Annotated in this window: 52 protein-coding genes (2 of these 52 cut by a window edge); 25 read left to right on the top strand and 27 right to left on the bottom strand. The window is 62.9% G+C overall.

What is annotated here, in order from left to right:
- The 7 genes in view from L6637_RS06840 to L6637_RS06810 are tightly spaced (at most 57 nt apart) and all read left to right on the top strand, a layout consistent with a single transcriptional unit that may run on beyond the window.
- Positions 1-537, top strand: partial view of an aspartate/glutamate racemase family protein gene (locus L6637_RS06840; protein ID WP_237858962.1) — the 3' portion only. Its footprint begins 246 nt before the window's first position; only the last 537 of its 783 coding nucleotides appear in the window; its start codon lies beyond the left edge, outside the window; it ends in the stop codon at positions 535-537.
- Between the two features lie 20 nt (positions 538-557).
- Positions 558-983 (top strand): organic hydroperoxide resistance protein, encoded by a 426-nt coding sequence (locus L6637_RS06835; protein WP_237859433.1) that lies wholly within the window; start codon positions 558-560, stop codon positions 981-983.
- A gap of 22 nt (positions 984-1,005) precedes the next feature.
- Positions 1,006-2,184 carry a thiolase family protein gene (locus tag L6637_RS06830; protein WP_237858961.1) on the top strand — a complete coding sequence of 393 codons (1,179 nt, stop codon included), beginning with the start codon at positions 1,006-1,008 and terminating at the stop codon, positions 2,182-2,184.
- Complete coding sequence (locus L6637_RS06825; protein ID WP_237858960.1) at positions 2,181-3,422, top strand: SDR family NAD(P)-dependent oxidoreductase; 1,242 nt, start codon at positions 2,181-2,183, stop codon at positions 3,420-3,422. The genes L6637_RS06830 and L6637_RS06825 overlap by 4 nt, the downstream gene beginning before the upstream one ends.
- A gap of 35 nt (positions 3,423-3,457) precedes the next feature.
- On the top strand, positions 3,458-4,240 hold the full coding sequence (locus L6637_RS06820; RefSeq protein ID WP_237858959.1) for a cyclase family protein: 783 nt from the start codon (positions 3,458-3,460) through the stop codon (positions 4,238-4,240).
- Between the two features lie 57 nt (positions 4,241-4,297).
- Positions 4,298-5,455, top strand: coding sequence for an ABC transporter substrate-binding protein (locus L6637_RS06815; RefSeq protein ID WP_237858958.1), 1,158 nt, complete (start codon positions 4,298-4,300; stop codon positions 5,453-5,455).
- 14 nt (positions 5,456-5,469) lie between these two features.
- Positions 5,470-7,125 carry an ATP-dependent acyl-CoA ligase gene (locus L6637_RS06810; RefSeq protein ID WP_237869681.1) on the top strand — a complete coding sequence of 552 codons (1,656 nt, stop codon included), beginning with the start codon at positions 5,470-5,472 and terminating at the stop codon, positions 7,123-7,125.
- A 12-nt stretch (positions 7,126-7,137) separates the two neighbouring features.
- Here L6637_RS06810 and L6637_RS06805 read toward each other — a convergent pair whose 3' ends face one another.
- Positions 7,138-7,644 carry a MarR family winged helix-turn-helix transcriptional regulator gene (locus L6637_RS06805; RefSeq protein WP_237858955.1) on the bottom strand — a complete coding sequence of 169 codons (507 nt, stop codon included), beginning with the start codon at positions 7,642-7,644 and terminating at the stop codon, positions 7,138-7,140.
- Positions 7,645-7,900: 256 nt separating this feature from the next.
- Here L6637_RS06805 and L6637_RS06800 point away from each other — a divergent pair, with 256 nt between their 5' ends.
- The 3 genes from L6637_RS06800 to L6637_RS06790 are packed head-to-tail and all read left to right on the top strand — an operon-like array spanning position 7,901 to position 11,861.
- A complete protein-coding gene (locus tag L6637_RS06800) occupies positions 7,901-10,219 on the top strand; it encodes a bifunctional salicylyl-CoA 5-hydroxylase/oxidoreductase (RefSeq protein WP_237858954.1) in 2,319 nt (772 codons plus the stop codon).
- A 16-nt stretch (positions 10,220-10,235) separates the two neighbouring features.
- On the top strand, positions 10,236-11,414 hold the full coding sequence (locus L6637_RS06795; protein ID WP_237858953.1) for an acyl-CoA dehydrogenase family protein: 1,179 nt from the start codon (positions 10,236-10,238) through the stop codon (positions 11,412-11,414).
- Positions 11,415-11,432: 18 nt separating this feature from the next.
- Positions 11,433-11,861: a RidA family protein gene (locus L6637_RS06790; RefSeq protein WP_237858952.1), complete on the top strand. Its 429-nt coding sequence runs from the start codon at positions 11,433-11,435 to the stop codon at positions 11,859-11,861.
- On the opposite strand, the gene L6637_RS06785 is transcribed toward L6637_RS06790, so the two are convergent.
- From L6637_RS06785 to L6637_RS06765, 5 genes are read right to left on the bottom strand one after another with little or no spacing between them, the layout of a single operon-like run.
- On the bottom strand, positions 11,862-12,626 hold the full coding sequence (locus L6637_RS06785; RefSeq protein ID WP_237858951.1) for an ABC transporter permease: 765 nt from the start codon (positions 12,624-12,626) through the stop codon (positions 11,862-11,864).
- A complete protein-coding gene (locus L6637_RS06780; RefSeq protein WP_237858950.1) occupies positions 12,623-13,387 on the bottom strand; it encodes an ABC transporter permease in 765 nt (254 codons plus the stop codon). Before L6637_RS06780 ends, L6637_RS06785 begins: the two co-directional genes overlap by 4 nt.
- Positions 13,384-14,190: an ABC transporter ATP-binding protein gene (locus L6637_RS06775; protein WP_237858949.1), complete on the bottom strand. Its 807-nt coding sequence runs from the start codon at positions 14,188-14,190 to the stop codon at positions 13,384-13,386. The genes L6637_RS06780 and L6637_RS06775 overlap by 4 nt, the downstream gene beginning before the upstream one ends.
- Positions 14,187-14,891: a GntR family transcriptional regulator gene (locus tag L6637_RS06770; protein WP_237858948.1), complete on the bottom strand. Its 705-nt coding sequence runs from the start codon at positions 14,889-14,891 to the stop codon at positions 14,187-14,189. Before L6637_RS06770 ends, L6637_RS06775 begins: the two co-directional genes overlap by 4 nt.
- An 11-nt stretch (positions 14,892-14,902) precedes the next feature.
- Positions 14,903-15,799 carry an ABC transporter substrate-binding protein gene (locus tag L6637_RS06765; protein WP_338076842.1) on the bottom strand — a complete coding sequence of 299 codons (897 nt, stop codon included), beginning with the start codon at positions 15,797-15,799 and terminating at the stop codon, positions 14,903-14,905.
- Positions 15,800-15,937: 138 nt separating this feature from the next.
- Between L6637_RS06765 and L6637_RS06760 the strand changes: the two genes are divergently transcribed.
- Both L6637_RS06760 and L6637_RS06755 read left to right on the top strand, forming a co-directional pair.
- Positions 15,938-16,927 (top strand): fumarylacetoacetate hydrolase family protein, encoded by a 990-nt coding sequence (locus L6637_RS06760; RefSeq protein WP_237859431.1) that lies wholly within the window; start codon positions 15,938-15,940, stop codon positions 16,925-16,927.
- A 37-nt stretch (positions 16,928-16,964) separates the two neighbouring features.
- Entirely contained in the window at positions 16,965-17,741 is a 777-nt protein-coding gene (locus L6637_RS06755) for a cyclase family protein (protein ID WP_237858945.1), read from the top strand.
- 28 nt (positions 17,742-17,769) lie between these two features.
- Here L6637_RS06755 and L6637_RS06750 read toward each other — a convergent pair whose 3' ends face one another.
- From L6637_RS06750 to L6637_RS06730, 5 genes are read right to left on the bottom strand one after another with little or no spacing between them, the layout of a single operon-like run.
- Positions 17,770-18,867: a Gfo/Idh/MocA family protein gene (locus L6637_RS06750; protein ID WP_237858943.1), complete on the bottom strand. Its 1,098-nt coding sequence runs from the start codon at positions 18,865-18,867 to the stop codon at positions 17,770-17,772.
- A gap of 20 nt (positions 18,868-18,887) precedes the next feature.
- Positions 18,888-20,021 carry an N-acetylglucosamine-6-phosphate deacetylase gene (gene nagA / locus L6637_RS06745; protein WP_237858941.1) on the bottom strand — a complete coding sequence of 378 codons (1,134 nt, stop codon included), beginning with the start codon at positions 20,019-20,021 and terminating at the stop codon, positions 18,888-18,890.
- Complete coding sequence (locus tag L6637_RS06740; protein ID WP_237858939.1) at positions 20,021-21,046, bottom strand: SIS domain-containing protein; 1,026 nt, start codon at positions 21,044-21,046, stop codon at positions 20,021-20,023. The genes nagA and L6637_RS06740 overlap by 1 nt, the downstream gene beginning before the upstream one ends.
- The gene (locus L6637_RS06735; protein WP_237858937.1) at positions 21,043-21,798 is read right to left on the bottom strand and encodes a GntR family transcriptional regulator; all 756 of its coding nucleotides are present in this window, start codon (positions 21,796-21,798) and stop codon (positions 21,043-21,045) included. Before L6637_RS06735 ends, L6637_RS06740 begins: the two co-directional genes overlap by 4 nt.
- Positions 21,789-22,667 (bottom strand): glucosamine kinase nucleotide-binding domain-containing protein, encoded by an 879-nt coding sequence (locus tag L6637_RS06730; RefSeq protein WP_237869679.1) that lies wholly within the window; start codon positions 22,665-22,667, stop codon positions 21,789-21,791. Before L6637_RS06730 ends, L6637_RS06735 begins: the two co-directional genes overlap by 10 nt.
- 93 nt (positions 22,668-22,760) lie before the next feature.
- Between L6637_RS06730 and L6637_RS06725 the strand changes: the two genes are divergently transcribed.
- The 6 genes from L6637_RS06725 to L6637_RS06700 all read left to right on the top strand — a co-directional run bounded on the left by L6637_RS06725 (position 22,761) and on the right by L6637_RS06700 (position 28,582).
- Positions 22,761-23,705 (top strand): N-acetylmuramic acid 6-phosphate etherase, encoded by a 945-nt coding sequence (locus tag L6637_RS06725; RefSeq protein ID WP_237858933.1) that lies wholly within the window; start codon positions 22,761-22,763, stop codon positions 23,703-23,705.
- Between the two features lies 1 nt (position 23,706).
- Positions 23,707-24,969, top strand: a complete 1,263-nt coding sequence (locus L6637_RS06720; protein WP_237858931.1) for an ABC transporter substrate-binding protein — start codon at positions 23,707-23,709, stop codon at positions 24,967-24,969.
- 132 nt (positions 24,970-25,101) lie between these two features.
- Complete coding sequence (locus L6637_RS06715; RefSeq protein ID WP_377802675.1) at positions 25,102-26,052, top strand: carbohydrate ABC transporter permease; 951 nt, start codon at positions 25,102-25,104, stop codon at positions 26,050-26,052.
- 9 nt (positions 26,053-26,061) lie between these two features.
- Entirely contained in the window at positions 26,062-26,895 is an 834-nt protein-coding gene (locus L6637_RS06710) for a carbohydrate ABC transporter permease (RefSeq protein ID WP_237858929.1), read from the top strand.
- Between the two features lie 9 nt (positions 26,896-26,904).
- The gene (locus tag L6637_RS06705; RefSeq protein ID WP_237858927.1) at positions 26,905-27,993 is read left to right on the top strand and encodes an ABC transporter ATP-binding protein; all 1,089 of its coding nucleotides are present in this window, start codon (positions 26,905-26,907) and stop codon (positions 27,991-27,993) included.
- Positions 27,994-28,003: 10 nt separating this feature from the next.
- Positions 28,004-28,582, top strand: a complete 579-nt coding sequence (locus L6637_RS06700) for a histidine phosphatase family protein (protein ID WP_237858925.1) — start codon at positions 28,004-28,006, stop codon at positions 28,580-28,582.
- 893 nt (positions 28,583-29,475) lie between these two features.
- Here L6637_RS06700 and L6637_RS06695 read toward each other — a convergent pair.
- From L6637_RS06695 to L6637_RS06670, 6 genes are all read right to left on the bottom strand, one after another.
- Positions 29,476-30,837 carry an FGGY-family carbohydrate kinase gene (locus tag L6637_RS06695; RefSeq protein ID WP_237858923.1) on the bottom strand — a complete coding sequence of 454 codons (1,362 nt, stop codon included), beginning with the start codon at positions 30,835-30,837 and terminating at the stop codon, positions 29,476-29,478.
- Between the two features lie 76 nt (positions 30,838-30,913).
- Positions 30,914-32,029 carry an autoinducer 2 ABC transporter substrate-binding protein gene (locus L6637_RS06690; protein ID WP_237869678.1) on the bottom strand — a complete coding sequence of 372 codons (1,116 nt, stop codon included), beginning with the start codon at positions 32,027-32,029 and terminating at the stop codon, positions 30,914-30,916.
- Positions 32,030-32,078: 49 nt separating this feature from the next.
- Positions 32,079-33,071 (bottom strand): ABC transporter permease, encoded by a 993-nt coding sequence (locus L6637_RS06685; protein ID WP_237869677.1) that lies wholly within the window; start codon positions 33,069-33,071, stop codon positions 32,079-32,081.
- Positions 33,068-34,045, bottom strand: coding sequence for an ABC transporter permease (locus L6637_RS06680; RefSeq protein WP_377802686.1), 978 nt, complete (start codon positions 34,043-34,045; stop codon positions 33,068-33,070). The genes L6637_RS06685 and L6637_RS06680 overlap by 4 nt, the downstream gene beginning before the upstream one ends.
- A 5-nt stretch (positions 34,046-34,050) precedes the next feature.
- The gene (locus L6637_RS06675) at positions 34,051-35,592 is read right to left on the bottom strand and encodes a sugar ABC transporter ATP-binding protein (protein WP_237869673.1); all 1,542 of its coding nucleotides are present in this window, start codon (positions 35,590-35,592) and stop codon (positions 34,051-34,053) included.
- A 2-nt stretch (positions 35,593-35,594) separates the two neighbouring features.
- Positions 35,595-36,407, bottom strand: a complete 813-nt coding sequence (locus L6637_RS06670) for a DeoR/GlpR family DNA-binding transcription regulator (protein ID WP_237858918.1) — start codon at positions 36,405-36,407, stop codon at positions 35,595-35,597.
- A 185-nt stretch (positions 36,408-36,592) separates the two neighbouring features.
- Here L6637_RS06670 and L6637_RS06665 point away from each other — a divergent pair, with 185 nt between their 5' ends.
- Both L6637_RS06665 and rhaI read left to right on the top strand, forming a co-directional pair.
- Positions 36,593-38,689, top strand: coding sequence for a bifunctional rhamnulose-1-phosphate aldolase/short-chain dehydrogenase (locus L6637_RS06665; RefSeq protein WP_237858917.1), 2,097 nt, complete (start codon positions 36,593-36,595; stop codon positions 38,687-38,689).
- Positions 38,686-39,984, top strand: a complete 1,299-nt coding sequence (gene rhaI / locus L6637_RS06660) for an L-rhamnose catabolism isomerase (RefSeq protein ID WP_237858916.1) — start codon at positions 38,686-38,688, stop codon at positions 39,982-39,984. Before L6637_RS06665 ends, rhaI begins: the two co-directional genes overlap by 4 nt.
- Positions 39,985-40,037: 53 nt before the next feature.
- On the opposite strand, the gene L6637_RS06655 is transcribed toward rhaI, so the two are convergent.
- From L6637_RS06655 to L6637_RS06640, 4 genes are read right to left on the bottom strand one after another with little or no spacing between them, the layout of a single operon-like run.
- A complete protein-coding gene (locus L6637_RS06655) occupies positions 40,038-41,153 on the bottom strand; it encodes an SbmA/BacA-like family transporter (protein ID WP_237858915.1) in 1,116 nt (371 codons plus the stop codon).
- Positions 41,146-42,096: a 1-phosphofructokinase family hexose kinase gene (locus tag L6637_RS06650; protein ID WP_237859427.1), complete on the bottom strand. Its 951-nt coding sequence runs from the start codon at positions 42,094-42,096 to the stop codon at positions 41,146-41,148. Before L6637_RS06650 ends, L6637_RS06655 begins: the two co-directional genes overlap by 8 nt.
- Position 42,097: 1 nt before the next feature.
- On the bottom strand, positions 42,098-43,072 hold the full coding sequence (glk, locus tag L6637_RS06645) for a glucokinase (protein ID WP_237858914.1): 975 nt from the start codon (positions 43,070-43,072) through the stop codon (positions 42,098-42,100).
- Positions 43,069-44,403: a GH1 family beta-glucosidase gene (locus L6637_RS06640; RefSeq protein WP_237869671.1), complete on the bottom strand. Its 1,335-nt coding sequence runs from the start codon at positions 44,401-44,403 to the stop codon at positions 43,069-43,071. Before L6637_RS06640 ends, glk begins: the two co-directional genes overlap by 4 nt.
- Before the next feature lie 185 nt (positions 44,404-44,588).
- On the opposite strand from L6637_RS06640, the gene L6637_RS06635 reads away from it, so the two are divergent.
- Positions 44,589-45,929, top strand: coding sequence for an agarase (locus L6637_RS06635; RefSeq protein WP_237858912.1), 1,341 nt, complete (start codon positions 44,589-44,591; stop codon positions 45,927-45,929).
- A gap of 16 nt (positions 45,930-45,945) precedes the next feature.
- Here the strand turns inward: L6637_RS06635 and ppsA are convergent, their stop codons facing one another.
- On the bottom strand, positions 45,946-48,357 hold the full coding sequence (gene ppsA, locus L6637_RS06630) for a phosphoenolpyruvate synthase (protein WP_237869669.1): 2,412 nt from the start codon (positions 48,355-48,357) through the stop codon (positions 45,946-45,948).
- Positions 48,358-48,418: 61 nt separating this feature from the next.
- Positions 48,419-49,105 (bottom strand): CBS domain-containing protein, encoded by a 687-nt coding sequence (locus L6637_RS06625; protein WP_237858910.1) that lies wholly within the window; start codon positions 49,103-49,105, stop codon positions 48,419-48,421.
- A gap of 229 nt (positions 49,106-49,334) precedes the next feature.
- On the opposite strand from L6637_RS06625, the gene L6637_RS06620 reads away from it, so the two are divergent.
- Entirely contained in the window at positions 49,335-50,156 is an 822-nt protein-coding gene (locus L6637_RS06620; protein WP_237858909.1) for a universal stress protein, read from the top strand.
- 25 nt (positions 50,157-50,181) lie between these two features.
- A complete protein-coding gene (locus tag L6637_RS06615) occupies positions 50,182-50,364 on the top strand; it encodes a hypothetical protein (protein WP_237858907.1) in 183 nt (60 codons plus the stop codon).
- A 215-nt stretch (positions 50,365-50,579) separates the two neighbouring features.
- Here L6637_RS06615 and L6637_RS06610 read toward each other — a convergent pair whose 3' ends face one another.
- Positions 50,580-51,101 carry an Hsp20/alpha crystallin family protein gene (locus L6637_RS06610; RefSeq protein WP_237858905.1) on the bottom strand — a complete coding sequence of 174 codons (522 nt, stop codon included), beginning with the start codon at positions 51,099-51,101 and terminating at the stop codon, positions 50,580-50,582.
- A 166-nt stretch (positions 51,102-51,267) separates the two neighbouring features.
- Entirely contained in the window at positions 51,268-52,890 is a 1,623-nt protein-coding gene (gene groL, locus L6637_RS06605; protein ID WP_237870027.1) for a chaperonin GroEL, read from the bottom strand.
- A 247-nt stretch (positions 52,891-53,137) separates the two neighbouring features.
- Here groL and ftsH point away from each other — a divergent pair, with 247 nt between their 5' ends.
- Entirely contained in the window at positions 53,138-54,940 is a 1,803-nt protein-coding gene (gene ftsH, locus L6637_RS06600; protein WP_237858901.1) for an ATP-dependent zinc metalloprotease FtsH, read from the top strand.
- A gap of 77 nt (positions 54,941-55,017) precedes the next feature.
- On the opposite strand, the gene L6637_RS06595 is transcribed toward ftsH, so the two are convergent.
- Positions 55,018-55,356, bottom strand: a complete 339-nt coding sequence (locus L6637_RS06595; RefSeq protein WP_237858899.1) for a hypothetical protein — start codon at positions 55,354-55,356, stop codon at positions 55,018-55,020.
- Positions 55,357-55,905: 549 nt separating this feature from the next.
- Here L6637_RS06595 and L6637_RS06590 point away from each other — a divergent pair.
- The gene (locus L6637_RS06590; RefSeq protein ID WP_338076840.1) at positions 55,906-56,112 is read left to right on the top strand and encodes a DUF6894 family protein; all 207 of its coding nucleotides are present in this window, start codon (positions 55,906-55,908) and stop codon (positions 56,110-56,112) included.
- A gap of 167 nt (positions 56,113-56,279) precedes the next feature.
- On the opposite strand, the gene L6637_RS06585 is transcribed toward L6637_RS06590, so the two are convergent.
- Positions 56,280-56,760, bottom strand: the 3' portion of a protein-coding gene (locus L6637_RS06585; protein ID WP_237869668.1) for a ferritin family protein. 395 nt of this gene lie beyond the right edge of the window; 481 of the gene's 876 nt are visible here — the last part of the coding sequence; its start codon lies beyond the right edge, outside the window; its stop codon occupies positions 56,280-56,282.

Raw genomic sequence — 56,760 nt, 5'->3', positions numbered from 1 at the left:
GGCCTCTACGAGCTGCGCTCAGCGCTCGACATTCCCGTGATCGGGACCGGCGAGGCGACGTTGCTGGCGGCCTCGCAGCTCGGCCGGCGTCTCGGTCTTGTGACGCTCGATCCCGTCTTCGAGGTCTGGCATTATGAGCAAGCCGAGCGCTACGGCCTCGGAGATCGCATCGTCCACGTGACCGGCCTCGGCTGCAAGCCGGAGGATTTTGCCGATGCATTCGCTGGCGACGCCGCCGCGCAAGCCCGCATGATCAAGGATTTCGTCGCCTGCGCCCTTCCGCTGGTCGAGCGCGGCGCAGATGTCGTGATCCCGGCCGGCGTGCTGCCGGGCCTTCTGGTCGGGAAGGAGCATGGCCTGAAGGTCGGTCATGCGCCGGTGGTCAACTGTGCGGCCGTGGCGCTGAAGAGCGCCGAGATGTGGGTGCAGCTCCGCAGGCTCAACGGCACCGAGCCCAGCCGCGGGCCGAGCTTCAAGCGTGCCAGCGCCCAGGCGCGCATCGATTTCCGCGCAATGCTGGCCCGTGACAGCCGCTAAATCCTGGAGAACCCATCGTGATGACTCCCGAAAAGATCCTGTACGAGACCGAGGTGACGGCGACCGGAGGTCGGGATGGCAAGGCCGCCAGCACCGACGGTCTGTTGTCGGTGTCGCTGTCGGTGCCGAAAGGGCTAGGTGGCCCCGGGGGCGAAGGCACCAATCCCGAGCAGCTTTTTGCTGCCGGCTATGCCGCCTGCTTTCTCGGTGCGGTCAAGCTCGTCGCGCGTACGCGGAAGGTGGTGCCCTCTGCCGAGCCGTCAGTGACTGCGAAGGTTGCGATGGGGCCCGTGCCGGTCGGATACGCGCTGGCTGTCGAGCTGAAGGTCAATCTGCCCGGCGTCGAGAAAGCGGTGGCGGAACAGGTCGTTGCCGGCGCGCATGAGCGCTGCCCCTATTCGAACGCAACCCGCGGCAATATTGCCGTGAAACTGACGGTGGTCTGAGGCGGATGAACGAGGGCGGTCGGTGACCAATTCCTTGCGCGCACCGTATGACGGCGTCGTAATTGCGGCTCCCGTCACAATCCCCTATGTGCGCTACTCCATCGAGAGCGCGCAATGGTGGATCGGCCGTGCCCTGAATGCGCTCGTTGCGCAGGCCGGCATCAAGGCCTCCGACATCGACGGCTTGTGCGTCTCCAGCTTCACCATGGGGACTGACAGCGGAGTTGGATTGACGCAGCATTTCGGACTGTGCGTCCGGTGGCTCGACACGATCCCGCTCGGCGGCGCGAGCGCCATCGCAGGCCTGCGCAAGGCGGCGCGCGCGGTTCAGGCGCGCGACGCCGACATCGTGGCGTGCGTCGCCGGCGACACCAATCACGTCGATTCGTTCAGGCTGACGCTCGAGAACTTCTCGCGCTTCAACCAGGATGCCGTCTATCCCTATGGCGCAGGCGGGGCCAATTCGAGTTTTGCGCTAATTGCACGCAACTACATGCGGACCTTTGGGGTCACGCGTGAGGATGTCGGCAAGATCGCCGTCGCCCAGCGCGCCAATGCCTTGCGCAATCCGCACGCGCTGATGAAGGCGCCGCTGACGATGGAGCAATATCTGGCCGCCCGCCCGATCTCCGATCCCATTCATCTGTTCGATTGCGTGATGCCATGCGCCGGCGCGGAAGCGTTCCTCGTGATGCGCGACGAGACTGCGGCATCGCTGGGTTTGCCTGCGGCGCGGTTGCTGTCGACGATCGAGCGGCACAATGCCTTTGCCGACGATCCGATGCAGGTGCGCGGTGGCTGGGCGATGGACGTGGGCGAACTCTACGCGATGGCCGGCGTGAAGCCTGACGATCTGGATATCGTGCAGACTTATGACGATTATCCCATCATCACCATGATGCAGTTCGAGGATCTGGGCTTCTGCAGGAAGGGCGAGGGTGCCGCATTCGTGCGCCAGCACGATCTCACCATTGACGGCGACTTCCCCCACAACACGTCGGGCGGACAGCTCTCGGTTGGGCAGGCCGGCGCCGCCGGCGCTTATCTGGGTCTCGTCGAGGGGCTGCGGCAGGTTCTGGGCACTGCGGGTACCACGCAGGTCAGGAATGCGAGCCTCGCTCTGGCCTCGGGGTTCGGTATGATCAACTATGATCGTGGTCTCGCCTCTGGCGCCGCGATTCTTGCAGGGCCTTCGCGATGATTGACCCGATCAAGCCGCCCCGACGCAAAAACCCGCTGCTGCGGACGCGGCTGCCCGCGTCGCCCCCGCGAGCGCGCAGCAGGACGTCGCACGGGTTCACGCGGGCCGCCGCCGAAGGCCGCTTCATGCTGCAACGCTGCGACGCCTGCGGCTCTTTTGCTTATCCAGCGCGTGAGGCATGTCCGTCCTGCTTGTCGTCAGACCTTCCCTTCGTCGATGCGCCGCGCCGAGGCCTGCTGCTCGCCGAGACGACGGCACGCGTGCCGAGCGATGTCTATTTCCGCGAACGTGCGCCGTGGCGTATCGGCCTCGTCAAGATGGACTGCGGTCCGACAATTGTCGCGCATCTTCATGGCGATTGCGTAGAGGGCGCAGCCGTCCGCATGTCGTTGCAACTCGACAAGAGCGGGCAGGCGGTGGCCTTTGCCCATCCCGAGGGGGAGACTCCGAACATGTCGGACGACAAACAGTACCGGGAAATGACGGCCGATCCGAAATTCCGGCGGGTGCTCGTGACCAATGGCCGCACTGTGATCGGCCAGGAAGCCGTCGCGGCCTTGAAGGCGGCAGGCGCCAAGACCGTGTTCGTCGGCGTCGCCGAACCGTGGCGGCCGTTCGCCGGCGAGAATCTGTTGCGCGGTCAGGATGGGATCGAGATCGTGACCCTCGATGCCGCCGACGAGAAATCGGCCACCGACCTTGCCGCCGATGTCGGCGGCAAGGTCGATATCCTCGTCAACACGACGGAATATGTGCGGCCGGGCGGTCTGCTCGATCGCAGGGGCACGAGCATTGCACGCGATGAGATCGACCAGGCCTATCTCGGCTTCATCAATCTCGCGCAGGCCTTTGGGCCTGCGATGCGAATGCGAGGTGCCGACGGCATCAATAGCAGTAGCGCATGGGTCAATATTCTCTCGGTCTATGCACTGGCGAACTGGCCTGCGTTTGGCGCCTACTCGGCCTCGCAAGCAGCGTGCCTGTCGTTTTCGCATTGTCTGCGCGCCGAGCTGCGGCCGGGCGGCGTCAAGGTGATGAATCTGTTCACTGGGCCCGTCGACACCGAATGGTTCCAGACCGTCCCACCGCCGAAGGTCGCGCCGCGCGCGATCGCACAGGCGATCGTATCCGGGCTTAAGGCTGGGCTCGAGGAGATGTATGTCGGAGACGTCGCCGAAGAGATTCGGCAGCGTCTCGCGGCCAATCCAAAAGCGCTGGAGCGCGAACTCGACAGGTAAGAAGCGGCAATTCAACCAAGCTGGAGGACGTGACAATGCAAAGCAAGAATCTCCTGGAGCTGGCGAGTGCGATTTCTTCCGGCGCGGTGCGCGTCGTCGACCTGACCTTTACGCTCAGTCCGGATTTTCCGGTCATCGTCCTTCCGCCCGAATTCGGCCAGGCAGCTCCTGTCCGTATCCAGGAAATCTCGCGATATGACAGTCGCGGTCCGGCCTGGTACTGGAACAACGTCACCTTCGGCGAGCACACCGGCACGCATTTCGACGCGCCGATTCATTGGTTCACCGGCAAGGATCTGCCAAACAATGCCGTCGACACGATGCCGCCGAAAGACATGATCGCGCCGGCTTGCGTCATCGATTGCTCAGCACAGGCCGCGCAGGATCCGGACTTCGTCCTGACCGTCCCGCTCGTCGAAGCATGGGAGACGAAGCACGGACGGATCCCCGCTCGTCACTGGGTTCTGTTGCGCACCGATTGGTCGAAGAAGGGGTGGCGCGACTACGCGAATCTCAGGGATGACGGCGCGCATACGCCGGGCCCGAATCCGGCCGTGATGAAATGGCTGGTGGAGGAGCGCGGCGTCATCGGGTTTGGCACCGAGACCATCGGAACCGATGCGGGGCAGGCCGGGCATTTCGATCCGCCTTATCCGGCGCATCACTTCCTGCACGGCGCAGGGCGCTATGGTCTGCAATGCCTGTGCAACCTGGATCAGTTGCCACCCACCGGCGCCGTCATTGTGGCCTCGCCACTTAAGATTCAGAACGGCTCCGGCAGTCCGCTTCGCGTCATCGCGCTGGTTGCGTCGACCTGAGCCCTATTCATGGCACTTGCCAATCAGAACAAGAAATTCTCACGAAAGACAGGTGCCATGAACTTGATCAAGAGTTTGCTCGCTTCCGCTGCAGTGCTGCTTGCCATCCCGCAAGCAGCGCAGGCCGAGATTCTCGTCGGATTCGTCACCGGCCTCAGCGGGCCGGTGTCGTCGATTGGAATTCCCAACGCGAAGGGGATTGCGGCGGGCCAAGCCTATCTCGGCGAGATCGGCGGCGAGAAGGTCCGGGTCATCCAGCTGGATGATGGCTCTGATCCAACCGCGTCCGCTCGCAATGCGCGCAAGCTGGTCGAGCAGGAGAAAGTCGATGTCCTGATGGGCACGTCCGGCGCACCCCAGACGCTCGCGATGGCGACGGCGGCGATCGAGATGAAGATTCCGATGATCGCAGTGTCGCCGATCGCGCCGGTGCCATCAGGCGATGGTGGCCCATGGGTCGTCCAGACGCCCCAACCGACACCGCTGCTGGTGCAAGGGATCGTTGACAATATGAAGGCGAAAGGTCTGAAGACCGTTGCCTTCATCGGGTTCTCCGATGCGTTCGGCGACCTCATGTACAACGCGCTCGAACAAAGTGCGAAGACGGTCGACATCAAGATCATTGCCAATGAGCGCTTCGCGCGCTCGGACTCTTCCGTCACAGCGCAGGTGCTACGCGTCGTCGCCGCGCATCCCGATGCGATCATGCTGGGTGGAACGGGAACGCCCGGTGCCCTGCCGGTGATCGCGCTGTCCGAGCGCGGCTACAAGGGGCCGCTCTACGGCAATCACGGCATGATCAGCGCCGACTTCCTGCGCCTCGCCGGCAAGGCGGCCAACGGCATCATCTGCCCGACCGGACCCGTGACCGCGGCGGAGCAGCTTCCGGCCAGCAATCCGATCCAGAAGGTGGCGCTGGATTTCCGCGCGGCTTTCGAGAAGGCGAACGGCGAGGCGCCGACGGATTCGTTTTCGTCCTACTCCTTCGACGGCTGGCTGGTGCTCGCCGATGCCGCCAAGCGTGCGATGGCATCAGGCGCCAAGCCCGGCTCGCCGGAATTCCGTATCGCGCTTCGCCGGGCGCTGTTCGCCACCAAGGAGGTTGTGGGGACCCAGGGCGTTTACACCTATACGCCGGCGGATCGACATGGCGTCGACGACCGCTCGCGCATCATGGTCCAGATCGAGGACGGCAAATACAAGCTGTTGCCCTGAGCGAGGCAAGAGCGATGGAGAGCAGCGTGCATGCGCAGAGCGGTGGCGCGGTCGGGGACGGTATTCCCACGCCGGCCTGGGCGCGCGTGGTAACGTTGTTTCCGCCGTCGGACCGGATTCTGTCCACCATCCTCACGCGACAGGCCGAGCGCTATGGCGACCGTGTCCTGCTGGTCGCGGGCGAGACGCGCTGGACCTTTGCGCAGGCCGCGGCGATCGCGGCTGCCTCGGCCCAGGCGCTTGTCGATGCCGGCATCAAGCCGGGCGATCGGGTCGCGTTGATGTGCTCGAACCGTCCGGAGTTCTTGCAGGTCTATCTCGGCTGTGCCTGGCTCGGCGCCATCGCGGTCCCGATCAACACGGCGCTGCGTGGCTTCCAGCTCTCCCACATCTTCCGCAACTCGCGTCCCGCGCTTCTTGTCGTTGAGGCTCAGTTCGCTGGCGCGATCGACAGCGTCGAGGCCGGTGTCGAGCTGCCGCCCCGAACCTGGATCATCGGAGCAGCCGACGAAGCATTCGATGCCAGGCTGTCCGCGGTGCCGTTGCCGGCGTTTGGCGCTTCCGCGCCGGCCGGCGCCGTGCGTCCCGGCGACACCGTTGCGATCCTCTACACGTCAGGCACTACGGGGCCGGCAAAGGGGGTGTGCTGTCCGCAGGCGCAATTGTTCTGGTGGGGCATCTATTCGGCGCGGGCGCTGGGCATCCGCGAAGGCGATGTGCTGTTCACGACACTGCCCTTGTTCCACACCAACGCGCTGAACGCGTTCTATCAGGCGCTGCTGAACGGCTGCACCTACGTGCTGGAGCCGAAATTCTCCGCCTCTGGCTTCTGGACCGCCGCGCAACGGCATAAGGCAACGGTCGGCTATCTACTCGGTGCGATGGCATCGATGCTTCTGGCGCAGCCGGAGACGACGAACGACAAGACGCATCGGCTTCGTGTCGCGCTTGGCGGCGGCGTGCCGCCGCAGATCCACGCTCCGTTCCTGCAGCGGTTTGGCGTGCCGCTGGTCGACGGCTACGGGTCGACCGAGACTAATTTCGTGTTCGCCGGCACCATCCCGTCCGATCGTCCGGGGACGATGGGCTATCTGGCCGACGGCATCGAAGCGCGGATCGTCGACGAGAATGATTCCGCACTTCCTGATGGCGAGGCCGGCGAGCTCGTGCTTCGCGCCAGCGAGCCCTTTGCTTTCGCCACCGGCTATTTCGGCATGCCGGAGAAGACGGTCGAGGCCTGGCGCAACCTGTGGTTCCACTCTGGCGATCGGGTGGTCCGGGATGCTGACGGACACTATCGCTTCATCGATCGCATGAAGGATTCGATCCGCAGGCGTGGCGAGAACGTATCTTCATGGGAGGTCGAGCAGACCATCCAGTCCCATCCCGCGGTCGCCGCTTGCGCGATCTACCCGCTGCCGTCGGAATTGGGAGAGGACGAAGTTGCGGCGGCGATCCTGCTCGAGCCGGGCCGATCGCTGGAGCCCGTCGATATTGTCAGGCACTGCGAAGGCCATATCGCCTATTTCGCCATCCCGCGCTATGTGCGCATTCTGAGCCAGCTGCCGCTGACGGAAAACGGCAAGATCAAGAAGGGCGTGCTGCGCGATGAGGGCGTCACCGCGGATACATGGGATCGCGAGGCGGCCGGCGTGAAGTTGCGGCGTTGAGCATCGGCCGACTCAGGGCTTCTGTAGCGCGTCCCTGACGGCGCTCTTGAGCTCGTCGAGCTCGCCGATCAATCCGTCGAACCGGTCCGCCGGGAAATCCGCCAGCAGTTCGGCAAGCCATGCGCCGTGGCTCTTGGCCATTCGCCTGAAGGTCTTGCGGCCTTCGACCGTCATGCAGACAATCTGTACGCGGCGGTCGAGGTTTGACGGCGTGCGGGTGATGTATCCATCCGCGACCAGTCGGTCCACGATCGGCGTCAGGTTCCCGGCCGAGACCATCAGGCGCTTGGGCAGCTCTCCCAGCACAAGCCCGCTCGGCTCACGGTCGAGTTGGGCGAGAACATCGAAGCGCGGCATCGTGAAATCGAACTCTTCGCGAAACCGGCGCCGCAGCTCGCCCTCGATCAGAGTTGTGCAGGCGAGCAGCCGGAGCCAAACTCGCGTTTGAGCCCTGTACTCAGCTTCCTGATCCGCCCCATTCTTGGCCGAAACAGGCGTGGGCTCCTTCGCGAGTGCCAATCGAATCTCCCGGGCTTCGTGGCCATTTGAAAGCTGGAGCAGCTCTCATGGACATGGGCAAGATAGTTCGTGCCAAAAGTAAATTCAAGGCGGAGCCCGAGGGTCTCGGAATCGGCGCCGCTGCTGCGGCTTTGAGCTGCCGCGTCGGGTCATCGCAGAACCGCCTTGACAATGCATGCGCCGACGAAATACTTTATGCTTAAAATAATTTGAGTGAGAGCTCGACACACGGCGCGACGCGCGAAAGCGAGGGATCATGCGCATAGTCTGTATCGGCGGCGGCCCGGCCGGCCTTTATCTGGGCCTGCTGATGAAGCGTCGGCATCCAGAGCACGTCATCACGGTCGTCGAGCGCAACAAGCCCTACGACACGTTCGGCTGGGGGGTCGTGTTTTCCGACGCCATGATGTTGGCGATGCGCGTTGCCGATCCCGAGAGCGCCGCCGAGATCGAGGATGCCTTCAATCACTGGGACGACATCGAGCTGGTCTTCAAGGGGACTCGCCAGCGTACCAGTGGCCATGGCTTCATCGGCATTGGCCGCAAGCACCTGCTCAACATTCTCCAGAGGCGCTGTGAGGCGCTGGGTGTCGAGCTCGTGTTCGAGCGCGAGGTCGAGTCCGATCTCGAATTTCCTGACGCCGATTTGATCGTTGCCTGTGACGGCGTCAATTCCAGGATTCGTGCCCGCTATGCCGAGCAATTCCAGCCAGACATGGTGATCCGGCCGAACCGCTTCATCTGGCTCGGCACAAAGAAGGCGTTCGACGCCTTCACGTTCGATTTCCAGAGGACCGAGCATGGCTGGTTCCAGGCGCACATCTACAAGTTCGATGCGGAGACCTCGACCTTCATCGTCGAGACCACGGAAGAGACCTACAACGCCCACGGGCTTGGCGAACTCGATCAGCAGGGGTCGATCGAGTTCTGTGAGAAGATCTTCGCCGGGACGCTCGACGGTGCAAAACTCCTGACCAACGCACGCCATCTGCGCGGCTCGGCCTGGCTGAATTTCAGCCGCCTGATCTGCGGCAAATGGAGCGTCTTCAATGGCAAGTCGCATGTCGTTCTGATGGGCGATGCCGCGCACACCGCGCATTTTGCCATCGGCTCGGGCACCAAGCTCGCGCTCGACGACGCCATCGAGCTCGCCAATCAGTTCGACCGCCATGGTCACGGTCGCGAGGGCATCCCGACTGTTCTGGAGGCCTATGAAGAGGTGCGCCGCGTCGATGTCGCGCGCATCCAGAATGCTGCGCGCAACGCCATGGAATGGTTCGAGGTGGTCGGCCGGCGCTATGCCGACACGCTCGAGCCGCCGCAATTCTTCTATTCGATGCTGACGCGCTCGCAGCGCATCAGCCACGAAAACCTGCGTCTGCGCGACCGCACCTGGCTGGAAGGCTTTGAGCGCTGGTTTGCTGCGCGCGCAGGGATCGCACTCAAGGACGGCGAACGGGTGCCGCCGCCGATGCTGACGCCGCACCGCGTGCGTGGCCTGTCGCTGGCGAACCGCATCATGGTCTCGCCGATGGCGATGTATTCGGCGCAGGACGGGCTCATCAACGACTTCCACATCGCCCATCTCGGCGCGCGCGCCATGGGCGGCGCGGCGCTGATCTTTGCCGAGATGACCTGCGTCTCGCCGGATGCGCGGATCACGCCGGGATGTCTCGGGCTCTGGAACGATGCGCAGGCTGAGCAATGGCGCCGCCTGGTTGAGCTCGTCCACAGTGTTGGACATGGGAAGGTCGGGATTCAGCTCGGCCATGCCGGGCGCAAGGGCGCGACCCGAGTGCCGTGGGAAGGAATCGATCAGCCGCTGGCATCAGGAGATTGGCCCCTGATGTCGGCCTCGGCCTTGCCGTATCTGCCCAACAGCCAGTTGCCGCGGGCGATGGACCGCACCGACATGGACCGTGTGCGCGACGATTTTGTCGCAGCGACACATCGTGCCGCTGCCGCCGGCGTCGAGTGGCTCGAGCTGCATTGCGCCCACGGCTATCTGCTGTCGAGCTTCCTCTCGCCGCTGACCAACCGCCGCACGGACGACTACGGCGGCAGTCACGAGAACCGGGCGCGCTTTCCGCTGGAGGTGTTCAAGGCCATGCGCGCGGCGTGGCCCTCCGATCGGCCGATGTCGGTGCGTCTGTCGTGCCATGACTGGACCGACGGCGGCAACATTCCGGCCGACGCGGCGATCTTCGCCGCGATGTTCAAGGAAGCGGGGGTGGACGTGATCGATTGTTCCTCGGGGCAGGTCTGGAAGGAGGAGCGGCCGATCTATGGACGCCTGTTCCAGACGCCCTTCGCCGATCTGATCCGCAACGAGGTCGGCATCGAGACGATCGCCGTCGGTGCGATCTCCGAGGCCGATCACGCCAACTCGATCCTAGCTGCCGGCCGTGCCGATCTCTGCGCGATTGCGCGGCCGCATCTTGCCGATCCGGCCTGGACGCTGCACGAAGCCGCGCGTATCGGCATCACCGCGGTGAGCTGGCCGAAGCAATATCTGTCCGCCAAGGGGCAGTACGAAACCAACCTGGCACGCGCCGCCGCGGCGGCCGCCCCATGAACGGAGGAGATGACAAATGAGCTCCGTTGCGAAGGTCATCAGGCGCGACTGGCTGGACTGGCCGTTCTTCGAACAGCGCCACCACACGATCGGCGAGAAGCTCGATCGCTTCGTGCAATCGGGGGCGCTCGACACGGTCGACCACGATGATGTCGACGGCGCCTGCCGCAGCCTCGTGCGCGCGATGGGCGAGGCGGGGCTGCTCGATTGCGCGGTCGCGCCACCCGATGGCGATGCGACCACGATCGATTCGCGTTCAATCTGCCTGTCGCGCGAGTCGCTCGCCTATGCCGATGGCCTTGCCGATTTCGCCTTCGCCATGCAGGGGCTCGGCTCCGGCGCGATTGCGCTCGGCGGCTCAGTTGAGCTGCGCAAGCAAGTGCTGCCAAAAGTTCGCTCCGGCGAATGGCTCGCGGCCTTCGCGCTGTCCGAGAAGGAGGCGGGGTCTGACGTCGCGGCGATGTCCTGCACCGCGCGCGCCGACGGCGACGATTATGTCATCGACGGCGAGAAGACCTGGATCTCCAACGGCGGCATTGCCGACGTCTACACGCTGTTTGCCCGAACCGGCGAGGCGCCGGGCGCCCGCGGCATCTCGGCCTTCGTCGTCTTTCCCGACGATCCCGGCTTCGGCATCGCCGAGCGCATCGATGTCATCGCGCCGCATCCTTTGGCTACGTTGCGCTTCACCAATTGCCGGATTCCGGCGAGCCGTCGGCTCGGCGCGCCCGGCGGCGGGTTCAAGCTTGCGATGCAGACGCTGGATATTTTCCGCGCCTCGGTCGCGGCCGCGGCTCTCGGTTTCGCCCGGCGGGCGCTCGACGAAGCCCTGTGGCACGCGCGCAGCCGGCACATGTTCGGTGCGACCTTGGGGGATCTCCAGCTGACCCAGGCCGCGCTCGGCGACATGGCAACCGACACCGATGCCGCCGCACTGCTGACCTACCGCGCGGCCTGGCGCCGCGACGTCCAGAAACTTCCGACGACGCGCGAAGCCGCCATGGCGAAGCTGACCGCGACCGAGACCGCGCAGCGCGTCATCGATCGCGCTGTCCAGATGTTCGGCGGTCGCGGCGTGCGCAAAGGAGAGGTCGTCGAAAGCCTCTACCGCGAAATCCGGGCGCTGCGCATCTACGAGGGCGCGACCGAGGTCCAGAAGCTGATTGTCGCTCGCGAGCTGTTGAAGCCGCGCTGAGAAGATAGAGAGTTCCGCATGAGTACGATGAGAAAACCGGAAGCTGTCGCGACCGGTCTGCAAGTGCTCCAGCCCAGCGGCTGGCCGCAGCCGAAGGGATATGCCAACGGCATCATGGCCGAGGGACGCCTTGTCGTGACGGGTGGTGTCGTCGGTTGGGATGTCGCGGGGCGGTTTGCCGACGGGTTCGTCGCGCAGGTTCGCCAGACGCTCGAAAACATCGTCGCGATCCTGGCCGAGGGTGGCGCGCAGCCGCACCATCTCGTGCGCCTGACCTGGTACGTCGTCGACATGGACGAGTACGTCACGAATCTGAAGGCGCTTGGGAAGGCCTATCGCGAGGTGATCGGCACCCACTATCCAAGCATGGCGCTGGTGCAGGTCGTGCGTCTCGTCGAGCCCTCGGCGCGCCTCGAGATCGAAGCGACCGCCGTCGTCTCAAGCTGATCAGCGCATCGACTGCCAGGCCAAGAGCCTGCGCTCAGCCAGGGACATGGCAACCGACGTCACATAGCCCATTGCCCCGAGCAGGATCACGCCGGCAAAAAGATCAGCCGAGCGGAATGCGCGCGCTGACAGCAACACCCAATGGCCGAGGCCGTCGAGCCCGGCCAGCACCTCGCACACCACCGAGAGGATCAGCGCGACGGTGAGGCTCAGCCGCATGCCGGCGAGGATGTCGGGCAGGGCTGACGGCAACGCGATCTTGAAGACGACCGCGGGCCTCGACATCTGCAACGCGCGCGCGACTTCGTAGAGGCGCGGCTCGACGGCGGCAAAACCGTGAATGGTCGCAAGCATGATTGGCCAGATCGCACCGAAGGCGATCACGAACAGGGCCATGCCCTCCGTCAGGCCGAACAGCGCGATCGCGACGGGGATGATAGCGGAGACCGGCAGCGGGCGCAGAAATTCCAGCGATGGCGCGATGTAGGTGCGCATCAGGCGAGACGATCCGATCAGAGCGCCGAGCGCGATGCCCGCGATCGAGGCGGCGAGCCAGCCATAGGCCATGTGCTCCAGCGTGCCGACGAGCTTGCTTGCGAGATCGCCGCTCGCAAAGCCACGTACCAGCGCGGTCCAGGCGCGGTCCGGGCCGGGCAGAAACACAGGCGAGACCAGCTTGAGATTGGCGATGAGCTGCCAAAGACCGACAAAGCCGGCGGCGACCGCAAAGCTTGCCATGCGCCAGATCATTGCGGTGGCGCTCATGACCCGGCTCCGGCGGTCGCTGCACGGCCGAACAAGCGGTGCTGGACGACGATCAAAGCGAGGTTGAGTCCATAGCCAATGGCACCAATCCAGACGAGATAAGCGAGCATCAAATCGGGTCGCAGCGCCTGCTGGGCCAGCATGATGCCGGCGCCGAGGCCGAGCGGATTGATCGCGATCTCGACCGTCACCGCGACGATCAGTGCAATACCGGCGGACAGCCGGAACGCGACGAAGATACGCGGCAGCGCGGCCGGAATGATGATCTTGATGGTCCGCTGCACCGGCGTCAGGCGCAACGCGCGTGACACTTCCATCAACCGTGGCTCGATGCCGCGGACGGCGGTGCGGCTCAGGATCAACATCGGCCAGACGCAGGCAAAGGTGACAATCACGATCTCCATGCGATAGCCGAAGCCGAGCGCGATCAGTGCGATCGGCAGCAGCGCGATCGACGGAATCGGCCGGATCGCCTCGACGGTCACTTCCATGAGACGATCGAGCATGCTCGAAACGCCGAAAGCGATCCCGAGCCCGAGCCCGATGATGCTGCCGATCGCGAGCCCCGCAAACGCCGCCAGCAGAGTGTCACGGGTGGCAATCGGGATCGTGAGGTCGGCGAGTGCTGCGACCAGAGCGGCGAGGACCGCACTCGGAGGCGCCAAGCTGTCGCTCTGCAAATGGGCAAGGCGGATCCAGAGCTCGAAGGCGAGAAGTGCCGCCAGCGGCAGCAACAGCGGCTTGGTGCGCGCGAGGCTCAATGTTCGGTCGCCTTGATGAAGTCGAAGAGTTGCCGGCGCAGCCGCAGGAATTCCGGGTGCTCGCGGGTGGCAAGCTGGTCGCGCGGGCGCGACAGGTTCACGTCCAGCTCGATTCCGATCCGCCCCGGATGCGGCAACAGACCGACGACGCGGTCGCCGAGATAGATCGCCTCGTCGAGATCGTGGGTCACGAAGATGACGGTCGTGTTTGTCGCCGCCGTCAACGACAGCACCTCGTCCTGCAGACCTTGCCGTGTCATCGCATCGAGCGCACCGAACGGCTCGTCCATCAGAAGCGTGGTTGGCTCCTGTGCGAGACAGCGCGCGATCTGCAATCGCTGCTGCATGCCGCCGGACATTTCCGCCGGATATTTCTCGGCATGGGCGGGCAGGCCGACCTTGCGTAGCAACTCAGCGATCCGGCCGGGTCGCTCGCGCGCGGGAATCCTAGAGGCCTCCAGCGCAAGCGAGATGTTGCCGGCTGCGGTTCGCCAGGGCAGCAGCGCCTTGCCGTAGTCCTGGAATACGATCGCGACCTCGCGGCGCGGTTCGAGCATCGCCTGGCCATCGAAGGTGACGGCGCCGCCGGTCGGACGATAGAGGCCCGCCGCGAGACGCAATGCAGTGGTCTTGCCGCAACCGGAGGCACCGACAATGCAGAGGAATTCGCCGGGACGCACCGTGAGATCGAGATTTTCGATAATGGTCTTGCCGCCAAGCCGGAGCGTTGCGCCATTGAAGCTGATCAATGGCTTTTGCTGCCGCGCCGCCTTTGCGTCGTCAAGTCTTGCAAGAAGGATCATCGGTTGCTCTCGCTGGCGGGCGGATAGACGAAGTTGATGGTCGAGTGTAGGTGTGCTTCCAGCATCTTTTGTGCACCTGGCACGTCTCGCGCCAGCACGCGGTCGGCAAGCATTTGATGGCTACGGATAAAGTCCGCACCGCTGTCAATTCCGCTCATCATCACGCGGCGGTAGCGATAAGCCTGGTCGTAGAGGTCGGAATGCGCGCCGAGCATCCGCCCCGAACCGCAAGCCGCGAGGAGGGCGGTGTGAAAGCCCTTGTGCAGGCGGTCGAAATCGGCGGCGCCCTCGCGGAATTCGTTGCCGGTGCGCTCGATGTGGCGACGCATCTGGTGCAGCGCGCTGACGATGCCGGCCTCCCATGCGTCATCCCCATGGATGATGGCTAACCGGATTGCCTCCTTCTCGACGGCGGTGCGCATGCAGGTGATGTCGGCCAGGTCTTCGCGGCTGACGTCGGCGACGCGAAAGCCACGTTGGCCGATGCCCACGATCAATCCGCGTGACATCAGGCGCGATAGACCCTCGCGGAGCGGCGTGGCGCCGATTTCATAGCGCTGCACGAGATCGACGATGCCAAGCCGCGACCCCGGCGCCAGGCGTCCGGCGAGAATGTCTTGCTCGAGGAGGGTAGCCGCGCGCTCGCTCAAGGTGCCGGCTTCGCCGTTCGGACGTTCGACAGGGCGTTCGGAAGCCGGCATCGCAGGGGTCCTCAGTTCAGCACCAGTTTGCTTGTATCGAGCTTTGATTGCAGCATCTTCTGCGACAACATCACCTCGATCCACCAGGAGAGGTTCTCCGGCTTCAGGCGTGGCTCGGACTGATTTGGAGGCGTCGCCTTGACGAGATCGAGCGGCTGTTTGGTGAACTTTGCGATCGAAGCGGAGGCCTTCTCGCGGTCGCTGTTGACGATCACTGCCGCTTCCGCGATCGCATCGCGAAACTTGGTCACGGTCGCGGCGTTCTTCTCCGCCCATTCGCGCGAGGCCGCATAGAAGATGATCGGGTCGGTGCGGGCGAGCTCGACGGCGTAGCGTGCGCCGACCGAGCCGAGGCCCGCATTGGTCATGCGGGTGACAAATGGCTCGGCGGTGAGAACGGCATCGACGCTGCCGGACTTGATGATGTCGGCCATCGTCGGGAACGTCACCTCGACGAACTTGACGCTCTTGGGATCGACACCTTTCTCCACCAGCCACTTCACGAACAGCACATGCAGGAACGCGTTAAGGCCCGGTGCGCCGACTTTCTTGCCGACGAAGTCCTTGGGCTCGTTGATGGTGATGCCGTTCCGGACGAAGGCCGTGATGGCGTTGTTCGACGTCGTGTTCATCACGGAGGCGCCGGCAATGCCGACCAGATCGAGGCCGCCGTCAACCGCCTGGAGGAAGACGGTCGAGGTCGGTCCGCCAATCTGGATGGAGTTCGACAGGATCGCGGCAGGGATGTTCGAGTTGATGGCGATCGGCGTCATCTCGACGTCGAGCCCGTGCTTTTTGAAAATGCCTTCGTCGACCGCGACCATGGCGGACGCACAGTCGGAGGTGGCCGTGCAACCGATCTGGATTTTCGCTTGTGCCGCCGCCGAGCCCGCCAATGCGCAAGCCATCTGAAGCGAAATTCCGAGCGTGATCGCCAATCTTGCCAACTGCCTCTTCAAACTATCCTCCCAAGGCGCATTTTTTTATCTTGATTATCGATATTTTATTCGATCATATATTTTCAATCAGAGCAAGGGGTGTCCAAGGTGAAACTCGCTACATTCAGGTCGGCTGGTCAGGACAAGATCGGCATCGTGCATTCCAAGGACGGTCGGATATTCGACATCGCCGCGTCCGCTGCGCGCGATGGTCAGGATCATCCGGCCTTCGCCTCGATGCTGGCGCTGATCGACGCGGGGCCCGGCGCGCTGGAGCAGGCGGCGGCGCTGTTCGAGAAGCACGGCGCGGATCCGGCGCTGTCCTCGGCGACATCAGCGGTGGACATCCTCGCGCCGGTGCCGGAGCCCCGGCAGATGCGCGACGGCATGTCGTTCCCGCTGCACATCCTCCAGGCGCCGCGCGGGCAGCGCAAGCTCGCGGCGCGCGCCAAAGGCGACATGGAGGAGCTGGCGCGGGTCGACGCCGAGCCGCTCGGCGAATTGCCCGAGGTCTATCGCAAGCAACCGATCTTCTACATCACCAACCGCTTCAGCGTTCGCGGCACCAACACCACCGTCAAATGGCCGCGCTATAGCAAGGTGATGGACTACGAGCTCGAATTCGGCATCATCACCAAGAACAGGGGCGCGAATATCCCTGCGGCGAAGGCGAGGGATCACATCTTCGGCTACACCATCTTCAACGATTTCTCGGCGCGCGACGCGCAGCGCATCGAGATGGAAGGACGGCTTGGCCCCGCCAAGGGCAAGAGCTTCGATGGTGGCAATGTGATGGGGCCGTGGGTCGTGACGCCGGATGAGATCGGCGATCCCTACAAGTTGAAGATGGAAGCGCGTGTCAACGGCGAGACCCGTTCAACCGGCGTCTCAGACGGGATGCTGTTCTCGTTCGAAGAGATCATCGCCCATGTCACGCAGGACGAGACGCTGATGCCGGGTGAATTCATCGGTTCAGGCACGGTGGGCAATGGCTGTGGACTCGAGCTCGGCTGGTATCTCGAGCATGGCGACACCGTCGAGCTCGAAGTCGAGAAAATCGGCGTCTTGAGGAACAGGGTCGAGCGGCAGGACGCCTGAGCTCGCAACGGACTGAAAAAATCAACGAGGAATCACCATGGCGCGCAAACTGATCGATATCTCCGTACCGCTGCAAAACGACGTGCCGGCCGATCCGCCGGGCAACCATCCGACCATTCAATACATCGATCATCAGCAGGGCTTGCCGCGCATGCTCCAGTTCTTCGATGGGCTGAAGGCGGAGGATCTGCCCGACGGTCAGGGTTGGGCGGTGGAAATGGTCAATCTGTCCACCCATAACGGCACCCATCTCGATGCGCCCTGGCACTTCCATCCCACGATGAACCGTGGCGAGCGCGCCTGGACGATCGACGAGGTGCCGCTGGAATGGTGCTTCCAGCCCGGCGTGAAGCTCGACTTCCGCCATTTGCCCGACGGATATGTGGCGACTGCAGGCGATGTCGAGGCGGAGCTGAAGCGGATCGGGCATACGCTGTCGCCGCTAGAGATCGTCGTCGTCAATACCAGCGCCGGCGCCAAATACGGGCGGCAGGACTACGTCACCTCGGGCTGCGGGATGGGCTATGAGGCGACCATGTATCTGCTCGAACGCGGCGTGCGGCTGACCGGGATCGATGGCTGGAGCTGGGACGCGCCCTTTGTCTACACCGCGAAGAAATATGCCGAGACCAGGGATGCCAGTTTGATCTGGGAGGGTCACAAGGCCGGACGCCACATCGGCTATTGCCACATCGAGAAGCTGCACAATCTCGAGCTTCTGCCCTCGACCGGCTTCATGGTGTCGTGCTTCCCGGTGAAGATCGAGCGGGCATCCGCGGGCTGGACGCGGGCGGTGGCCATCGTTGACGGCTAGAGGTCGCAAGCGTTCGATCGGTGTGGATCTACAGGCGTACGACTTCCCCCGTTCGAACGCTCTCGTCGGCGGCAAAGACGATGCGGAGCGAGTTGATCGCGTCCTCGTGATGCTCGGACAGATCGATTTCGCCACGGATCGCACTCAGAAACATCAGCTGCTCGCGTTCGCAGAGTTCCTGATGGCCGGGCTCATCGGCGGTCGAGATTATTTCGTCCGGCTTGGCAAAGCGGTCTTCGCTGTCACGCGCCGCGTGATGGACGCGAAGCGCGTTGGTGCGTGTATGCGAGTCATGTTCCGCCGAACCGGCGCCCGCATCGCCGCTCTCTTTCGCGACGATCGACACGCTGCCATCAGGGCCGATCATGTCTTTCACGAAATGGGCGGTCTCGCTCATCATCGGACCCCAGCCGACCTCGTACCAGCCGACCGAGCCGTCGTCGAACATGATGTGGAGATGGCCGTAATTGTACATGGCCGGCGCGATCTCGCTCGTCAGTCGCGCCCCGACTGCGTGAACCGCGACGGGGCGGGCTCGCGTCACCTGGCACATGATGTCGACGTAATGGACGCCGCAGTCGACGATCGGTGAGGTCGACCGCATAAGTCTCTTGTGCACCTCCCAGAAAGAGCCCGCGGACTGCTGGTTGAGATTCATGCGCATCACGAGCGGCTTTCCGAGCGTTCGTCCGATTTCGACGAACCGCGACCATGCGGGATGGACGCGCAGGATATAGCCGACCAGCAGCGCCTTTCCGGCTGCGTGTGCAGCGCTCACGACGTGCCGCGCGGCATCCAGCGTGTCGGCCAGCGGCTTTTCGCAGAAAACATGCGCGCCGGCGGCGAAAGCCCGCAACGCCATGGCGGCGTGATGCTCGGTGTAAGTGCAGATCGCGACCGCATCGGGACGCAAATTTGTGAGCGCCTCCTCGTAGCTTTCGAAGCGCGGAAGAGCAGGAAACTCGGCCTCGAGATCGTCGCGATCGGCCGCGCGAGAGGTGCAAAGACCAACGAGCTCGAAACCCTCGATCGATCTGTAGGCGCGGGCATGGCTTGTTCCCATGGTGCCGAGGCCAACCACGAGAACGCGGATCTTCTGTGGGGACGAAACGGAGAGCGAGGACATGGCTCGATCGCGTCCTTCAATCAGGTGTTAAGGGGGCAGCCCTCGATCCAGGTTTCCTGCACGCGCAGCTCGTCGTCGAGATGCACGAGGCTGGCGAGATAGCCTGGTGCGATACGGCCGAGGTCAGTATCGCGCCGGAGAAACGTCGCCGGAATGCGCGACGCCATTGCGAGGGCATTGGCGAGCGGAAGCCTGAGGACGTTGACGGCATAGCGCACCGCCTCATCCATGGTCAGAACCGAGCCGGCGAGCGTCCCGTCGTCGAGCCGCAGGCAACCGTCAACGGACGTCACGCGCCGGCCCTGAAGATCGAAATGATCGGGGCCGCCGGCCGCCGGCGGCATCGCGTCGGTAATCAGCATGAAACGATCGTGCCGCTTGGCGGCTAGCGCAACGCGCAAATTCGCCTCGTGGACGTGATGACCGTCGGCGATGAGGCCGACGAACACATCGTCCAGATCGAGTGCGGCACCGACCATGCCCGGCTCGCGTCCCGTCGGCGGGCTCATCGCGTTGAACAAATGGGTGAATGCGCGCGCGCCTGCTTCCACGGCCCGGCGCGCCTCCTGGTAGGTTGCGTCGGAATGGCCCAGCGAGACAAGCACGCCCTGCCGCGTGAGCTCGGCGATGCTCTCGGCTCCGACCCGGTTGGGCGCGAGCGTCAGCATGATCGCGCCACATTCTGCCTTGGCGATTGTCGCGATGTCGTCGGGTTCGAGATTGCGGATGTAGTTGAGTTCATGCGCGCCCTTGCGGCGCGGATCCAGGAAAGGGCCTTCCAGGTGAATGCCAAGTGCCGCAGGGGTCAGACGCCGCGCCTCGCGCGTCGCTGCGATCGCGGTGGCCATCACCTGCGGCGTGTCGGTCACCAGCGTCGGCAGCAGCCCGATGGTCCCATGGTCACGGTGCGCGGCCGCGATGCGGGCGATGCCTTCGGGCGTCGGGTCCTCGTTGAACAGGACGCCGCCGCCGCCATTGACCTGAACGTCGACATAGCCGGGCGCAAGCAGGCCGCCGCCGAGATCCCGCATGGCGCCGTCAGGTCTCTGCGAGTGGGGAACGATTGCGGCAATGCGCGCGCCGTCGACGACGACCGCATGGTCATCGAGAAAGCGTTCGCCATCGAAGATCCGCGCGCCGGACAGAACGATCATCAGACGGTCTCCGTTACCTTGCGCAGATTGCGCGGGCGGTCGGGATCGCGCCCGAGCCGGAGCGCGAGCGCTTCGGCAAGCCGGTAGAAGCGGTGGATCATGACGATGGGCTCCAACAGGGGCGCCTCGACTCGTGCGGTCGCGAGTCGATCCGGCTCATCGTCGCCGCCTGCTTCGATTGCGATTACCGTCGCGCCGGCGTCGGCCAGCGCCGCGAGCGCCGGCAGCATGCCTTCGCGCGCCGGATCGGACGGCAGGAAGGCGATGATAGGGAAGCCCGAAGCAACGAGTTCGGCCGGGCCGTGCAACACCTCGGCCGCGGAGTAGGCCTCGGCGTGAATCGCGCACGTTTCCTTGAGCTTGAGCGCCGCTTCCGCGGCGATCGCAAGCGTCGCGCCGCGACCGAGCACGAAAGCGCTGCGGGCATTTGCAAGTCTGGCCAGCATCGCCGCGGGCGGCGGCGTTGCCTGGGCGCGCAGGACGTCCGGGAGGCCGGCGAGGGCGTCTGCGAGCTGCCGATCCTCGCGCCAGGCGGCGACGAGGCTTGCCCCGGCGACAAGACCGGCCACCATCGACTTGGTCGCGGCGACGGAACGTTCCGTCCCGGCGCAGAGCGGCAGCAGGATTTCAGCCTCTTGCGCGAGTGGCGAGGCGACGTCATTGACCAATGCGAGGGCCAGCGCACCGCCGCTGCGCGCGGCGCGCTGCATTTCCACAATGTCAGGGCTGCGCCCCGATTGCGAGATCGCGACGGAAACGCTGCCTTTGAGCCGCATCGGCGTCCGGTAAAGCGTCGCAATGGAGGGGCCGATCGAGGCGCAAGGCACCCCCGATAGAATCTCGACGAGATATTTCAGATAGAGCGCGCAGCAATCCGACGAGCCGCGGCCGATGGTTGCAACGAGCGGCGGATCGAGCGCGCGCAGACGGGCGCCGACTTCAGCAAGCCGATCAGCATTCTGACCAAGCTGGCGCGCAGCCGCTTCACCCGCCTCGCCGATCTCCTGAAGCATGTGGGTCGTCATCGCTGCGTCTTTCGGGCCGGGGGCGACAGCGTGAGTTCGGAGACGAAGTCATAGGCGTCGGCGCGGTACCAGGACTTCGTGAACTCGACGCAGGACCCGTCGGCGAGGTAGGCGATGCGCTGGATGTAGAGCGCGGGGCTGTCAGGCGCGACGCCAAGCAGTTCGGCATCCGCATGATCGAGGAGGGTCGCACGCAAGCGCTGCAGGCCCCGGGTTGGTCTGAAGCCCCTTGCGGAGAGCGCCTCGTAGAGCGAATCGCCGACCGATTCCTGCTCAGGAAGAAAGCGTATCGGCACGGCAGCGCGTTCGATCGCCATGGGCGAACCGTCGGCCAGGCGCAGGCGTCCGAGCCGGAACACGCGGTCGTTCGGCCGTACACCGAGCATCATCGCCTCTTCCGGCGTCGGCAGGAAGACGCCGCGTTCAAGCTCGCGCGAGCTCGCCTCCAATCCGCGCAGCCGCATGTCTTCGGTGAAGCTCGTCAAACGCGAGGAGGGCTGTTCGACCCGCGGCGTTGCACGATGGATGAAGGTGCCGGCGCCGTGACGGTGAAACAGCACGCCTTCGGCGATCAGATCAGCGATCGCCTTGCGCAGCGTCGTGCGCGATACCTCGAGCAGCTCGCACAACACGCGCTCGGCCGGAAGCAGCTGCGTCTCCGCGAAGCGTCCGGTCTCGATCTCGCGCCGAAGCGCATCGACCACGGCACGATAGAGCTTTTGGCCGGGCGCCGTCTCGACCGTCATGGACATGCCGCGTCCTCCGCGAGCGTTCCGCCGGCAAGAAGGATCGCACCGTCGACGGCGTCGCGTCGCGGCTGGGCGAGACGCTTGGCCACATCGGGCGGCAGGAAGGGGCGCAAGGGCTCTCCGAAGCCGCCCGCCAGCGCAATGCGCTCGGCGCCGAGCGCGTTCAGCGCGTTCGCGAGAGCCGCTATCGCGGACGCTGCTTCCGCGACGATTTCGCGCGCGCGCATATCTCCGGACCTTGCGACGTCAAGGATCTGGGGCGCGAAGGCTCCGTAGTCTCTGGGTCTGGCGTCCGCTGCCCAGCGGCTCATCCGCAATGGATCGTCCTCAAAATGTCGACCGAGCGCCTGTGCCAGTCCGCTCATCGGCTCCAGGCCGTCGATCGCACGCAGCGTCGCGCGCAGCGCGGATTCGCCGAGGCGCGCGGCGGATCCGTCGTCGCCGAGCCAGAAGCCGCGTCCGCCGATGATCGTCGTTCGGGTCCCTACGCGCGCGATGCCCGCCGAGCCCGTGCCCGCGATGATCAGGCCGCCATCGCCGACGCCGTTGGCGCCGACGCAAGCGGCGACAGCATCATTGACGGCGACGACCCGCCCGAAGCCGGGCAGGGCGGCGGAGACACGCTCCGCTTCATTGTCGTCCGAAAGACCGGCAAGGCTGAGGCCGAGGGCGATCTCCTGCCGCGGTGCGCCGGCGCTGATCGCGGATTCGATGGTGTCGCGCACGACCAGCATCGCCTCGTCGAAGTCGAGATAGATGTTCGAAGCCGGCCCTACGGCGCGCCCGAGTTCGCGGCCGGACGAGTCCCGCAATCTCGCGCGGCAACGGGTGGCGCCGCCGTCTACTCCGAGAAAGAACCGGGCTGTCGCCAAGGGGCCTCCTAAAAAAATTCTTAACGGCTCTAGACAAGTGGTATGTCACGTGTCTAAAACGAATACAAGAGGTATCTACCATTGGTATTCACGATGCTGGTACTGCCGAGTGGAGAGACGGTCGGAGAGAGGTGCGGCGACACCGCCGACGTCGTGACGACCGATGAGGCGATGTTTGCGGAGGCAATGCTCGCCTCCTATCGCCGAGCGATTGCTTCGGTCGCGGCTGTTTCCAGTGATATCCGTACGGCGGCACTTCGGCTCGCCGCCGTTTGGCGAGCCGGCGGACGTCTGGTCTATGCCGGCGCAGGGTCGTCGGGCCTTGCGGCGGCCGAAGATGCCGCCGAGCTTCCCGGGACGTTCGGCCTTGACCAGAGCCGTATCGCGATTGTCCTGCCTGGCGGAGCCGTTGAGCCATTTCGCATCGACGGCGCGGCCGAGGACGATGCTGCAGCCGGTGAGCGTTCGATAGCCGAGCTTGGTGATCTCTCCGGCGACGCCGTGATCGCTGTATCGGCGAGCGGCTCGACGCCGTTCACTGTGGCCGCGGCCGCAGAGGCGCGTCGCCGCGGCGCCTTCGTTATTGGCATCGCGCATCGTCCCGCCTCGCAATTGCTCGTTGGCGCCGACGCGTCGATCCTGCTCGAAAGCGGGGAGGAAGCGCTGCGGGGCTCGACGCGGCTCGCGGCCGGAGCCGCGCAGAAGGCCGCGCTTGGCATGCTCTCATCTTTGATGGGACTCGATCTCGGTCACATCCATCAAGGGCTGATGGTCAATCTGAAGGCCGATAACGCCAAGTTGCGCGAGCGGGCGCGCGGGATCGTCGCGGCGATTGCTGATGTCAGCGATGCCAAAGCGGCAGCGGCGTTGCGTGAGGCTGACGGAGACGTCAAGCCGGCGGTGTTGATTGCGTGCGGCATCCCCAGCATGAGTGAAGCCGTCAATTGGCTCGCCGCTGCTGAAGGCCGCATCGACGACGCATTGCGCCGCGCAAGGGGTAACGGAATCAAGGGCGAAGGCCCGAACAAGGGAGCGTAGCATGAGACGGACATTCAAGGCCGGATTGGGAGCTGAGGTTGCCGCGTTGGCGTTGCTCGCGGGGCTGGCGTCGGCCCAGGCGGGCTCGTTGAAGATCGAGAGCTGGCGCAATGACGACGCCGACATCTGGAACTCCAAGATCATTCCCGCCTTCAACAAGCACTATCCCGACATCAAGATCGAATTCGCGCCTTCGGCGCCCAAGGAATACAATGCTGCCCTCAATGCGCGGCTCGATGGCGGGACCGCCGGCGACCTCATCACCTGCCGTCCGTTCGACGCCTCGCTCGCGCTCTATCAGAAGCATCAGCTCGATAGCGTCGACGCCATCAAGGGCATGGACAATTTCTCCGATGTCGCAAAGGCCGCGTGGCAAACCGACGACGGCAAGACCACTTTCTGTGTTCCGATCGCCTCCGTCATCGCCGGATTCATCTACAACAAGGAAGCCTTCGCCAAGGTCGGCGTGACCGAGCCGAAGACGCTCGACGAATTGCACGCCGTGCTCGAGAAGTTCAAGAAGGACGGGACCTATGTCCCGCTGGTGATGGGCACGGCCGACCAGTGGGAGGCCGCAACCATGGGCTTCCAGAACATCGGTCCCGACTATTGGAAAGGCGAGGCAGGGCGGGCCAATCTGATTGCCGGCAAGGAGAAGCTCACCGACCCGCAATACGTCGCGGCCTTCAAGGAGATCGCAAGCTGGGCACCCTATCTCGGATCGGGCTTCCAAGCGCAGACCTACGCCGACAGTCAGAACCTGTTCTCGCTCGGCAAGGGTGCGATCTATGCCGCTGGCTCGTGGGACATCTCGACGTTCAGGGGCCAGGCGAAATTCGCCATGGGTGCTTTCCCGCCGCCGCAACCCGCCGGCACGACGGATTGCTATATCTCCGATCACACCGACATCGCGATGGGCATCAACGCAGCCTCGAAGAACAAGGAGGATGCCAAGAAATTCCTGGAATGGTTGACGACGCCGGAATTCGCAACGATCTACGCCAACGCGCTTCCCGGCTTCTTCCCCCTCGCCAAGACTCCGGTGAAGGTCGAGGACGACGTCGCTGCAACGATGGTCGGATGGCGGCAGACCTGCAAGTCGACGATCCGCAATTCGTATCAGATCCTGTCGCGCGGAACGCCGAATCTCGAAAACGAACTCTGGAACGTGTCCGCGCAGGTGGTCAACGGCAAGCTGACGCCCGAAGCTGCCGGCAAGCAGCTCCAGGATGGTCTCGACAAGTGGTACAAGCCCGCCAAGTGATATGAGGTCTCCCTCTCCCCGCTTTTGCGGGGAGAGGGACCGTTCTTGGTCGATAGTTGCTGCACGCTTCGCCAGGAGATGGCACCAGCAAACAGCGGCGATAACGCATGTTAGGTTTGTTCTTTCCCCGTCATGGCTGAACCGGTCTCGCACGTCACGGCCCAGATGCCCCGCGCAAAGCTCGCGGGCCTTCTGCTGTTCTTTCTCGGGCCTGCGGTCGTGATCTACACCCTGTTTTCGATCTACCCGCTCGTCGCGACGATGGCGCTCTCGACGTATACGAGCGATACGTCCGGAGCACGATCTTTCGTCGGCCTCGCCAATTTCCAAACGCTGCTCGGCGATGCGCTTTGGTCGAAGCCATTCTGGAATGCGCTCGGCAACAACCTGATATTCTTCGTCGTGCATATGTGCGTGCAGAATCCGGTCGGTATTGCGCTCGCTGGATTGCTCAGCCTGCCGGGTGTGAGGCTCAAAGGCTTTTATCGCACCGTGATGTTTCTCCCGACGATGTTGTCGGTTGTCATTGTCGGCTTCTCCTGGAATCTGATCCTTTCGCCCCTCTGGGGCGTGGCCTCCGGCGCCCTGAAGGCGGTCGGATTGGGCTCGCTCTTTGCCCCATGGCTCGGGCTCGAATCGAGCGCGCTCGTCACCCTGTCCCTCATTTCAGTCTGGCAATTCGTCGGCATCCCGATGATGTTGATCTACGCCGCGCTGCTCAACATCCCCGAAGAGCTAATCGACGCGGCACGGGTCGATGGGCTCGGACAGTTCCGCATTTTCTTCCACATCAAGCTGCCGCTCGTGCTGCCGACGATCAGCCTGGTCTCGGTCCTGACCTTCGTCGCCAACTTCAACGCTTTCGATCTGATCTACTCGGTCAAGGGCGCGCTTGCGGGGCCGAATTTCGCCACCGACATCCTTGGCACGTTTTTCTACCGCACCTTCTTCGGTAATCAGCTCCAGCTCGGCAATCCGACGATGGGCGCTGCGGTCGCGACCGTGATGTTCTTCATCATCCTTCTCGGCCTCTGCCTCTATCTCTTCCTCGTGCAGCGGCGCATTCGCCGTTACGCTTTCTGAGGGGGAGGCATGACTAGGGATCAGCGCGCAAGGAGCATCGGTGTCCATCTCGTCCTGATTGCCTATAGCCTTCTGGCGGTAGGTCCGATCCTGCTCGTCGTGATGAATTCGTTCAAGGTGCGCAGCGCCATCTTCGGCAGTCCGCTGACGCCGCCGGACGCATCAACCTTCAGCCTGATCGGCTACGAGAAGGTGTTCCGGTCATCGCATATCCTTTTGTACTATTCGAACTCGCTGATCGTGACTCTCGTCAGCATGGCGCTCGTCCTGCTGTTCGGGGCAATGGCGGCCTGGGCGCTGACCGAGTACCGTTTCCGGGGTTCGACGGCGCTGGCGCTGTTCCTGTCGATCGGCATCATGGTGCCGATCCGGCTTGGCTCCGTCGCAATCCTGAACATGATGCGGTCCGCCGGCCTCAACGACACGCTGACGGCCCTGGTCCTGGTCTATGTCGCGCAGGGCCTGCCGATGTCGATCTTCATATTGAGCGAGTTCATCCAGCAGATTCCCAAGGATTTGCGCGACGCCGCGCGCTGCGACGGCGTGCCGGAAACCCGCATCTTCTTCGAGGTGGTCGCCCCGCTGCTGCGACCGGCCATTGCCACGGTCGCTGTCTTCACCATCGTGCCGATCTGGAACGACCTCTGGTTTCCCTTGATCCTGACCTCGAGCGATTCAACCCATACGGTGACGCTCGGCGTGCAGCAGTTTCTCGGCCAGTACATTACCGACTGGAATTCCGTGCTCGCCGCACTGTCGATGGCGATCCTGCCGGTCGTCGTGATCTACGTCATCCTCTCGCGCCAACTCATCGCAGGCCTCACCTCCGGCGCGGTCAAATAGGTTGTCAGAATGGCCAATCTGAGCATCGAGCACCTCAACAAGCGCTATGGCGCGACGACGGTGCTCAACGACGTCAATTTGAGCATCGAGGACGGCGAATTCGTCGTTCTCGTTGGTCCCTCGGGCTGCGGCAAGTCGACCCTGCTGCGGATGATTGCCGGGCTCGATGGTGCATCGGGCGGGGACATCCATATCGCCGGCAAGCTTGTCAATACGCTCGCGCCGGCCGAACGCGGCATCGCGATGGTGTTCCAGTCCTACGCGCTGTATCCGCACATGAATGTGCGCAAGAACATGACGTTCGGCTTGAAGTTCACTGGCGTGCCGCCGACCGAGCGCGAGCGGCGCGTCACGGAAGCGGCGCGCATGCTGCGGCTCGAGGAGCTGCTCGAGCGCTATCCCCGCGATCTCTCCGGCGGCCAGCGTCAGCGGGTTGCGATCGGCCGCGCGATCGTGCGCGAGCCTGAAGTGTTCCTGTTCGACGAGCCGCTCTCCAATCTCGACGCAGCCCTGCGTGTCTCGACCCGCGTCGAGATCGCGAATTTGCACAGGCTGCTGAAGTCGACGATCGTCTATGTTACGCACGATCAGGTCGAGGCGATGACGCTTGCCGACCGCATCGTCGTGATGAACAAGGGCTGCATCGAGCAGGTCGGCAAACCACTCGACCTCTATTATGAACCCGCCAATCTGTTCGTTGCCGGCTTCATAGGCTCGCCTGCGATGAATTTCTTCGAAGCTGAGGTCGAAGGCATCGAGGGCGGACGAGCGCGCGTCACCGGTGCCGCATTTCGCACCCTTGACATATCAGCGGCATCGCTGAAGGTCGGCGACAGGCTGACGGTCGGCGTCCGCCCGGAGCATCTTGTCCGGGGAGAAGCCGGTGCTTTCACCGCCGAAGGCATCGTCGAGCTGGTCGAACGGCTCGGCGAGGCCTCCTTCGCCTATCTGCGCCGCGTCGACGGCAAGATGTTCGTTGCGGAGGTTCGTGGCCGCCAGACGCCGGCGCCGGGCGAGACGGTGACACTCGTTGCTGCGAGTCCCGATGTCCACGTCTTCGATGCCTCTGGCTTGCGTGTTGCGACAGAAACCCGGTGATCATTCGCCCATGACGAATGTCGTCCGCTATCTGACCCATCCTCAGGTCAATATCGATCCGTCGATTCCCGTTCCGCGTTGGGGCCTGAGTGAGGTCGGCAGAGCGCGTACGGAAACCGTGATGGCCACTGGGCCGCTGTCAGGTACCACGCAGGTCATCTCCAGTGGAGAGCGAAAGGCGATCGAGACCGCTGAGATCATCGCGGCAAAGCTGGGGATCGACGTGGAGGTGCGCGAAGCAATGCACGAGAACGATCGATCGGCCACAGGCTTCCTCGTTCCCGACGAGTTCGAGGCGATGGCCAATCAGTTTTTCGGGCAACCCCACGTCAGCATTCGTGGCTGGGAACGCGCGGTTGACGCCCAACTGCGCATCGTCGGCGAGGTCGAGCATGTGCTGGCTCGCGGCACGCCTGGCGACGTGCTCTTTGTCGGCCACGGTGGCGTTGGGACTCTCTTATTTTGCCATTACTCCGGTTTGGCGATTGATCGCGTCCATGACCAGCTTGCTGGCGGCGGCTGCTGCTTCGCATTCACTTCGCATGGACGCCGCGTGCTGCATGGCTGGCGCCGCCTCGAAGAGCTGTGATTGTCCTAGCAGGCACGGCGAGGCAATAGCGAGGGCTGGTTGGCGCGTGCGGCGGAAAGGCTGCACGCGCCGGGAACAGGTTAGATGTCAGCGCGTACCGATACGTTGATGTCGTGGGCAGAAACCGGAAAAATGCGCCACGTCCATCGTTCCCTGTTGTGTCCGGTTGTCACCCGGCGGTGCCGGGGTTAACGCCATCAGGCGGTTTTGGTTCGATGGACGGGCTACAAGACCTCGCGTTGCCCGACGGGCAAAACACGCGAGGGGTGGGCAATATCCGTCGGCAAAAACATTCCACTTTACCGAAATTCGGAAACGGCGCATGTGTCGCGCAACCCGGCCCAAGGAAGAGGGCGTATCGCGATCGTCACGACGCGGGCCGGACGGCGGTGGGCGTGGATCACATCGGCGCGAAGGGCTTTGCAAGGCGGGCAACCGTGAGCGAAGACCTCGCGCAAACGACCGGTGTGATCCGCGTACGGCAAAACCGTGTGGTCCTGGCGCCCGGAGCCTGTGCGCCAAGGCTCGTGGTGATGTGCGATGTCCAACCGGGCGTGCACATCAGTCATCTGCGAGACGTCTGGGGCAATAGTGCATCGCTCCCCGGGGGGATCACGACATAAGCCGTCAAACCACTGCGCAGGGAAGGCCGGATGTTTCGGCTTCACCTGTATGCCGCTGTGCAGCCTGTTGTAGCGCAGATATCGCACAGTGGACCGCGGGTGCCAGCCTGGCACCCGGTCTTCCCTGCGCCCTCTTTCAGAGGAGGGTGAGAACGATGCAAAGCTCGGGCGCACTGCGCCGCGAGAATGCGAACGCGAGTCCTGAGCGTGGGGGTTGGATTGGCGGAGAGTCGCGGAGGAACTGCACCGCGGCCTCTCGGGTTGGCCCGGTCATACGATCCTGTCGACTGTTGCCGTCCAGGCCTTGCGATAAGAATCCAGGCCGGAAATCGAAATCGGAGCGATCGGGCTCGGCTCCGCAATAAGGTAAGAGGGCGGCCATTGCGCGAGCATTGCCGCGCCGCGTGCCGTGCCCGCGGCATCCTCAGCCCCGAAGACACGCTGCGTCGGTCGTAGCGCGCCAAGAGTCTGACAGAAGGGACGATTACGAGCGAAGGTTCCTTCGACGATGAGATCGCCGATGGTCGCTCCCATGCGTGTCAGCAACAGATCGCTGACCAGCGCGCAATAGAGGGTCGCAAGTGCGGCCCGATCTCGCGCTGCGACCTCGCCGCGGACCACGCCCTCGGTCGTCGCATAAGGCCCGCCCTGACCGGAGAAGCAGGGCAGGGCTATCGTGCCCGAGGCGATCACGCGCTCGATCGCGTCGATATCCGGGTTGCCACCCCCGCCTGCGATGACGGCGTATTCGCGTCCGCCCATGAAGCGTCCGCAGGCGATCGGACGACCCAGCACGTCGACGTTGGCGAGCGTGTCATCGCGAGGATCGAGCTGGTCGAGCGAAAGGCCCACGCTCATCAGGATCACCCAGGTGCCCGTCGACAGCACCGTGAACGGCGCCTGGCGCGAGACGAGGTAGGGCAGAAGTGAAGCGTTGGAATCGTGGATTCCGCAAAAGACCGGAGTTTCGGGCGCAAGCCCGGTCGCGGCAGCGATGTCAGGCTGAATCGGACCAAGCGGGTCGAAGGCGCGGCGCATCGGCGGCAGCAAGTGGCCAACGTCGAGGGCGCCGACGAGGCTCGAGACCTGTCCCTGCCGCGGTAGCCAGAGATCACCATGGGCGCCGAGCGTGGTGACTTCCGAGACCGCGACGCCGCTCAAGCGCCAGGCCCAATATTGTGGATAGCCAACGAAATGCTTCGCTTTGGCGAAGAGATCCGGACAGCGCCATTTCTGATAGGCCAGCTGCCGCCCGAGATTGAGGCCAGCGGGCAGTTTCGGAGACAGGCTCTGCGAAAAAGGTGGTCGCAGCTTGGCGTAGTCGGGCTCGATCTCGTCTATGCCTTTGAACTCGTAGTCCATGACCGGAGCCGCGAGGTTGCTCTCGCCGATCAACGCGCCGGCTGCGCCATGCGCCGTCGGAACAATCGCGCCGATCCGATGCGTGCGTGCGGCCTCGCGAAGCGCATCGAGGAAGAAGCTCCATCCGCTCTCGACGTCTTCGTGCGGATATGGCGATCCCGGCAGAACGCGATTGGGCGCCGACTTTTCCCAGAGAAGGCGGCCTTCGTCGAACAAGGCAAGCTTTACATTTGTCTTGCCGATGTCGAGCACCGCGACCGTCTGGCTCATCGTCAAGCTCACGGCAAGAGGGCGATTTCGATAAGCGTCGCCCGACCGCGCTCGGCGGCCGGGCGACGAGTTCAGATCAGAAATCGAAGTCCTTGATGTTCTGCTTGGTGAAAATAAAGGGAGAACCAAGCAGGATCTCGCTGCCATTGACCACGTTCAGCTTACCGAGCTTGCCCGCGTCGACCGAGGTCGCGCCCGGCTTCAGGCTGCCGTCGACCACGGCACGCATCACGTAGGTTGCGGCATAGCCGAGATCGACCGGATTCCACAGCACGACCGACTTGACGCAGTCCGCGTTGACATACGGCTTCATCGCGTTGGGCGTCGCGAGGCCGACCACCGCCACCTTGCCGCAGAGCTTGGCCTTGGTGACGGCTTCCGCCGAAGCGGGCGTCGCGACCGACGTCATGCCGAACAAGCCCGCGAGCTTGTCGCCATGCTTGTTGATCAGCGTCGTCGCCTGGTTGAAGGACAGGTTGTTGTCCTCCTGCGCCTCGACCGTTTCGAGCCATTTCAGCTTGGGATGGCACTTTTGCGCATAGGCCCACATTTCGGCGATCCAGCGTGCCTGGTTCGGCGTCGTGAAGGTCGAGGTGACGATCGCAAAGCTCTTGTCCTCGCCGGCCTCCTTGGCCATGGAGTCGACCATCGACTTGGCGATACCGTTGAACTCGGCCTGGTTGACGAACCATTCGCGCGCGTCCGGCGACGAGTTGGCGTCGTAGCCAACGACATGGATGCCCTTCGACAGCGCCTTCTTTAGCACCGGCGCGATCGCCACCGGATCGTTGGCGGCGAAGAGAATGCCGTCGACGCCGCTGGTGATGTAATTGTCGATGAACTTGATCTGTTCGTCGATCTTGGCCTCGGTCGGGCCGTCGGTCTTTACCGTGACGTTGCCGAGCGCCTTGGCGGCCTCCTGCATGCCTTTCGAGGTCGCATTGAAATAGCCGATGCCGATCAGCTTCGGCACGTCGACCAGTGTGATCGATTTGCCGGCCTTGTCGGTCGCATTTGCCGGCTTGCCACCATCATAAGGCTTGGCCGCGGGCGCGGCGTTCGCCTCGCCAGCCGAACAGGCGAGCGGATTGACCGGCAGGTCGTCCGCGCCGTCCCATCTCTTGTCCGCCGCCGAGGCCGTTCCGGCCAGCAGCGTCGCGCCGAGGAATGCAGCAGCTAATCCGAGCTTCATCTTGTTTTCCTCCCATTTTGATGCCGCTTTTTTGCGGCTAGACACGCCGTCAAACGCCCTCGCGTCTCCGCTGGAGCGAACTCGCCACAAGAGTTGAAAGGATGAGGACCGTGCCGATGACGACGATCGTCGCGTCGCCCTTGACGCCGGTCAGGGCCAGCCCGTTTTTCAACAGCTGGATCATCGCGAGGCCGACCACGGTACCCCAGATGGTGCCGACGCCGCCGAATATGCTGGTGCCACCGAGCACGACCGCCGCGATCACGTCCAACTCATAGCCGATCCCCATGTCCGAGCGGGTGGTGGTCACGCGCGAGACCAGAACACAGGCGGAAAGGCCGGCCATCAGGCCCGATAGCGTGTAGATGATCAGCTTGACGCGATCGACCGGCAAGCCGGAAAAGCGCGCCGCAGTCTCGTTGTTGCCGATCGCATAGAGTGTCCGGCCGAAAGTGGTGCGGTCAAGAACGATGGCCGTGACCACGATCGCAATCAGCAAGAGCCAGAGCTGCGCCGGGACACCGAAGAGGTTTTCCTGTCCGACGAAATAGAACCATTCAGGGTAGCCGCGCACCGAACGCGCCTGGCTGATCCCCTCGGCGAGGCCGCGGTAGAGGGCGAGCGTCGCGATGGTCATGATCAGCGGCGGCACTTTCACTCTGGTGATGACGATTCCGTTGAGGAACCCCGCCGCTGCACCGACGAACAACGAGAAGCAGATTGCCAGCGGCAGAGGAAGGCCGAAAACCTTCCAGGAATAGCCGAGCAGGATCGCGCAGAGGCCGACGATCGAGCCCACCGAGAGATCAATGCCACCGGTGATGATGATAAAGGTCATGGGCAGCGCGATGAGCCCGACCTCGGTCGTCAGCCTGCCCTGGTTGAGCAGATTGTCGAGCGTGAGGAAACGGCTGTTCAAGCCCCCGAGCACGATCAATGCGACGAGCAGGATCACTGCGAGCATGGTTTCGTGGCGCAGCAGCCACCAGGGCACGACGCGCTTGGCGACCTGGGGGAGAGGGATCTCGCTCATGGCGCTCATGCTCCGGCCATGCGCCGGCGCCGCAAGATGTCGGCGATCACGGTCACGAGGATGAGAACGCCTTGCACCGCGCGGATCCAGTAGGGCGAGACGTCGATGAAGACGAGCGCGCTGGCAATCTCGGCGATCAGGACGGCCGCAAGGGTCGAGCCGACGACTGTGCCGACGCCGCCAAGAATGCTGACGCCACCGACGACCGACGCAGTGATGATTGTCAATTCGAGATTGGGCGGTACGGTCGACTGGATGACGCGCAGTTGCGTTGCGTAGAGCAGGGCGGCCGCTCCGGCAAAGAGTCCGTGGAGCGCGAAGACCATGACGATCGTGCGCGGTTGCGAGATGCCGCAGAGCCGTGCCGCTTCGGCGTTGCCTCCGACGGCATAGATCGCACGGCCCGAGGCCGAATAGCGCATCCACAACGCGGCCAGGATCGTCACCAGGATCATGAGAAAGACCGGGAACGGCAGTAGGCCGAATAGCTCGATATCGGCGAGATGGAAACTGTCGGGCAGATCGGTGATCCATTTGCCTCCGGTGACGCTTATCAGGCCGCCTTTGAGGATCGACAACATACCGAGCGTCACCACGATCGCCGGAATGCGCAGATAGGCTATAATGACGCCCTGCAAGGCCATCACCACAACGCCGGCAACGAGTGCTGCCAGCCAGGCGACCACGATCGGTGCGCCATTCACGGCCAAAGTGCCACTGAACGTCGCCAGGACGCCGATCAGCGCGCCGACGGAAATATCGATGTTGCCGGATACGATCACCATCGACATGCCGACTGCGGCGACGGCAATATAGGCGTTGCCTAGCAGCACGTCGGCAAGATTGCGTGCCGCCAGAAAGCGCGGATTGTAAAGCCCGACGGCGATGGCAAGGCCGATCACAGCGATCGCGAGCAAAGCCTCCTGCGAGGCAAGCACCTTCAGCCGCCGTCGCGGATCAGCCCCGGTACCGGCCAAGGTCATCGCCGTCATGCCGCTTTCTCCGCGCTTTCATGGCTGCCCATCATTGCTGCGCCAACCGACTCCGGGGTTGCCTCTTCGCGCGGAAATTCGGCAACGATACGGCCTTCGCGCATCACCAGCACGCGGTCGCTCATGCCGAGCACCTCCGGCAGTTCGCTCGAAATCATCAAGATAGCGAGCCCTTGGGCCGCAAGCTCGCCCATCAACCGATGGATCTCCGCCTTGGCACCGACATCGATGCCGCGCGTCGGCTCGTCGAGGATCAACAGCTTCGGCCCATTGGCGAGCCATTTGCCTAGCACGATCTTCTGTTGATTGCCGCCGGAGAGCTTGCCCGCGATCTGCTCGAGCGAGCTCGTCTTGACGGCAAAGCGCTTGACGCCATCGCCGGCGAGCTTGCGTTCGGCGCCACGATCGATGAAGCCGCCGAATGCGACCTTGCCCAGCGCGGCGAGGCTGAAGTTCTCGCGCACCGTCATCGGCCGCACCAGACCTTGCGTGCCGCGATCTTCGGGAACGTAGGCGACGCCCAAAGACCGCGCCTGGGCGGGTGAGCGAATGTCGGCCTGCTGCCCATCGATCCGGATCTCGCCGCCATCGGCCGGCGTGACGCCGAAAATGGTTTGCGCCAGCTCGCTCCGACCCGAGCCGACGAGGCCGGCAAGGCCCACGATCTCGCCAGCGCGCACCGTGAGCGAGACGCTCCTTGTCAGCGGCCGTCGTTCGAGGCCCTTCACCTCGAGCACCGGCTTGCCGATCGGAACCGTGACCTTCGGGAACAGGCTTTCGATCCTGCGGCCGACCATCAATTGCACGAGCCCGGCTGCGTCCGTATCCGCGACGCGCCTGGTTGCGACATGAGCGCCATCGCGCAGCACGGTGACCCGATCGGCGATCGCAAAGATCTCATCGAGCCGATGGCTGATATAGATCACGGCGACGCCGCGGGCTTTGAGCTTGCGCACGATATCGAACAGCCGCGTCACGTCGTATTCGGTCAGGGCCGCGGTCGGCTCGTCCATGATCAGGATGCGCGCATCCTGTGACAGCGCGCGCAGGATTTCGACGCGCTGCCGATTTCCGACACTGAGGGAGCCGACGATACGGTCGGCTTGCAGATCATGAATCTCCAGCGAAGCAAGCAGGGCATTGGTCTTCTCGCGCATCGCCCGCCAGTCGATCCGGCCAAGGCGAGCGCGCGGCGCATGCCCCATGAAGATATTCTCGGCGACCGTGAGCTCCGGAAACAGCAGCAGCTCCTGATAGATCGTGGCGATGCCGGCGCGCCTGGCATCGTCCGGCCGCGCGAGGTCGACCGGGCTGCCGTCCACGAGCACCTCGCCGCGATCGGGCGGGAACACGCCGGAGATGATCTTGATCAGAGTCGACTTGCCGGCACCGTTCTCGCCGAGCAGGGCGTGGACCTCGCCCCTGGCGGCCTCAAACGAGACGCCTGACAGGGCCCGCACGCCCGGAAAGGACTTTTCGATCGCACGCACCGACAGGAGCGGTGCTGTCGGAGTTTCGCTATGCGGGCCGGTTGTCATGATCACGCCGCCGCAGTGGTTTGAGCGCTCGCATCGACGACAACGACGCGGACACCGTGTCCGCGCAGCATGTCGAGTGCGTCGTTTGGTGCGTCGGCATCGGTGATCAACGTGTCGATGCGCGAGAGTGGGCAGACGACAAGGCTGCCGCGCGAGACGAATTTTGAGGAATCAGCGAGCACAATCAGCTTGTCGGCGCGCTTCAGCAGCTTGGATTCGGCGCGGGCGAGCAGGGGATCGCCTTCGATCACACCGAGGGGGCCGATCGAGATCGCACTCATGAACATCCGCGTCGCCGAATAGTGCTGAATCGCATCCTCGTCGAAAGGCGAGACGATCATACCCTGCTCCCGGTAGACCTCGCCGCCCGGCAAGGCGACGCGGCATTTCGATGTGTGGATCAGCGCGTCGGCGAGGAGATAGGAATTGGTCAACACCTTCAGGCGACGCTCGCGCAGATACTCGCCCATCTGATAGGTGGTCGTGCCACCGTTGATGATGATGGTGTCGCCGTCGGCGCAGAGGGCGACGGCCGCTTTCGCGATGGCGCGCTTGGCGTCGATGTTGAGTGTCTGGCTGACGTCGAAGGAGCGCGTGGCAAGGGAAACGACGTCGCCCGGTGCGTTGGCGGTTTCCGGCAGGGCTTCGAGCCCGCCGTGCACTCTGATCGCGACACCTTGCTCGGCGAGCCTGGCAAAGTCGCGCCGGATCGAGGCTTCGGAGACGCCGGTCGCGCGACAAGCGTCGGCGATGCGCACCAGCGACCGCTCGCGCAACAGTGCCTTGATGACCTGCCAGCGTTCCCGCTCGTGCACGTCGCCCTCCCTTTTGCCGGTAAATAGGTCACGCTCTCGCGCGACGGTCAACTGCAAACCATCACATTCGCTCAATATCGCGCTGCATCAATCATATTGCGTCGCGGCTGTGAGTGTGAGTGATTGACCTTGATTGAATCCCCGGCCTAAGCTGCTCGAAAGATCAAGCACAGGGAGGATGCGTCATGAGCGAGGTTGCGGCCACGCCCCTGCCAAATCTGTGGGACGACGCGCGCGCCGCCGGGCTCGATGAGGCCGGTCAATTGCTCTACCGCTCGAACCTGCTCGGGGCTGATCTGCGCATCACCAATTTCGGCGGCGGCAACACCTCGGCCAAGATCGAGATGAAGGATCCGCTGACGGGCGAGAGTGTCCGCGTGCTCTGGGTCAAAGGGTCGGGCGGCGACATCGGCTCGATGAAGCGCGACGGCTTTTCGACGCTGTATCTCGATAAGCTGGAGGGCCTGAAGGGCCTCTATCGTGGCCTCGCCCATGAGGACGAGATGGTCGCCTTGTTCAATCACTGTACCTTCGATCTCAATCCGCGGGCGACGTCGATCGATACGCCCTTGCACGCCTTCGTGCCGCACCGGCACGTCGATCACGTCCATGCCGATGCGGTGATCGCCATCGCCGCCTCGGAAGACGCCGAGCATCTGACCCGCGAGGTGTTCGGCGGCAAGCTCGGCTTCTTGCCGTGGCAGCGGCCCGGCTTCGATCTTGGCCTGAAGCTGGGCGAGATGGCGGCGCGTCATCCTGACTATGTCGGCGTGGTCCTCGGTGGGCACGGGCTGTTCACTTGGGCTGAGACGTCGAAGGCCTGTTACGAGATGACCTTGCGGGTGATTCAGCAGGCCGCGGATTGGCTTGCCGCACATGAGCAGAAGCCGGCCTTCGGCGGCGCCAAGGTCCAGACGGCCGCACCGGACAGGCGCCGCGCGATCGCGGCGAGGCTGATGCCGCTGATCCGTGGCAAGATCTCTGCGGATGAGCGCAAGATCGGCCATTTCACCGATGCGCCGGAGGTGCTGGAGTTCGTCAACTCCAGCGCGCTGACGAAGCTGGCGCCGCTCGGCACCTCCTGTCCGGATCATTTTCTTCGGACCAAGATCCGTCCGTTGCTGTTGCCCTACGATCCCGCGCGCGACAACCTCGACGAGGTGGTCGCCGGTCTCGACGACCTCCTCGCCGCATACCGGCGCGACTACGCCGCCTATTACGAGCGCTGCAAACACCCTGACACACCGGCCATGCGCGATCCCAACGCGGTCGTGTATCTTGTGCCGGGAATCGGCATGTTCACCTTCGCCAAGGATAAGGCGACGGCGCGCGTTGCGGCCGAGTTTTACGTCAACGCGATCAACGTCATGCGCGGCGCCTCGGGCGTCAGCGCCTATGTCGGCCTTGCCGAGCAGGAGGCCTTCAATATCGAATACTGGCTGCTGGAAGAGGCCAAGCTCCAGCGCATGCCCAAGCCGAAATCGCTTGCGGGGCGTATCGCCTATGTCACAGGCGGCGCCGGCGGTATCGGTGGGGCGACCGCGCAGCGGCTGCTCGGCGAAGGCGCTTGTCTCATCATCGCCGATATCGACGAGAAGGCGCTCAACGAGCGCGTTACGGCGATCACGAAGCGCCATGGCCGGGATGCTGCGATCGGCGTGAAGCTCGATGTGACCGACGAGGAGGCCGTGGTGGCGTCGTTCGAAGAGGCCGCGCGCGCCTTCGGCGGTGTCGACATCGTCGTCTCGAATGCCGGGATCGCCTCGGCCTCGCCTGTCGAGGATACGAGTCTTGGGCTCTGGCAGAAGAACATGGACATTCTCGCCACCGGCTATTTCCTCGTCTCGCGCGAGGCATTCCGGCTGATGCAGCGCCAAAACATCGGCGGCGCCATCATCTTCGTGGCCTCGAAGAACGGCCTTGCCGCTTCGGCCGGCGCCTCGGCTTATTGCGCCGCCAAGGCCTCGGAGATCCATCTCGCCCGCTGCCTCGCGCTGGAAGGCGCAGTGCATGGCATCCGCGTCAACACGGTCAATCCGGACGCGGTGTTGCGCGGCTCGAAGATCTGGGAGGGCGAGTGGCGCCAGCAGCGTGCGGCGTCCAACAAGGTTGCGGAGGACCAACTCGAGGAAGTCTACCGCCAGCGCTCGATGCTAAAATTGTCGGTCTTTCCTGAGGACATCGCCGAGGGTATCTACTTCTTCGCGTCCGACCTTTCGGCCAAGTCGACCGGAAACATTCTCAATGTCGATGCCGGCAACGCCCAGGCCTTCACGCGATGAGCCCCTCGTTCTCGATCAGTGCGGATTTCGTCGCCGAGCACAATGCGCGGCTCGAAGGTGCGATCAGCGAAGACTATGACGCCCTGAAGCGCGCGCTGGCGCGGCATGGCATCGATGCGGACGCCCTGGTGCAGAAAGTCATGGCCTTTAGCGTCGCCATTCCGACCTGGGGCGTTGGCACAGGGGGCACGCGGTTCGCGCGATTTCCGGGGCCGGGCGAGCCGCGAAATGTTGTCGAGAAGATCGACGATTGCGCGGTGATCCAGCTGTTGGCACGGGCAACTCCGACGATCTCGCCGCACTTCCCGTGGGACAAGGTCGACGATTATGCCGCCTTGCGCGAACAGGCCGCGGGTCACGGCCTGGCCTTCGACGCAGTCAACTCGAACACCTTCCAGGATCAGCCGGGCCAAGAGCTTTCGTACAAGTTCGGCTCGCTGTCGCATACCGATGCGCGGGTGCGCGCGCAGGCCATCGCCCATAACGTCGAATGTATCGAGATCGGCCGCAAGCTCGGCTCGAAGGCCCTGACCGTCTGGATCGCCGACGGCTCGAATCTTGCCGGCCAGTCGAATCTGACCAGGGCGCTCGACCGCTACATCGACGCGATGCGTGAGATCGTCGCGGCACTACCTGCCGACTGGCGGGTGTTCCTCGAGCATAAGCTGTACGAACCGGCGTTCTACTCGACCGTGATCTCGGATTGGGGCACGAGTTTTGCGGTCGCGCAGGAGCTCGGGCCCAAGGCGCATTGCCTCGTCGATCTCGGCCACCACGCGCCGAACGTGAATATCGAGCAGATCGTGGCTCGGCTCGTTCGCTTCAACAAGCTCGCCGGCTTTCATTTCAATGATTCAAAATACGGCGATGACGATCTCGACAGTGGCTCAGTCGAGCCGTTCCGACTGTTTCTCGTCTTCAACGAGCTGATCGACGCCGAGCGTCGCAGAGTGGAAGGTTTCGCGCCTGCCTATATGATCGACCAGTCGCACAACGTGACCGATCCTATCGAGAGTCTGATGCAATCGGCGATCGAGCTGCAGCGCGCTTATGCGCAGGCTCTGATGGTCGATCGCGCCGCCATTGAAGCGGCGCAGGACGCGAACGACGCGCTCGGTGCTCATCTCGAATTGAAACGCGCCTTCACCACAGATGTCTCGCCGCTCCTTGCCGTCGCCCGCATGCGGGCCGGCGGGGCCATCGCCCCAATTGCTGCCTATCGCGCATCCGGCTACCGGGCGCGAAAGGCGAGGGAACGTCCCATCGTCGGTGGGACTTCGGCTGGCATCGTCTAGGAAGGTGGTCTCTCGTCTTGCCAGAATTGTGGCTACGTTCCTGCGCGCTCCGATCAACTGCCTGTGCGCGCTGACTCGTCGTGTCTATGACACTGATCGATCTTGTCCAGCGCGAGCAGCAGCGACGCAACGCGGTTGGCCGACGCGGCCCATTCTGCCAGACGCGGATAGTTGTCCGTGAACCAACTGCAGGCGCTTTGGACCACGACGAACGCCGCAGCAGCCTGAACGACCTCGCCGAGGAGCATCGTCCCGGCAACGTATTTCGGCGTGCAGAGCAACAATCCAATGACTGGCGTCACCAGAGAGTTTGTGTGGGTTATGACTGTCAGGCGCATGAGCTGCCAGCAATAATCCAGCCACGCGGCGATCACCGCCTTGAGGGCAAGGCGAATGGCGCGGAGTCCATCCTCGCCTTCGGTTTCGGACGCCACGCCCTCTCCGCGTTCGCGCACATGAGTCCCGATGGCCCTCAATTGCGCCTCAGCCCGCTTGTTCTCCTCAAGTACGTGCGTCAGCCGCTGACCGATCAGTATCGTCATGGCTGCCACGACAATCGAATAGATAATGACGGCGACGACGAGATATCCGGGAATGGTCACAACGAAGGTCCCCACGTCGATTGCGAGGCTGCCTCCAACCACCCAGAGGATCCCGATGAAGGTCGTCCCTGTCAGGAGTGAGGCAATAAGCCCTAGAACGAGGTCGACCGGAAGGTCCGTCGCCAGCCTGCCGTCCTCGGCGATCCGATATTCAGGAGCCTGATAATCTCCTGCCACGGAGTTCAGTCGCACGAAGCGATTCCGCTCCAGCCAGTACCAGTAAAGTTCGTCGCTGAGCCATGCTCTCCACATCCGCTGCAGTGTCATCCGGCCCCAGACCGAGAAAACGACGAGCGACAGGCTGGCCGCGGCAAGTGGGATGAATCGTATCGCCTGGCTTAGAAGCTCCTTTCCGTCCCTGCGTTCGATCGCGTTGAAGAAATCGCGGTTCCAGAAGTTCAGCGAATACTGGGTCAGCAGTTGCAGGAGAACCGTTGCAATGAGCGACACGGTGAGCAGCCAGGCCCAACCCGCCGACCGGCCAGCCCAAAAGCCGCGGGCACTTTTCCAGAAGCGCACCAGCAACTGCTGTTCACCCGGCGAGTGGCGTGCCACGTTGCTAGGCATGATAGCCAGCAACGCTTGCGACGTTCACGCTGGCTGCGAGACGATGAACGTCCGCACCAAGACAAAGTCCTGTTCCGGGGCTGAGCAGCGCCGCCGAACCGCCGGCAACGCCATAGCGCAGCGCGCTATCGAGCTTGTCGCCGTTTGCGAGGCGCGACACCATCGCCCCAAGGAAGCTGTCACCTGCTCCGGACACGCTGACGGGCTCCATAACAAGGCCGTTCGCACGCAAGACGACGTCGCGCGAGATGAGCAGGGCCCCGCTGGGGCCCATCGAGAGAGCAATGATCTCGATTCGATAGCCTTGGAGCAGGCGGCGGCCCGCATCCACCAGCGAGAGCTCGTCGGTGCGGCTGATCCCGGCAAGCTCCTGAAACTCCCGAAGGTTGGGCTTGATGAGATAGACGCCGGCTTCCAGCGCTGGTTTGAGCGATGCGCCGGACGTATCCACAATGACCTTGGCGGCCCCTTTCGATGCCCGGACTACTCTGCCGTAGAAATCGGCCGGTGCGCCGGGCGGCAGGCTCCCGCTCGCGATGACAAACGCAACTTGTGGACTGAGACGCGCAATTGCGTCGAGACATTGCTGCCATTCAAAATCGCTCAGGCAGGCGCCCGGAAACACCAGCCTGAATTGCTCCCTGCTGGTTTCGTCGAAAACGGTGATGTCTTCGCGCGTATCGTTCGATATCGGGATCACGATGCTGCGCACGGCCTCGCGTTCAACCAGTGCCGTCAGGGTTTGCCCGGTTGTACCCCCAGCGGGATAGACTGCGGTTGCGTCAAGGCCGAGCCGTTTCAGGACCCGGGCGACATTGATTCCACCACCGCCGGGATCGCGCTGAGGTTCGGCGCAGCGCATCTTCGTGTAGGGCACCATCTTCTTGACCGAGGTCGACAGATCGACCGCCGGGTTGATCGTCAAGGTCACGATGTGCGGCATGTCAGACAAGGCCTTCCACCTCCATCAGGTTACGAAGGCCGACGAATGCGACGTCGTCGTCAAGGATCAGATAGGCCGGGATCGGTTTGAGGAATGTTCGGAGCCGCCCCTTCTCCTCGAAGCGTCGGCGAAACTGGGAAGCGGCGAGATAGTCGGGCATGTGGCGCAAAATGCCGCCGCCGATGAATATCCCGCCTCGCGCGTTCAGCGCGAGCGCCAGGCTGCCTGCGACGGACCCCAGCATCGCGCAAAACATGTCAACGGCGCTGTGGCTGATCGCACAAGTCCCCTCAATGGCGGCCCGTGTGATGTCGGCGGCCCGACGCTTTGGCAGGCTCGCGCCCTCGATCGTGGCCAGGGCGTCATGGAGGTTTTCCAGCCCTGCGCCCGACAAGATGCGTTCGGCAGACACATGTCCGAAGCGGCGGCGCAAGTGCTCGATAACGGCATCCTCGCGCAAAGAGCCGCTTGCCATCGTGGAATGGCCTCCCTCGCTGGATAATACGATTTGCCCGCCGGGGTGCGGTATGCTGATGGCCATTCCCAAGCCAGTGCCGGGGCCGATTGCAGCGAGAGGCGCTCCCGGTTGGCGCTGCTGTCCCCCCAGCTGCAGCAGACTGCTCGGGCCAAGGCGAGGCAGGGCCCACGCGACCGCTTCGAAGTCGTTGATCAGGCGTACGGTCGAGAATTCATGGACTCGGCGCAGTTCCTCTGCATCGACCACCCAGGAATTGTTCGTGAGCGCGCAGCGCCCATTATGAACCACACCGGAGGCGGCAAGGATTACGTGAACCGGTCGTTCGGCCGTTGCCACAGCGCCGAGGTAGGTAGCGAGCGCCTCCTGAAAGGTGTCGTAGTCGCTAACGGCCATGTGAGTGATCGCGCTGAGTTCGCCGTCAGTTTGCTGCGCGAAGCGGGCATTGGTCCCTCCAACATCTGCAAGCAGAACTCGGCCTGGCGTGGTTGCTTTCATCATGGCCGCGTCGCCTTGATCAGCCCGGCATACCAGCCGAAAGACGATTTCGGGGTTCGCCGAAGCGAAGCATAGTCGACGTATGTCAGGCCGAACCTGTTGCTGTACCCGAAGTCCCATTCGAAATTGTCGAGCAGCGACCAGACGAAATAGCCGCGAACGTCGACGCCGCTGGAAGCGGCATCGTTCATCGCGTCGATATAGGCCCTCAAAAAATCTATCCGCCCCGGGTCGACCACCGCGCCGGTCTGGTCAGGCTGGCCGAAATCGCCGTAGCCATTCTCGAGCACGTAGATGGGCAGGCCATAATTTGTGTGGACCTCCTGCAGCGTCTTACGGAACGCGTCGGGCTCGATCGGCCATCCGATCGGGGTCAAAGGAACGGCGGGCGGCTTGTCGCCAAAGTCGTAGCCGAGCATCGAATCCGGTCGCGCCTTCACGTAGACCGGGCTGTAGTGGTTCAGTCCAAACCAATCGAGCGGACGGCAAATCCGCGCCAGGTCGCCTGGCTGCATATGCGGTTCGATCGCCCCTCGCATCGATATTGGATATGTGCCACGGCATTGCGGATCCGGATAGGCCGCATTCCAGTACACATCCAGGCGTCGCGCAGCCGCTGCGTCGGCTTCGCTTGCGCTGGAAGGCCGGCATGGCTGTCGATTGTGGATACAGCCAATCGAGGCGTCGATCACGTTGGCGCGGAGCGCATCCACAGCCGCTCCGTGCGCGAGATTGACGTTATGGATCATGAGGTGGAGCTTGTCCTCGCAGCCGCGATCCGGCTTGCCGAGTGAACGGCTGAACAGGCTGAACATCGACGGCTCGTTGAATGTCGCAAAGCGCTTGACCCGGTCGCCAAGTCGCCTGGCGATCAGACTCGCATAGTTGGCGAACCAGAAGACCGAGTCCCGATTGAGCCAGCCGCCATGCTCCTCCAGAGCCTGCGGAAGGTCCCAATGATACAAGCACAGCCACGGTTCGATACCGGCGGTCAGGAGCTTGTCGATCAGCCGGTCATAGAATGAGAGGCCGGCTTCATTGGCGGACCCGCGTCCTAGCGGTAGGACGCGCGGCCAGGCGACCGAGAACCGGTACGCCTGTACGCCGAGCGTCTTCATGAGGCCGACGTCCTCTCGGTAGCGATGATAGTGGTCGCAGGCGACGTCACCGGTATCGTGAGTTCTGATTTCACCGGACCGACAATAGACGTCCCAGATGCTTGGTCCGCGCCCATCCTCCTGCGTTGCACCTTCGATCTGGAAGCTGGAGGTCGAAACGCCCCAGATGAAATCGGGGCGCAGACAAGAGGTGTTCGGCAATTGAGTTGTCGGCATGAACGACCTGCTTGGCCCTGCAAGATTGGCGACGGGACTATGCTGCCTCGCCAGCCACCGCTCGGGCGGGTTGCTCCCCTGCGACATTGGTACCGCGCCGGTTCGGGGCGGTATTGAGATAGCTCAAGTAGCCTCGCCCGGACTGTGCGATGGGTTTGAGCTCTTGGACCGTTGCGGGGGCGCGCTTGCAAAGAACAAGATGGGGAGGGGTCATCGACGACGATCTCAGCGGAAACGGCTTCTTCCGCGTGGTCGAGCGTGGTGGCGTATTCTGGCTCGTCGATCCTGACGGCGGTCGCTTCCTCTCAAAGGGGGTCAATACAGTCCGTTTCGATCAGGATCGCATCGGCCGCACCGACCGCGTGCCTTACGCCGAGGCTTGTCGCGCCAAGTATGGCAGCCTGCAGATCTGGCGCGCCGCTGTGTCTGATCGGCTGGCAAGCTGGAGATTCAACACGGTCGGCTGCTGGTCAGACGAACTCGTCGCCAGTTCGGGATCGCAATTGCTGGCGACCACGCCGACCGCGGAGCTCGGCGCATCCTTTCGCCTGCATCGTCGCGATCAGATCTTTCCGGATGTCTTCGATGCGGAGTTTTCGGCGCATATCCACGCAAGCGCCGATCTTCGTTGCAGGCACCGGCGCAATGATCCCGGCTTGCTCGGCACCTTCATCGACAACGAACTCTACTGGTCGCCCGATTGGCGAGGCACAGACGAGCTCCTGACGCTGTTCCTGAACCTGCCGTTTCGCCGACCAGGCCGGGTTGCCGCCATCTCGGCTCTGCACGCGCATTATCGGGATTTTGCTCAGTTCAATGCGATATGGCGTACGCAGGCGCGATCATGGGACGAGCTCGACCGGATCGAACATGTTGTGGCGCCGTTCGTCAGGCTTCGACCCGGCGTCCTGAACGACGCGCTCGAGACGAAGGCCAATCTGGCAGATCCTGCCCGCGAGGCATTCTCAGCGGATTGCGATGCCTTCGTGGCCGTCGTGGCGGACAAGTATTTCGAACTGTGCGTCTCGGCAATCAAAACGGCCGACCCCAATCATCTCGTGCTCGGATCCCGATTCGGCTATCAACCGCCGGCTGGCGTTATTGCAGCAGCCGGCCGCCATCTCGACGTGATCTCCTTCAATTGCTACGAGCTCGACCCCGGACCGCTCGTTGACGCCTATGCTGCCACCGGCAAGCCATGCCTGATCTCCGAATTCTCCTTCCGGGGTGATGACGCGGGCCTGCCAAATACCAAAGGGGCGGGGCCAAGGCTCGCTACTCAGCTCGATCGGTCCCGGGCTTTCGAGGGCTACGTTGCGGCCGCCCTCAGCAAGCCGAATGTGGTCGGCTATCACTGGTTCGAGCATGCCGATCAGCCGGCACAAGGGCGCTTTGATGGTGAGGATTCGAATTTCGGAACGGTGACCATCGACGACCAAGTCTATGACGAGCTGACGAAGACGATGATCGAGGTGAACGCTGCCGCAGAGCGTATTCATTCCGCTGCCGTTCCGGCCGTGGTCTGAACCGCCCGGCGATGCGTCACGTCGCGGATTTTGGCGGATTGGCTTCGGCGTCCGCCACCACAGCCATGGTGCGAAACACGCTCGAAGGATTGACGCTGATCGAATCGACCCCAAGCCGGGTCAAATATCTCGCGATCTCCGGATAGTTCGCAGGCGCTTCGCCGCAAATCCCGATATGGCGACCGTTGCGTTTCGCGCCGACTATCGCCAGCCGGAACATCTCCAGCATTCCGGGATCGCGTTCGTCGAAGTCGAAGGCCACGATATCGGAATCCCGGTCCACCCCCAGCGTGAGCTGGGTGAGGTCGTTGGAGCCGATCGAAAAGCCGTCGAACAACCGGGAAAACGCGTCGATCTGGATGACATTATTTGGGATCTCGCACATAACGTAAATCTCGAGACCGTCTTCACCGCGCTTCAGTCCGTTGACAGCCATCGTCGCGATCACGCGTTCGCCCTCCTGGACGGTTCGGCAGAACGGCACCATCACGCGGAGATTGGAAAGGCCCATCTCTTTGCGCACGAGGCGCAGCGCGGCGCACTCCAAGGCAAAACCTTCGAGATAGGCGGGATGACTGTAGCGGGAGGCCCCCCGGAAGCCCAGCATCGGGTTGTCCTCCCTGGGCTCGAAATTGTCCCCGCCAAGCAGCCTGGCGTATTCGTTGGTCTTGAAATCGGAAAGCCGTACGATCACCGGCTTGGGATAGAAGGCTGCGGCGATGGTACCGATGCCTTCCGCCAAGCGCTGAACAAAAAAGTCCGCCGGAGTCTTGAAACCCCTGACAAGGCGCACGATCTCGGCCCGCGCCTTGGCTGATTTTATCTTGTCCGGCTTGAGCAATGCCATGGGGTGGACGCCGATATGCGCGCTGATGATGAACTCCATCCGGGCGAGGCCAACTCCTGCCTGTGGCTGCATCGCCGTGCGGAACGCCATCTCAGGCGTTCCGACATTCACCATGATGGCCGTGCGCGGTTGCCGAAGCTCGCTCACGGACGTCTTGGTCACGTCAAACGCAACCTTTCCCTGATAGACGCGTCCCACATCGCCTTCGGAGCAGCAGATCGTAACCTCGGTTCCGCTCTTGATCCTTTCTGTCGCGAGAGTGGCTCCTACCACGGCGGGAATGCCCAGTTCCCGGGCGATGATCGCCGCATGGCAGGTCCGTCCGCCCTTATCGGTAATGATTCCGGCCGCAATCTTCATGACCGGCTCCCAATCGGGACTGGTGGCGGACGCCACCAGGATTTCGCCCGGCCTGAAGGCAGCGAGATCGCGCGCAGACACGACGCGGCGTGTACGTCCTGAAGCGATTTTCTCTCCGACCGCTCGCCCCTCGACGATGACCGAGCCGCGTTCCCTCAGATTATAAATCTCGTACACGTCCGCCGAACGCCGCGAGGCAACGGTCTCAGGTCGCGCCTGAATGATATAAAGCTTTCCGTCAGCGCCATCCTTAGCCCATTCGATATCCATCGGCATCGCCGCGCCGGCGTGTTCGGAGTAGTGGGCCTCGATCCGGACGGCGATCTCGGCAAGGCTGAGCACTTCCGGGTCGGAGATGCAGAACTTTTGGCGCTCAGATTGCGAAACTTTGCGGGTGAGGGTTGCATGATCAGCGCCCCGTTTGCCGTAGATCATGCGAATCTGCTTGGCTCCGAGCCGGCGCCGCAGCACGTGGCGGTATCCCTCGCGTAGCGTCGGCTTGTGGACGTAAAATTCGTCCGGATCGACCTGGCCCTGCACGATGGTCTCGCCGAGACCGTAACAGCCCGTGACGAAGACGACGTCACGAAATCCGGATTCGGTATCGAGCGTGAAGATTACGCCGCTGGCCGCCAGATCGGATCGAACCATCTTCATCACGGCGACCGAAAGCGCGACCTTGAAATGATCGAATCCGTTGTCGATCCGGTAAGAGATCGCGCGATCGGTGAAGATGGAGGCGAAGCAGCGGCGGCAAGCTTCGAGCAAGTCGTCTGGCCCGCGTACATTGAGAAAGCTTTCATGCTGCCCTGCAAAGCTCGCTGTCGGCAGGTCCTCGGCGGTCGCAGAACTGCGCACGGCGACCGCAATTCCCGCCCCGGCTTCGCGCTCGAGCTGCTGGTAGGCGTCCACGACCTGCTTGCGAAGGAGGGGTGTGTCCGTCGCCTCGTATATGAGCGCACGAGCCTTCGCCGCGTTTTTGGTGAGCTGTCTGATGTTGCTCTTGTCGATCGCATCGAGGAGCCGATGCAGATCGCCCGCAACGTTGTCGCGCGCCAGCGCTTCGCGATAGGCGTCGGCGGTGATCGCAAAGCCGTTCGGGACCGCAATTCCCTGGGACGAGAGCGCCGAGTACAGTTCGCCCAGGGAGGCGGTCTTGCCTCCGACCAAGCCCACGTCGGCCAAGCCGATCTCATGAAACGATCTAATATACCCGGTCATGAAGGCAGCAGATCATGTCGCAGCATTCCGGGCTTGAGCCAAGTCAAGTTGTCCCTGCAGGTCAATAGACGAAGGCGGGAGTTTCCAGCAGGTGGTCATTCACCGCCACCACGCCTGGGATCGCTTCTGCGGCAACGCGAACGGCCGTACGTTCGGCGAGCGATGGCGCGAAGCCCCAGATATCGATCACACCATTCTGCACGGTCGCATTCAAATTGAACGTATGTGCCCATGGCTGCTTCCTGATTTCCTCGAAGAATCGCTTTCGGATGGCTGAATCCGGCAGCGATATCTCGAGCTTTGGCCTGGCGCTTGCGACCGCCTGGAGCAAGTTGGCTCGGCTGACGATTCCAATGAGCTGGCCTTCCCCGTTGACGATAGGAACGCGTTTGATCTTACGCTCTTCGAGAAGCATCGCGATCTCATACAGGGGCGTCTCGGGTGCAGCAGTCGCTATATCCTGCGTCATGATATCCTGTACCTTGATCGAGTGCGATTTGACATAGTCGGTCGCGAGTTGGGCGTCGCCGATCAACAGGCGCAACCACCAGGAGGAAGAGCGTTCGGTCGCGCTCTCGGCCCTGTGCAGCAAATCACCTTCGCTCACGATTCCGAGAACCTTGTTGTCGGCATCGACGACCGGTACGGCGCTGATCCGACGCTCCAGCAGCATTTGCGCGACTTGGCGGACGGTTGCGGTCGGTCCCACGGTAATTACCGGTGATACCATCACGTCTCGTGCTTGCATGGCAAACCTCCATATCGCCGTACAGGTCTGGACGATCTTGTCGGATCGCGAGTCGCCTGGTTTGATCGGGATCAAGCGGCGCAGCCTGCCAGGCGAAAGGAGCGGAGACGACCACCCCCGTCGCCTGTCACATCGGCGGCAGGCGAAACCGGCTTGTTTGATTTCAGTCAATCGTCTCGCCGATCATGGGCCGATAAAGGGGCGTCGCATACTTTGCCGGAGCATTATCATGTCTGTCGCAAGCGTCATGGTCTACGTCGATTCGGAACAGCAGGAGGCAGGACAAGTCGCCGTTGCGAGGGGTATCGCGAGGACGTTCGAAGCGGCCGTCCTGGGTGTTTCCGCGGTGGCTGTGGAGCCTCCCTTTGTGGCGGAAGGTGTCATCATCGAGCAGACCGCCGAGGAAGACATCAAGCGCATAAAAGCAACGCTTTCCGCAAAAGAGGCTTGGTTCAAGAGGGTGCTCGGCACGGCGGGTGAGACGGCCGAATGGCGCTGGGCGCTCGATTATCCGACCGACTTTTTGGTCGAGCAGGCCCGCGCGGCGGACCTGGTGATCCTCAAGCGCAGGCCGCACACGTCAAGCCACTCTCATTTTTTCGATCCCGCCGGCGCCATGCTACGGATGGGACGACCGACGTTATCGGTGCCGGAAAGCGTAACGGAGTTGTCCGGTGACCGCATCGTGGTCGGTTGGAAGGATACACGGGAGGCGCGCCTCGCTGTTCGCGACGCGATGCCATTTCTGACCAGGGCTTCGCAGGTCACAATCGCGGAAATCTGCACGCCGAGCGATCAGGATGCGGCTCGTAAGCGCGTACGCGACGTGGCTGGTTATCTTCAGCGGCATGGAGTGCAGTGCCAGCACGAGATTCGTGTTCATACGGCGGAGCCGGACGGAGGCTATCTCGTTCGGTTGGCGTCCGAGCTTGGCGCCGACCTTATTGTCACCGGCGGCTATGGACATAGTCGATTGGGAGAATGGATCTTTGGAGGCATGACACTGAGCCTGTTGCAACAGGCGCCGGTCTGCCTGCTGATGTCGCATTGAGACCAGCGCAACAGGGGAGTGCGTGATGAACAAGAATCGTCAAACGGCGCAGGAAAGCGCGGCTGAGCAGAAACCAGAGCTACCCGCATCCAATCGTGATGAGCAGGTGATCGTAACTGGGCAGGAGGATCGCGCGATCAAGGAAGCCCTGGAAGACGACGAGGTGCGTGAAATGCTGAAGCTGTATAACCGGGGCAAGCATCTGTAGGCCGCGACCGCAGCCCCGAGAGAACGCGTCGAAAATGCCCTTCGAAGAAAGCGGTCGTTGCACGAGCCATCCAAGCGTGGTCGCCTCGAGGCTGCGGATGTGCATTCAATTCCGATCGGCCGCCTGTCGGTGGCGTTGACCGCGCGTGTGACCCGCTCGTGCTCATCACCGTCGGCGAGGCTGCGACAGTCGCAGCCTCACCTCGGCGGAGGCGTTCAGGCGGCTTTTACATTGATGGTCTTGGCCGGCTTCTGGGCTTCTTCGGTCTTCGGCAAGACAACCTTGAGCACGCCGTTCTTGAACGTCGCCTCGATCTTGTCGGCATTGACGCCGTCCGGCAGTGCGAAGTAACGCTCGAAGGAGCCATAGCGGCGCTCGGAGACGTAATAGTCCTTCTTCTTCTCTTCAGTCTCTTCCTTCTTTTCGCCGCGGATGGTGAGACCGCCATTGACGAGCTTGACGTCGATGTTCTTCTCGTCGAGACCGGGAAGCTCCGCCGTGATCTCGTAAGCCTTGTCGCTCTCGGCAATATCAACGGCTGGTGCGTTGAAGTTCTTGGACAGATCACGCTCCAGCCGAGCGAGCGACGGGAATGGCCGCTTCCAGAAGCCGTTGCCGAAGTCGTCGAAGATCTGATCGATTTCGTTTCTCAGCGCCTGAAATGGCTGCCATGCCGTGCCAGCAGCTGCGGGCGCAGTGGATGTCTTGGTGACGGGTAGCTTGGTCTCGGTTGCCATGATCATCTTCTCCTGAGAGGTTGACCATATCGGTCACCGGAAAGAATAGTCATGGCTGTGGCGCGCTGGTTGATTTCCCTCAAAAGTCTACAGCAATTCCGGCAAGTTCCAGATGATCGTATTGTCGATCTTCCGGCGTTGAAAAATGATGTAGCTGGGGCGTGCCCTACATCGCCATGTCGTGCTCTGCCAAGCGCTCACGCTTCGGTTCCGGAAGTTCCGTCATCGTCGCTTCCGTCAGAAGCAGGACGCTTGCCACCGAGACGGCGTTTTCAAGCGCGGTCCGTACGACTTTGACGGGGTCGACAATGCCGGATTCGACGAGATCGACATAGACCTTGCGGGCAGCATCGAAACCGAAATTTCCCTCGCTGCCGAGCATCCGCGCGACCACGACGCCGCCGTCGGTAGCAGAATTCTCGGCAATCTGACGGGCCGGTGCTTCGAGTGCTCGCCTCAGGATTTGAACACCAGTGCGTTCGTCTCCCTCGCAAGCAGCTTCTTCCTTGGCTATGGCCGCAACCGTTCGAAGCAGCGCAAGTCCGCCGCCAGGTACGATGCCTTCTGCAACCGCTGCCTTGGTGGAGCTGATGGCATCGTCGAGGGCCTCCTTCTTCGCCTTCATCTCGGCTTCGGTCGGTGCCCCGACCCGGATCACGGCGACGCCGCCGGACAGCCGGGCCAAACGTTCCTCGAGCTTCTCCCGGTCGTAGTCGCTGGTGGTCTTCTCGATTTCGACCCGAATCTGCGCAACCCGCGCGTCGATGCGCGAACGATCGCCGCCGCTGCCGATCAGGGTGGTGTTCTCCTTGTCGGCAACCACGCGCGAGGCGCGGCCGAGCTGCTGCAGGGTAGCACTTTCGAGCTTCAAGCCGATCTCTTCCGAGATCACTTGTGCGCCGGTTAGAATCGCTATGTCTTCCAGCATGGCTTTGCGCCGATCGCCGAACCCAGGTGCCTTGACCGCGCAGGCCTTGAGCACGCCACGTAGCTGGTTGACGATGAGAGTCGCTAGAGCTTCGCCCTCGATGTCTTCGGCGATGATCAGGAGCGATCGGCCGCTCTTGGCAACTTGCTCGAGGACGGGAACGAGGTCGCGCAGTGCTCCGATCTTGTGGTCGCAGAGTAGGACGTACGGATCCTCCAGCACCGATTCCATCCGGTCGGCATCGGTGACGAAGTAAGGGGACAGGAAGCCACGATCGAATTTCATCCCTTCGACGACGTCGAGGAGGGTTTCGGTTGTCTTGGATTCTTCCACCGAAATTACACCATCACCGCCAACCTTTTCGATCGCGTCGGCGACCAGCTCACCGATGGAGGTATCGTTGTGGGCCGAAATCGTCGCGACCTGAGCCCTTTCGGCTCTCGTCTTCACCGGTTTTGCCATCGCGCGCAGCGCAGCGATCGCGGCCTGTGTGCCTCGATCCAGGCCACGCTTCAGGTCGATCGCGCTCGCGCCGGCAACAACGTTACGAACTCCATCCGACAAGATCGCATGCGCAAGGATAGTCGAGGTGCTGGTGCCATCTCCGACGACATCACCCGTCTTTTCGGCGGCCTGGCGAAGAACCTGGGCGCCAAGGTTCTCCTCGGCGTCCTTGAGATCGAACTCCTTCGCGATTGTGACGCCATCGTTGCAGACGATCGGCGCTCCCCATCCTTTCTGGATCAGAACAGATTTTGACTTCGGGCCGAGCGTAACGCGCACCGCGTCCGCGAGGAGGGAAGCGCCGCGCAGGACCTTCTCGCGCGCGGCTGAATGGAACAGAACTTGTTTGTGTGCCATTGAAATGCCTCGGGTGTGCTGCGGTTTGCGGATATTTCGCTGCACAGTGTGTACGACTGTATTTGGCAGCGATTGATCTCGGTCAACAGGGGGCAATGTCGATGTTGTGGTTTCCACCCGTGTTGGTGACCGAGTTGACCTGAATCAATCCGACGCAGCCGTCTCCCATTACCAATTGAGTGTGAGCTGATGTTGACGGGAGGGACAGTTGGAGTCAGGTCAAGGGTCGCGGAAGCAGACCGTCGCGATGGCCATCATCTTCGCCGGCAGCATGTTGCTCGTTGCCCTGCAATTCCTTTTCGCAACCTATAATTCGATCGAGACTATTCCCTACAGCCAGTTTGAGCAGCTGCTCGCCCAGGAAAAGATCGCCGAGGTATCCGTGGGGCCGGATACCATCCAGGGAAAACTGAAGGAGCAGCTCCCGAGCGGAAAGTCCGCGTTCGTCACGGCGCGAGTTGATATGTCCCTGGCAGATAAGTTGGCGCAGAAGGGCGTGAGCGTCACTGGCGTTCCCGGCAGCGGAGCATTGCAAAGCCTGTTGTCCTGGATCTTCCCGGTCGTCGTCTTTGTCGTGATCTGGTACTGGATCGGACGCGGCATGACCGGCCGGCAAGGGTTCGGCGGACTCATGGCGATCGGTAAATCGCGCGCCAAAGTCTATGCCGAGAAGGACATCAAGGTGACCTTCGCCGACGTCGCCGGGGTTGATGACGCGAAGTTCGAGCTTCAGGAGGTGGTTTCGTTCCTCAGGGATCCCGGGAGCTACGGCCGCTTGGGTGCGCATGTGCCGAAGGGCATTCTGCTGGTGGGACCGCCTGGAACCGGCAAGACGTTACTGGCCCGCGCTGTTGCGGGCGAAGCTGGCGTTCCGTTCTTCTCGATTTCGGGCTCCGAATTCGTTGAGATGTTCGTCGGCGTGGGCGCCGCGCGCGTGCGGGACCTGTTCGAGCAAGCCCGTAAGGCTGCCCCATGCATCATCTTCGTCGACGAGCTCGACGCGCTTGGACGTAGCCGCGGGCCGCTGTCGTTCTCGAGCCACGACGAGAAGGAACAGACCCTCAACCAGCTCCTGTCAGAGCTTGACGGCTTCGATCCGAGCGTCGGCGTGATCCTGCTGGCAGCGACCAATCGTCCCGAAATCCTGGATCCCGCACTGCTACGGGCAGGACGGTTTGACCGGCAGGTCCTCGTCGACCGGCCGGACAAGACGGGGCGCATTGCCATTCTCAGGGTGCACGTCCGCAAGATCCGGATGGGCGAGGAAGTCGATCTGGAGAAAGTGGCCGGCCTCACAACCGGCTTTACCGGAGCTGATCTTGCCAATCTCGTCAATGAAGCCGCGATAGCTGCGACCCGGCGGGGCGCCGCCGAGGTCTCTTTCGTTGATTTCGTCGCCGCGATCGAGCGGATCGTCGCCGGAGTGGAAAAGAAGAGCAGGGTGCTCGGCAAGGAGGAGCGGCGTAGGGTCGCATATCACGAGATGGGCCATGCTCTCGTGGCAGCGAGCCTGCCGGGGGTCGATCCGGTGCAGAAAGTATCGATCATCCCGCGCGGAATCGGTGCGCTGGGCTACACCATTCAACGTCCCACCGAAGACAGGTTCTTGCTGACGATTGAAGAGCTGAAGAACCGTATCGCGGTGCTGATGGGTGGACGTGCGTCGGAGCGCCTGATTTTCGATGGTGCGATTTCGACCGGGGCCGCCGACGATCTTCAACGTGCGACCGAGGTGGCCATTGAGATGGTGACCAAATACGGCATGGACGAGACGGTCGGGCAGCGCACCTATGCCCCCAAACCCCAGGCATTTCTCGCGGCCCAGGATGCGGTCGTTACTGCCGCTGAAGCCACCGGCCGCGAGATCGATCTTGCTGTGCGCAATTTGATCGAGGATGGTGATCGTCGTGCCCGCGATATCCTGCAGCGACGCCGCGCCGACCTTGACGCCGGTGTCGAACTGTTGATTGCAAATGAAACCGTGACCGCAGAGCAGTTTACGCCGCTACTCGGCAAGAGCATCGAAAAGAACGAATCCATCGCTGCCTGATCGCAACCGACCCGGCCACCATCTACTCAGCAGTTCGCAGCTTGGTGTCACGTTGCCAGCGCGACTTCCGTCCCCTCTCAAGCGGGCCGTGATCCGATTCTGTGGCGAAGGCGGTGGCAGAAATCATCCAGTACCGTGTGAACATTCTCAAGGTGGATCAGGCGTCTTTCCGCGTCTTCCCGCTCTGACGTGCCGAGGGCGAGAGAATCGCGGCGGGAGGCTGCTTGTGCGACCAATTGGCGGCTCCCTGCAACTTTGGTTTCTGCAAACTCCAGATGTTCGCCGTCCTCGCCGAGCTTGTCGAGCTCAGCGATAAGCAGTGCGATAGTGGTACTTCGGCGCTGCGTCGTGAGGTTCGTGTCTTTCAAAATCTCCAGGTAGTGATCGACGTTTGCCCGGGCGACGTACCTATGCATGGTGTGCTCCCCCGCTACGCGCAACTGTTAAATGTTACCACCAACGGATGGGGCGGCTAAATCGGATCAGGTGTAGATGGCGGTATTATGATGCGGAATTGGCTCCGGCAACCTACGTGATCTTCCTGAGTTGATGTTCGGGCGGGGGAGAGACAGGTCTGTGTAACGGAGCTTCCATGTCCAACATCCTGTTTCGCTGCCCCAATACGGGCATGAACGTTCAACGTCCCATCAGTGAGCCCGCCTCAGGCACGTCCGCCGGCGCGGTCGCGGTCGTGGATTGCCCGGCTTGCGCGCGGATTCATTTGATCAATGTGTCGACAGGTGAATTGTCGCGCGATGTCCGGAGCAGATGATGATCGAGATGTCCGTTGATCCCGATCAAGCCGAGCCTGGGAGAGGTGGCTAGTATCTTCTGGCGTAACTGGCCCACGACTACGCCCCCCAAGCCGCCGCCGAGGCCCATTCCCCAAGGCTCTCGGCGGCCTTTTTGCTTCTTGGGATGGGATAACCCGTTTCGCCGTCAGCCGCAGGACTGATATGATGCGCATGTACTACTTCGACATGAAGGACGGCGTTCCGGTTCGGGACGAAGCCGGCCTGGCGCTGGTGAGTGATGGCGCGGCCATTGCACACAGCAAGCGTCTTGCGGACAAGGTGCGCAAAGAAAAACCCTCAGGGAATCCGGATCTTCGGATTGTCGTTATCGATGAAAGCGGCCGAGAGGTCCACCACGAACACGTCTATCCGCGGTGACCAGTGCGACTGTTGCGACCGTGGCTCATCAGAAGATTTGGTTAAGGGTTCGAGACGCTGTGCGCTACCAATGGCCACGATCACTTCTGATGGATGGAGACCGCCGTCTTTTTCGACTACGTCGAGACTCCGAATAGCTTGCGCACTGCGGAGATGTTCGTTCTCTATCATTCAGGTGTTGATGCGATGGTCCGAAGGTCTGCCAGCCGAGCGATGGAGTGGGCCGCAAGCTGCTGGGCCAGCTCCAATCGCGACGGGTCGACGGCTTTGTCGGCCTCATCCAGATAAATCGAGGACAATTGCTCCGCGCGGCGAAGCGCGCGACGCTTGATCTCGTCGAACGCTTCAGCGCGCGGCAATGCGTCGTTTGCCTCGGACATCTGTGAGCCGTCCCCAATCAGGGACAGGAGGTGTCTTCGCTGCGGCGCGGGTGCGTCCTGCGACCATCGAAAGATGTCCTTGAGAAGAAGGCTTTCAAGCAGCGCCGCCGAAGACAGCTCGGTGGCTCCGGGCGCGTCTCCCGCAAGAGCGTCTCTTCGCTCAGCCCGCCATGCCAATCGGCGTTCGCGTCGAAGCAGATTACCATCGCGCAGCGCCTCGCGAGCCATACTCTCAGCGGCGGTACGTACGATTCCGATGTCAGCGCGT

The organism is Bradyrhizobium zhengyangense (assembly GCF_022012435.1).
GTDB classification, from domain to species: Bacteria; Pseudomonadota; Alphaproteobacteria; order Rhizobiales; family Xanthobacteraceae; genus Bradyrhizobium; species Bradyrhizobium zhengyangense.
The sequence above is the reverse complement of the archived record's forward strand: the minus strand, read 5'-3'. Positions and strand labels throughout refer to the sequence as shown.

Coding starts and splice junctions, on each gene's coding strand:
- L6637_RS06835 (WP_237859433.1), top strand. CDS start 558: ATGACTCCCGAAAAGATCCTGTACGAGACCGAGGTGACGGCGACCGGA.
- L6637_RS06825 (WP_237858960.1), top strand. CDS start 2,181: ATGATTGACCCGATCAAGCCGCCCCGACGCAAAAACCCGCTGCTGCGG.
- L6637_RS06820 (WP_237858959.1), top strand. CDS start 3,458: ATGCAAAGCAAGAATCTCCTGGAGCTGGCGAGTGCGATTTCTTCCGGC.
- L6637_RS06815 (WP_237858958.1), top strand. CDS start 4,298: ATGAACTTGATCAAGAGTTTGCTCGCTTCCGCTGCAGTGCTGCTTGCC.
- L6637_RS06810 (WP_237869681.1), top strand. CDS start 5,470: ATGGAGAGCAGCGTGCATGCGCAGAGCGGTGGCGCGGTCGGGGACGGT.
- L6637_RS06800 (WP_237858954.1), top strand. CDS start 7,901: ATGCGCATAGTCTGTATCGGCGGCGGCCCGGCCGGCCTTTATCTGGGC.
- L6637_RS06795 (WP_237858953.1), top strand. CDS start 10,236: ATGAGCTCCGTTGCGAAGGTCATCAGGCGCGACTGGCTGGACTGGCCG.
- L6637_RS06790 (WP_237858952.1), top strand. CDS start 11,433: ATGAGTACGATGAGAAAACCGGAAGCTGTCGCGACCGGTCTGCAAGTG.
- L6637_RS06785 (WP_237858951.1), bottom strand. CDS start 12,626: ATGAGCGCCACCGCAATGATCTGGCGCATGGCAAGCTTTGCGGTCGCC.
- L6637_RS06775 (WP_237858949.1), bottom strand. CDS start 14,190: ATGATCCTTCTTGCAAGACTTGACGACGCAAAGGCGGCGCGGCAGCAA.
- L6637_RS06770 (WP_237858948.1), bottom strand. CDS start 14,891: ATGCCGGCTTCCGAACGCCCTGTCGAACGTCCGAACGGCGAAGCCGGC.
- L6637_RS06765 (WP_338076842.1), bottom strand. CDS start 15,799: ATGGCTTGCGCATTGGCGGGCTCGGCGGCGGCACAAGCGAAAATCCAG.
- L6637_RS06755 (WP_237858945.1), top strand. CDS start 16,965: ATGGCGCGCAAACTGATCGATATCTCCGTACCGCTGCAAAACGACGTG.
- L6637_RS06750 (WP_237858943.1), bottom strand. CDS start 18,867: ATGTCCTCGCTCTCCGTTTCGTCCCCACAGAAGATCCGCGTTCTCGTG.
- nagA (WP_237858941.1), bottom strand. CDS start 20,021: ATGATCGTTCTGTCCGGCGCGCGGATCTTCGATGGCGAACGCTTTCTC.
- L6637_RS06740 (WP_237858939.1), bottom strand. CDS start 21,046: ATGACGACCCACATGCTTCAGGAGATCGGCGAGGCGGGTGAAGCGGCT.
- L6637_RS06735 (WP_237858937.1), bottom strand. CDS start 21,798: ATGTCCATGACGGTCGAGACGGCGCCCGGCCAAAAGCTCTATCGTGCC.
- L6637_RS06725 (WP_237858933.1), top strand. CDS start 22,761: ATGCTGGTACTGCCGAGTGGAGAGACGGTCGGAGAGAGGTGCGGCGAC.
- L6637_RS06720 (WP_237858931.1), top strand. CDS start 23,707: ATGAGACGGACATTCAAGGCCGGATTGGGAGCTGAGGTTGCCGCGTTG.
- L6637_RS06715 (WP_377802675.1), top strand. CDS start 25,102: ATGGCTGAACCGGTCTCGCACGTCACGGCCCAGATGCCCCGCGCAAAG.
- L6637_RS06710 (WP_237858929.1), top strand. CDS start 26,062: ATGACTAGGGATCAGCGCGCAAGGAGCATCGGTGTCCATCTCGTCCTG.
- L6637_RS06705 (WP_237858927.1), top strand. CDS start 26,905: ATGGCCAATCTGAGCATCGAGCACCTCAACAAGCGCTATGGCGCGACG.
- L6637_RS06700 (WP_237858925.1), top strand. CDS start 28,004: ATGACGAATGTCGTCCGCTATCTGACCCATCCTCAGGTCAATATCGAT.
- L6637_RS06695 (WP_237858923.1), bottom strand. CDS start 30,837: ATGAGCCAGACGGTCGCGGTGCTCGACATCGGCAAGACAAATGTAAAG.
- L6637_RS06690 (WP_237869678.1), bottom strand. CDS start 32,029: ATGAAGCTCGGATTAGCTGCTGCATTCCTCGGCGCGACGCTGCTGGCC.
- L6637_RS06685 (WP_237869677.1), bottom strand. CDS start 33,071: ATGAGCGCCATGAGCGAGATCCCTCTCCCCCAGGTCGCCAAGCGCGTC.
- L6637_RS06680 (WP_377802686.1), bottom strand. CDS start 34,045: ATGACCTTGGCCGGTACCGGGGCTGATCCGCGACGGCGGCTGAAGGTG.
- L6637_RS06675 (WP_237869673.1), bottom strand. CDS start 35,592: ATGACAACCGGCCCGCATAGCGAAACTCCGACAGCACCGCTCCTGTCG.
- L6637_RS06665 (WP_237858917.1), top strand. CDS start 36,593: ATGAGCGAGGTTGCGGCCACGCCCCTGCCAAATCTGTGGGACGACGCG.
- rhaI (WP_237858916.1), top strand. CDS start 38,686: ATGAGCCCCTCGTTCTCGATCAGTGCGGATTTCGTCGCCGAGCACAAT.
- L6637_RS06655 (WP_237858915.1), bottom strand. CDS start 41,153: ATGCCTAGCAACGTGGCACGCCACTCGCCGGGTGAACAGCAGTTGCTG.
- L6637_RS06650 (WP_237859427.1), bottom strand. CDS start 42,096: ATGCCGCACATCGTGACCTTGACGATCAACCCGGCGGTCGATCTGTCG.
- glk (WP_237858914.1), bottom strand. CDS start 43,072: ATGATGAAAGCAACCACGCCAGGCCGAGTTCTGCTTGCAGATGTTGGA.
- L6637_RS06640 (WP_237869671.1), bottom strand. CDS start 44,403: ATGCCGACAACTCAATTGCCGAACACCTCTTGTCTGCGCCCCGATTTC.
- ppsA (WP_237869669.1), bottom strand. CDS start 48,357: ATGACCGGGTATATTAGATCGTTTCATGAGATCGGCTTGGCCGACGTG.
- L6637_RS06625 (WP_237858910.1), bottom strand. CDS start 49,105: ATGCAAGCACGAGACGTGATGGTATCACCGGTAATTACCGTGGGACCG.
- L6637_RS06620 (WP_237858909.1), top strand. CDS start 49,335: ATGTCTGTCGCAAGCGTCATGGTCTACGTCGATTCGGAACAGCAGGAG.
- L6637_RS06615 (WP_237858907.1), top strand. CDS start 50,182: ATGAACAAGAATCGTCAAACGGCGCAGGAAAGCGCGGCTGAGCAGAAA.
- L6637_RS06610 (WP_237858905.1), bottom strand. CDS start 51,101: ATGGCAACCGAGACCAAGCTACCCGTCACCAAGACATCCACTGCGCCC.
- groL (WP_237870027.1), bottom strand. CDS start 52,890: ATGGCACACAAACAAGTTCTGTTCCATTCAGCCGCGCGCGAGAAGGTC.
- ftsH (WP_237858901.1), top strand. CDS start 53,138: ATGGCCATCATCTTCGCCGGCAGCATGTTGCTCGTTGCCCTGCAATTC.
- L6637_RS06595 (WP_237858899.1), bottom strand. CDS start 55,356: ATGCATAGGTACGTCGCCCGGGCAAACGTCGATCACTACCTGGAGATT.
- L6637_RS06590 (WP_338076840.1), top strand. CDS start 55,906: ATGTACTACTTCGACATGAAGGACGGCGTTCCGGTTCGGGACGAAGCC.